This window comes from Pseudomonas paraveronii (assembly GCF_963681955.1).
Taxonomy (GTDB): Bacteria; Pseudomonadota; Gammaproteobacteria; order Pseudomonadales; family Pseudomonadaceae; genus Aquipseudomonas; species Aquipseudomonas paraveronii.
The window spans coordinates 2,683,119-2,740,789 of sequence record NZ_OY817130.1 but is presented as its reverse complement, the minus strand read 5'-3'; the positions used below and the strand labels follow the sequence as shown (position 1 = coordinate 2,740,789).

50 protein-coding genes and 1 pseudogene are annotated in these 57,671 nt (G+C 62.8%); 29 read left to right on the top strand and 22 right to left on the bottom strand.

The annotated features are described in order from the left end of the window. Positions 1 to 85: 85 nt before the first annotated feature. The 6 genes from U5A08_RS12480 (at position 86) to U5A08_RS12455 (ending at position 9,092) form a co-directional block, all read left to right on the top strand. A complete protein-coding gene (locus tag U5A08_RS12480) occupies positions 86 to 1,498 on the top strand; it encodes a transglycosylase SLT domain-containing protein (protein ID WP_321851752.1) in 1,413 nt (470 codons plus the stop codon). Positions 1,499 to 1,732: 234 nt separating this feature from the next. Further along, entirely contained in the window at positions 1,733 to 3,562 is a 1,830-nt protein-coding gene (locus tag U5A08_RS12475) for an extracellular solute-binding protein (RefSeq protein ID WP_321851751.1), read from the top strand. Further along, positions 3,559 to 5,391: an extracellular solute-binding protein gene (locus U5A08_RS12470; protein WP_321851749.1), complete on the top strand. Its 1,833-nt coding sequence runs from the start codon at positions 3,559 to 3,561 to the stop codon at positions 5,389 to 5,391. Before U5A08_RS12475 ends, U5A08_RS12470 begins: the two co-directional genes overlap by 4 nt. Beyond that, the gene (locus tag U5A08_RS12465) at positions 5,392 to 6,465 is read left to right on the top strand and encodes a microcin C ABC transporter permease YejB (protein ID WP_253395232.1); all 1,074 of its coding nucleotides are present in this window, start codon (positions 5,392 to 5,394) and stop codon (positions 6,463 to 6,465) included. It abuts the gene before it with no gap. Between the two features lies 1 nt (position 6,466). Beyond that, positions 6,467 to 7,486, top strand: coding sequence for an ABC transporter permease (locus U5A08_RS12460; RefSeq protein WP_253395231.1), 1,020 nt, complete (start codon positions 6,467 to 6,469; stop codon positions 7,484 to 7,486). Between the two features lies 1 nt (position 7,487). Then, positions 7,488 to 9,092, top strand: a complete 1,605-nt coding sequence (locus U5A08_RS12455) for an ABC transporter ATP-binding protein (protein ID WP_253395230.1) — start codon at positions 7,488 to 7,490, stop codon at positions 9,090 to 9,092. Between the two features lie 49 nt (positions 9,093 to 9,141). On the opposite strand, the gene ubiT is transcribed toward U5A08_RS12455, so the two are convergent. The 8 genes from ubiT to U5A08_RS12415 all read right to left on the bottom strand — a co-directional run bounded on the left by ubiT (position 9,142) and on the right by U5A08_RS12415 (position 15,744). After that, a complete protein-coding gene (gene ubiT / locus U5A08_RS12450; RefSeq protein ID WP_253395229.1) occupies positions 9,142 to 9,609 on the bottom strand; it encodes a ubiquinone anaerobic biosynthesis accessory factor UbiT in 468 nt (155 codons plus the stop codon). Beyond that, positions 9,603 to 10,493 carry a U32 family peptidase gene (locus U5A08_RS12445; RefSeq protein WP_253395227.1) on the bottom strand — a complete coding sequence of 297 codons (891 nt, stop codon included), beginning with the start codon at positions 10,491 to 10,493 and terminating at the stop codon, positions 9,603 to 9,605. Before U5A08_RS12445 ends, ubiT begins: the two co-directional genes overlap by 7 nt. Before the next feature lie 10 nt (positions 10,494 to 10,503). Continuing rightward, positions 10,504 to 11,499: a ubiquinone anaerobic biosynthesis protein UbiU gene (gene ubiU, locus U5A08_RS12440; protein ID WP_253395225.1), complete on the bottom strand. Its 996-nt coding sequence runs from the start codon at positions 11,497 to 11,499 to the stop codon at positions 10,504 to 10,506. 9 nt (positions 11,500 to 11,508) lie between these two features. Beyond that, complete coding sequence (locus tag U5A08_RS12435) at positions 11,509 to 12,741, bottom strand: molybdopterin molybdotransferase MoeA (RefSeq protein WP_321851747.1); 1,233 nt, start codon at positions 12,739 to 12,741, stop codon at positions 11,509 to 11,511. Next, positions 12,738 to 13,292: a molybdenum cofactor biosynthesis protein B gene (moaB, locus tag U5A08_RS12430; protein ID WP_321851746.1), complete on the bottom strand. Its 555-nt coding sequence runs from the start codon at positions 13,290 to 13,292 to the stop codon at positions 12,738 to 12,740. Before moaB ends, U5A08_RS12435 begins: the two co-directional genes overlap by 4 nt. 84 nt (positions 13,293 to 13,376) lie before the next feature. Beyond that, positions 13,377 to 14,024: a pyridoxamine 5'-phosphate oxidase gene (gene pdxH, locus U5A08_RS12425; RefSeq protein ID WP_321851744.1), complete on the bottom strand. Its 648-nt coding sequence runs from the start codon at positions 14,022 to 14,024 to the stop codon at positions 13,377 to 13,379. A gap of 100 nt (positions 14,025 to 14,124) precedes the next feature. Continuing rightward, positions 14,125 to 14,544, bottom strand: coding sequence for a hypothetical protein (locus tag U5A08_RS12420; RefSeq protein ID WP_253395221.1), 420 nt, complete (start codon positions 14,542 to 14,544; stop codon positions 14,125 to 14,127). 9 nt (positions 14,545 to 14,553) lie between these two features. After that, the gene (locus U5A08_RS12415) at positions 14,554 to 15,744 is read right to left on the bottom strand and encodes an NnrS family protein (RefSeq protein ID WP_321851743.1); all 1,191 of its coding nucleotides are present in this window, start codon (positions 15,742 to 15,744) and stop codon (positions 14,554 to 14,556) included. A 161-nt stretch (positions 15,745 to 15,905) separates the two neighbouring features. Between U5A08_RS12415 and U5A08_RS12410 the strand changes: the two genes are divergently transcribed. The 11 genes from U5A08_RS12410 (at position 15,906) to U5A08_RS12360 (ending at position 30,181) form a co-directional block, all read left to right on the top strand. Continuing rightward, entirely contained in the window at positions 15,906 to 16,187 is a 282-nt protein-coding gene (locus tag U5A08_RS12410) for a peptidylprolyl isomerase (RefSeq protein ID WP_247408156.1), read from the top strand. A 130-nt stretch (positions 16,188 to 16,317) separates the two neighbouring features. Continuing rightward, positions 16,318 to 18,177 carry an extracellular solute-binding protein gene (locus U5A08_RS12405; protein WP_321851742.1) on the top strand — a complete coding sequence of 620 codons (1,860 nt, stop codon included), beginning with the start codon at positions 16,318 to 16,320 and terminating at the stop codon, positions 18,175 to 18,177. Continuing rightward, the gene (locus U5A08_RS12400; RefSeq protein WP_253395218.1) at positions 18,177 to 19,238 is read left to right on the top strand and encodes a microcin C ABC transporter permease YejB; all 1,062 of its coding nucleotides are present in this window, start codon (positions 18,177 to 18,179) and stop codon (positions 19,236 to 19,238) included. The genes U5A08_RS12405 and U5A08_RS12400 overlap by 1 nt, the downstream gene beginning before the upstream one ends. Continuing rightward, the gene (locus U5A08_RS12395) at positions 19,238 to 20,260 is read left to right on the top strand and encodes an ABC transporter permease (protein WP_247407106.1); all 1,023 of its coding nucleotides are present in this window, start codon (positions 19,238 to 19,240) and stop codon (positions 20,258 to 20,260) included. Before U5A08_RS12400 ends, U5A08_RS12395 begins: the two co-directional genes overlap by 1 nt. 10 nt (positions 20,261 to 20,270) lie before the next feature. Beyond that, entirely contained in the window at positions 20,271 to 21,848 is a 1,578-nt protein-coding gene (locus U5A08_RS12390; RefSeq protein ID WP_321851740.1) for an ABC transporter ATP-binding protein, read from the top strand. A 108-nt stretch (positions 21,849 to 21,956) separates the two neighbouring features. Then, positions 21,957 to 23,357: a sigma-54 interaction domain-containing protein gene (locus U5A08_RS12385; protein WP_321851738.1), complete on the top strand. Its 1,401-nt coding sequence runs from the start codon at positions 21,957 to 21,959 to the stop codon at positions 23,355 to 23,357. A 285-nt stretch (positions 23,358 to 23,642) separates the two neighbouring features. Next, positions 23,643 to 25,034: a GntP family permease gene (locus U5A08_RS12380; protein ID WP_253395212.1), complete on the top strand. Its 1,392-nt coding sequence runs from the start codon at positions 23,643 to 23,645 to the stop codon at positions 25,032 to 25,034. Between the two features lie 7 nt (positions 25,035 to 25,041). Further along, entirely contained in the window at positions 25,042 to 25,815 is a 774-nt protein-coding gene (locus tag U5A08_RS12375) for a 3-hydroxybutyrate dehydrogenase (protein WP_253395210.1), read from the top strand. A gap of 158 nt (positions 25,816 to 25,973) precedes the next feature. Continuing rightward, positions 25,974 to 27,929 (top strand): acetoacetate--CoA ligase, encoded by a 1,956-nt coding sequence (locus U5A08_RS12370; protein WP_321851735.1) that lies wholly within the window; start codon positions 25,974 to 25,976, stop codon positions 27,927 to 27,929. Positions 27,930 to 28,068: 139 nt separating this feature from the next. Continuing rightward, on the top strand, positions 28,069 to 29,874 hold the full coding sequence (locus tag U5A08_RS12365) for a response regulator (protein WP_253395206.1): 1,806 nt from the start codon (positions 28,069 to 28,071) through the stop codon (positions 29,872 to 29,874). 31 nt (positions 29,875 to 29,905) lie between these two features. Beyond that, positions 29,906 to 30,181, top strand: coding sequence for a peptidylprolyl isomerase (locus U5A08_RS12360; RefSeq protein WP_247401393.1), 276 nt, complete (start codon positions 29,906 to 29,908; stop codon positions 30,179 to 30,181). 105 nt (positions 30,182 to 30,286) lie between these two features. On the opposite strand, the gene U5A08_RS12355 is transcribed toward U5A08_RS12360, so the two are convergent. The 8 genes from U5A08_RS12355 to U5A08_RS12320 form a co-directional block, all read right to left on the bottom strand. Next, positions 30,287 to 31,195, bottom strand: a complete 909-nt coding sequence (locus U5A08_RS12355; protein WP_253395204.1) for a sugar kinase — start codon at positions 31,193 to 31,195, stop codon at positions 30,287 to 30,289. A 117-nt stretch (positions 31,196 to 31,312) separates the two neighbouring features. Then, on the bottom strand, positions 31,313 to 32,521 hold the full coding sequence (locus tag U5A08_RS12350) for an amino acid deaminase (RefSeq protein ID WP_321851732.1): 1,209 nt from the start codon (positions 32,519 to 32,521) through the stop codon (positions 31,313 to 31,315). A gap of 9 nt (positions 32,522 to 32,530) precedes the next feature. Further along, a complete protein-coding gene (locus tag U5A08_RS12345; RefSeq protein ID WP_253395201.1) occupies positions 32,531 to 33,295 on the bottom strand; it encodes an IclR family transcriptional regulator in 765 nt (254 codons plus the stop codon). 152 nt (positions 33,296 to 33,447) lie between these two features. Beyond that, the gene (locus tag U5A08_RS12340) at positions 33,448 to 33,837 is read right to left on the bottom strand and encodes a RidA family protein (RefSeq protein ID WP_253395200.1); all 390 of its coding nucleotides are present in this window, start codon (positions 33,835 to 33,837) and stop codon (positions 33,448 to 33,450) included. Between the two features lie 23 nt (positions 33,838 to 33,860). After that, positions 33,861 to 34,643, bottom strand: a complete 783-nt coding sequence (locus tag U5A08_RS12335) for an amino acid ABC transporter ATP-binding protein (protein WP_321851729.1) — start codon at positions 34,641 to 34,643, stop codon at positions 33,861 to 33,863. Next, a complete protein-coding gene (locus U5A08_RS12330) occupies positions 34,640 to 35,302 on the bottom strand; it encodes an amino acid ABC transporter permease (protein ID WP_276193372.1) in 663 nt (220 codons plus the stop codon). Before U5A08_RS12330 ends, U5A08_RS12335 begins: the two co-directional genes overlap by 4 nt. A gap of 11 nt (positions 35,303 to 35,313) precedes the next feature. Then, entirely contained in the window at positions 35,314 to 35,976 is a 663-nt protein-coding gene (locus U5A08_RS12325) for an amino acid ABC transporter permease (protein ID WP_247401364.1), read from the bottom strand. A gap of 52 nt (positions 35,977 to 36,028) precedes the next feature. Continuing rightward, positions 36,029 to 36,877 (bottom strand): transporter substrate-binding protein, encoded by an 849-nt coding sequence (locus U5A08_RS12320; RefSeq protein ID WP_321851725.1) that lies wholly within the window; start codon positions 36,875 to 36,877, stop codon positions 36,029 to 36,031. Positions 36,878 to 37,236: 359 nt separating this feature from the next. Here U5A08_RS12320 and U5A08_RS12315 point away from each other — a divergent pair, with 359 nt between their 5' ends. Continuing rightward, positions 37,237 to 37,557, top strand: a complete 321-nt coding sequence (locus U5A08_RS12315) for a thioredoxin family protein (protein WP_253395197.1) — start codon at positions 37,237 to 37,239, stop codon at positions 37,555 to 37,557. Between the two features lie 44 nt (positions 37,558 to 37,601). Here the strand turns inward: U5A08_RS12315 and U5A08_RS12310 are convergent. The 3 genes and pseudogenes from U5A08_RS12310 to rpiB all read right to left on the bottom strand — a co-directional run. Further along, a pseudogene (locus tag U5A08_RS12310) lies at positions 37,602 to 38,897 on the bottom strand (TerC family protein); the annotation flags it as partial. Positions 38,898 to 39,268: 371 nt separating this feature from the next. Then, positions 39,269 to 40,249, bottom strand: coding sequence for a sugar-binding transcriptional regulator (locus tag U5A08_RS12305; protein ID WP_253395196.1), 981 nt, complete (start codon positions 40,247 to 40,249; stop codon positions 39,269 to 39,271). 63 nt (positions 40,250 to 40,312) lie between these two features. Further along, entirely contained in the window at positions 40,313 to 40,774 is a 462-nt protein-coding gene (rpiB, locus tag U5A08_RS12300; RefSeq protein WP_247401295.1) for a ribose 5-phosphate isomerase B, read from the bottom strand. Positions 40,775 to 41,057: 283 nt separating this feature from the next. On the opposite strand from rpiB, the gene U5A08_RS12295 reads away from it, so the two are divergent. The 7 genes from U5A08_RS12295 (at position 41,058) to dhaL (ending at position 48,329) form a co-directional block, all read left to right on the top strand. Continuing rightward, a complete protein-coding gene (locus U5A08_RS12295; RefSeq protein ID WP_321851722.1) occupies positions 41,058 to 42,545 on the top strand; it encodes a sugar ABC transporter ATP-binding protein in 1,488 nt (495 codons plus the stop codon). Further along, a complete protein-coding gene (locus tag U5A08_RS12290) occupies positions 42,542 to 43,519 on the top strand; it encodes an ABC transporter permease (protein WP_253395192.1) in 978 nt (325 codons plus the stop codon). Before U5A08_RS12295 ends, U5A08_RS12290 begins: the two co-directional genes overlap by 4 nt. A 37-nt stretch (positions 43,520 to 43,556) precedes the next feature. Beyond that, complete coding sequence (locus U5A08_RS12285) at positions 43,557 to 44,564, top strand: substrate-binding domain-containing protein (RefSeq protein ID WP_253395190.1); 1,008 nt, start codon at positions 43,557 to 43,559, stop codon at positions 44,562 to 44,564. Between the two features lie 160 nt (positions 44,565 to 44,724). Further along, positions 44,725 to 45,480 (top strand): SDR family oxidoreductase, encoded by a 756-nt coding sequence (locus tag U5A08_RS12280; protein WP_253395188.1) that lies wholly within the window; start codon positions 44,725 to 44,727, stop codon positions 45,478 to 45,480. Between the two features lie 27 nt (positions 45,481 to 45,507). After that, complete coding sequence (locus U5A08_RS12275; protein WP_321851720.1) at positions 45,508 to 46,623, top strand: MDR/zinc-dependent alcohol dehydrogenase-like family protein; 1,116 nt, start codon at positions 45,508 to 45,510, stop codon at positions 46,621 to 46,623. A gap of 56 nt (positions 46,624 to 46,679) precedes the next feature. Continuing rightward, positions 46,680 to 47,681, top strand: a complete 1,002-nt coding sequence (locus U5A08_RS12270; RefSeq protein ID WP_321851718.1) for a dihydroxyacetone kinase subunit DhaK — start codon at positions 46,680 to 46,682, stop codon at positions 47,679 to 47,681. Positions 47,682 to 47,684: 3 nt separating this feature from the next. Continuing rightward, positions 47,685 to 48,329: a dihydroxyacetone kinase subunit DhaL gene (gene dhaL, locus U5A08_RS12265; RefSeq protein ID WP_321851716.1), complete on the top strand. Its 645-nt coding sequence runs from the start codon at positions 47,685 to 47,687 to the stop codon at positions 48,327 to 48,329. A gap of 4 nt (positions 48,330 to 48,333) precedes the next feature. Here the strand turns inward: dhaL and U5A08_RS12260 are convergent, their stop codons facing one another. Next, complete coding sequence (locus U5A08_RS12260; RefSeq protein ID WP_321851714.1) at positions 48,334 to 49,206, bottom strand: LysR family transcriptional regulator; 873 nt, start codon at positions 49,204 to 49,206, stop codon at positions 48,334 to 48,336. A gap of 150 nt (positions 49,207 to 49,356) precedes the next feature. Here U5A08_RS12260 and U5A08_RS12255 point away from each other — a divergent pair, with 150 nt between their 5' ends. After that, positions 49,357 to 50,865 (top strand): MFS transporter, encoded by a 1,509-nt coding sequence (locus U5A08_RS12255; protein ID WP_321851712.1) that lies wholly within the window; start codon positions 49,357 to 49,359, stop codon positions 50,863 to 50,865. Between the two features lie 115 nt (positions 50,866 to 50,980). Here the strand turns inward: U5A08_RS12255 and sohB are convergent, their stop codons facing one another. Next, the gene (gene sohB / locus U5A08_RS12250) at positions 50,981 to 52,006 is read right to left on the bottom strand and encodes a protease SohB (RefSeq protein WP_247405249.1); all 1,026 of its coding nucleotides are present in this window, start codon (positions 52,004 to 52,006) and stop codon (positions 50,981 to 50,983) included. Between the two features lie 195 nt (positions 52,007 to 52,201). Between sohB and U5A08_RS12245 the strand changes: the two genes are divergently transcribed. Then, positions 52,202 to 52,912 (top strand): histidine phosphatase family protein, encoded by a 711-nt coding sequence (locus tag U5A08_RS12245; RefSeq protein WP_017846668.1) that lies wholly within the window; start codon positions 52,202 to 52,204, stop codon positions 52,910 to 52,912. Between the two features lie 56 nt (positions 52,913 to 52,968). Next, positions 52,969 to 53,283: an SCP2 sterol-binding domain-containing protein gene (locus tag U5A08_RS12240; RefSeq protein ID WP_253395174.1), complete on the top strand. Its 315-nt coding sequence runs from the start codon at positions 52,969 to 52,971 to the stop codon at positions 53,281 to 53,283. Positions 53,284 to 53,422: 139 nt separating this feature from the next. Here the strand turns inward: U5A08_RS12240 and U5A08_RS12235 are convergent, their stop codons facing one another. After that, a complete protein-coding gene (locus U5A08_RS12235) occupies positions 53,423 to 56,053 on the bottom strand; it encodes an MGH1-like glycoside hydrolase domain-containing protein (RefSeq protein ID WP_321851711.1) in 2,631 nt (876 codons plus the stop codon). A 194-nt stretch (positions 56,054 to 56,247) separates the two neighbouring features. Here U5A08_RS12235 and hglS point away from each other — a divergent pair, with 194 nt between their 5' ends. After that, entirely contained in the window at positions 56,248 to 57,624 is a 1,377-nt protein-coding gene (gene hglS / locus U5A08_RS12230; protein WP_253395170.1) for a 2-oxoadipate dioxygenase/decarboxylase HglS, read from the top strand. Positions 57,625 to 57,671: the final 47 nt, after the last annotated feature.

The window sequence follows — 57,671 nt, the reverse complement described above, 5'->3', positions numbered from 1 at the left end:
GATACGTAATTTCTGAATGGTTGACCGGAACCAAAGCGCTTTCTAGAATCGCCCGACATTTTTGCCCGGAACTTACTTCCAGCCAATGTCGTCATCTACTCGTAAATCCAATCATTCAGACGCATTGACCCGCCTGGCTCAAGCCGTGGCGGTGGCTGTCTCCGCGACTCTGGCGGGCTGCCAATCGACCAATTTCGCTGCACAATCCACCGTGCAACCCAAACCGAATCTTGCTGCCAAGATCAAGCAAAAACCTATTTGGCTCTCAGAGAAGCCCAGCCCCGAAGCCCCCCAGGATGTATGGGAACGCATGCGTCGGGGCTTTCAATTGCAGGACGGCGTCGGCGTCAACCCGCGTATCGAGCAACAGCGCCTGTGGTTCGCCAGCAACCCGTCCTTCCTGGAGAACGCCGGGGAACGCGGCAGCCTCTACATTCATTACATCGTCGAACGCCTTGAAGAACGCAACATGCCCCTGGAGCTGGCGCTGCTGCCGGTGATTGAAAGCGCCTATAACCCAATGGCCTATTCGCGCAGCGATGCGGTCGGCTTGTGGCAGTTCATTCCCTCCACCGGACGCTACTTCAACCTGCGCCAGACTCGCGCCTACGACGGTCGTCGCGATATCACCGCCTCCACCACCGCCGCCCTGGACTATCTGACACGTCTGCATGACATGTTCAACGGCGACTGGCTGCTGGCCCTGGCAGCGTATAACGCCGGCGAAGGCACGGTAAGCCGGGCGATCGAGCGCAACGAGAAGCTCGGTCTGCCAACCGATTACTGGAACCTGCCCCTGCCCCAGGAAACCAAGGACTACGTGCCCAAGTTCCTGGCGCTGTCCCAGGTAGTGCTGGCCCCCGAAGCCTATGGCGTCAACCTGAACCCGATTGCCAACACGCCGTATTTCAAAATGGTTGAAGTCAAGCAAAGCATGGACCTGTCACGGGTCGCCGCATTGGCCGAGATCGACGAAGACGAACTGTTCCAGCTCAATCCGGCGCTGAAACAACGCACCACCCTGGACGGTCCCCAGCATTTGCTCGTGCCCAGCTCCAAGGCACAACTGTTGACCAGCAGCCTTTCGGCGATGAAGCCTGAAGAATTGCTGGCGTTGCGCCCGAAAAAGCCGGTATTCGACGAAGTCGAGACCCGGTCCGTGGCTGGCCGTACCCGCAACTACAAGGTGCGCAACGGCGACAACCTGACGCTGATCGCCAAAGCCAACAAGGTCGATGTGCATGACCTGCAACGCTGGAACAAGCTCAACGGCCAGGCGCTCAAGGTCGGCCAGACCCTGGTGATGCAGGACACGCGCAAGCTGGTGGCCAAGGCCGACAGCAAGAAACCAGTGCAGTACAAGGTCAAGAAAGGCGACTCGCTGTATATCGTCGCCAAGCGTTTCAACGTTGAGATGCAACATCTCAAGCGCTGGAACCCACGCACTGGCATGGCGCTCAAGCCTGGGCAGATGCTGGTGGTTTCCGGGCCAAGATAAACCGCAGGCAAGCGCGCTCCTGTGGGAGCTGGCTTGCCTGCGATGCAGACACCGAGGTGTATCAGTTACATCAGGGTGATGCCATCGCAGGCAAGTCAGCTCCCACATTTGATCTCTACGCCGTTCAATACCCCGCCAGCCTCATGCCACCCTTTCCAACAGCCTTTTTCCAACGGGAACAAGCTGTTACTGTACCGATCATAAAGCCCAAGCTGCCTGGATCGGATCTCTGACTTGACGCGTCCCCTCCTTCTACTAATAAGTCTGGCCTTGAGCTTTGCTGCGCACGCGACGATTACCGAAAGCCACGGTTATGCGCAGTTCGGCACGCTCAAGTACCCGACCAAATTCACCCACTTCGATTGGGTAAACCCTGCAGCGCCGAAAGGCGGGACGTTGCGGGTCATGGCGTTTGGCACGTTCGACACCCTCAACCCCTATACCTTCAAGGGTTCAAGCCCGGTTTCCACGCCGAACTTCCTGCAATACGGCGTCAATGAGCTGAACGAACCGTTGATGGTCGGCACCGGCCAGTACGCGCCGTCCGGCGATGAACCGACCTCCAGCTACGGGCTGATTGCCCAGTCGGTGGAGTACAGCGAGGACCGTAGTTGGGTGGTGTTCAACCTGCGCCCGGAAGCGCGCTTTCACGATGGCAAGCCGATCACCGCGTATGACGTGGCGTTTTCCTATCGCACCCTGCTGACCGAAGGTCATCCGCAGTACCGCACCAACCTGCAGGAAGTGGCGCGGGTCGACATCCTCAACCGCCACCGTATCCGTTTTGTATTCAAGCGCGCGGGCAACCCGTTGCTGATCCTGCGCCTGGGCGAACTGCCGGTGCTGCCCCAGCACTACTGGAAAAACCGCGACTTCAAGGCCACCACCTTCGAACCACCGCTGGGCAGCGGGCCTTATCGCCTCAGCAAAGTCACCCCTGGCCGGCAGTTGGTGTTCGAGCGGGTCAAGGACTATTGGGGCAAGGACCTGCCGGTCAACCAGGGTTTCTATAATTTCGACAAGGTCGAAGTGGAGTTCTACCGCGACAGCGACGTCGCCTTCGAAGCCTTCAAGGCCGGCGAGTTCGATATCTATATCGAGCACCAGGCCAAGAACTGGGCGAATGGCTACAACTTCCCGGCGATCAACCGCGGCGACGTGATCAAGGCGCAGATCGCCCACCAGATCCCGACCCAAAGCCAGGGCCTGTTCATGAACACCCGGCGCCCGACCTTCAGTCAGGCCAAGGTGCGCGAAGCCCTGGGGCTGATGTTCGACTTTGAATGGACCAACCGCAGCCTGTTCAGCGGCGCCTATAAACGCACCTTGAGCTATTACCCCAACAGCGAATTTTCGGCGACCGGCGTCCCGGTCGGCCATGAATGGTTGCTGCTCTCGCCCTACCGCGACCAACTGCCGGCCAATCTCTACACCCAACCGTTCAGCCTGCCCCAGACCGACGGGCACGGCATCCCCCGCGAGACCCTGCGCCGCGCCCTGGCCCTGCTCGGCGAAGGCGGCTGGAAGCTGTCCGGGCAACGCCTGCTCAACAAGGACGGGCAACCGCTGCGGTTCGAGATCCTGCTGGTCAACCCGAACCTGGAGCGCATCCTGCAGCCCTATGTGGAAAACCTGAACAGTATCGGCATCGACGCGCACCTGCGCACAGTCGACCGGGCGCAATACAAACAGCGCCTCGATCAGTTCGACTTCGACATGATCCTGATGACCCTCAACCAAACCCTCAGCCCCGGCCTTGAGCAGTGGCAGTACTTCCACTCCAGCCAGGCGGCGATCAAGGGCAGCAAGAACTACGCTGGCATCGCCAATCCGGTGGTCGACCGCCTGCTCGAACAACTGCTGTCGGCACAGACCCGCGACGAACAACTGGCCGCCGGCCGGGCTCTGGACCGGGTCCTGCTGTGGCAGCATTACAGCATTCCCAACTGGTACCTCAACTATCATCGCTTGGCGTACCGCAACCGGTTCGCCTTTGTCACCACGCCGCCCTACAGCCTGGGCCTGAGCGCATGGTGGCTGAAAGCTTCGGAGAAAGCCCAATGATGTCTTTGCGTACTGCACTGCTCGGCAGTCTGTTGCTATGCACGGCGGCCAACGCCGCCCCGCAATATGCGCTGACCCTCTACAACGAGCCGCCCAAGTACCCCGCCAATTTCAAGCACTTCGACTACGTCAACCCCAACGCCCCCAAGGGCGGCACCTTTCGCGAATCGAGCATGGGCGGTTTCGACAGTCTCAACCCCTACATCAGCAAGGGCGTGCCGGCAGACAATATCAGCCTGATCTACGACACCCTGGCCATGCAGAGCCTGGACGAACCCATCACCGAATACGGCCTGGTGGCCGGCAAAATCGAAAAAGCCCCGGACAACAGCTGGGTACGCTTCTACCTGCGCCCCGAAGCACGCTTCCACGATGGCCACCCGATCCAGGCCGAAGACGTGGTGTTCACCTTCCAGATGCTGATGAAGGACGGCTCGCCGCTCTACCGCACCTACTACGCCGACGTCGACGAAGTGGTGGCCGAAGACCCGCAGCGCGTGCTGTTCAAGTTCAAGCGCACCAACAACCGCGAATTGCCGCTGATCCTCGGGCAATTGCCGGTATTGCCCAAGCATTGGTGGGCCACCCGCGACTTCACCAAGGGCAACCTGGAAATCCCGCTGGGCAGCGGGCCGTACAAGGTCGCCGAGGTCAAGGCCGGGCGCATGATTCGCTACGAGCGGGTCAAGGACTACTGGGCCAAGGACCTGCCGATCACGCAGGGTTTCTACAACTTCGATCAGCGCATCACCGACTATTACCGCGACAGCACGGTATCCCTGGAAGCGTTGAAAGCCGGGCAGTTCGACTACTGGCTGGAATTCAGCGCGAAGAACTGGGCCAACGCCTACAACATTCCAGCGGTGGCCGAAGGGCGCCTGGTCAAGGAAGAGCTCCCCAACGGCAACCCCACCGGCATGCAGGGTTTCGTGTTCAATACGCGCAAGCCGATGTTCCAGGACGTGCGCGTGCGCAAGGCCATCAGCCTGTTGCTGGATTTCGAGTGGAGCAACAAACAGCTGTTCAACGGCGCCTACACCCGCACCCGCAGCTACTTCGAGAACTCGGAGATGGCCGCCACCGGCCTGCCCGGCCCGGACGAGTTGGCCATCCTCGAACCGCTGCGCGACAAGATCCCCGCCGAAGTCTTCACCCAGGCCTTTGCACCGTCCAAAACCGACGGCAGCGGCATGATCCGCACCCAGCAGCGCGAGGCCTACCAACTGTTGCAGGAAGCCGGCTGGCGCATCGTCGACGACAAGATGGTCGACGCCACCGGCAAACCGGTGACCATCGAATTCCTGCTGGCGCAGACCGAGTTCGAACGTATCCTGCTGCCCTTCAAACGCAACCTGGCGGACCTGGGTATCGACCTGGTAATTCGCCGGGTCGACGTCTCGCAATTCGTCAACCGCCTGCGCTCGCGGGATTTCGACATGCTGGTGGGCAGCTTCCCGCAGTCCACCTCGCCGGGTAACGAACAACGCGAATTCTGGAAATCCTCCAGCGCCGATAAACCCGGCAGCCGCAACTACATGGGCCTCAAGGACCCGGCCGTCGACCAACTGGTAGAGGAACTGATCGACGCCGACTCGCGCCAAAGCCTGGTCGCCCATGCCAAGGCCCTGGATCGCGTGCTGCAATTTGGCTACTACGTGATCCCCAACTGGCACATCAAGACCTTCCGCGTGGCGTACTGGGACCACCTCGGCCATCCGAAGGTAGCACCGCGCTATGACGTCGGCACCGCCACCTGGTGGGCCAAACCCGACGTCAAACCTGCCATCCCCCTGAACACGAGCGCCGACCCGGCGAGCGGAGGCGATTAAATGCTGGCCTATATTGTTCGCCGCCTGTTGCTGATCATCCCCACGCTGTTCGGGATTCTGTTGATCAACTTCATCATCATCCAGGCCGCCCCCGGTGGTCCGGTGGAGCAGATGATCGCCAAACTCGAAGGCTTCGAAGGCGCCACCAGCCGCATTGCCGGCGGCGGTGCCGAAGTCGCGGTGGCCGGTTCCAGCTACCGTGGCGCCCAAGGCCTGGACCCGGCGCTGATCAAGGAAATCGAAACCATGTACGGTTTCGACAAGTCGGCACCGGAACGCTTGTGGATCATGGTCAAGAACTACGCCCGGCTGGATTTTGGCAACAGCTTCTTTCGTGACGCCAAGGTCATCGACCTGATCAAGGAAAAGATGCCGGTGTCCATCTCCCTCGGGTTATGGAGCACGCTGATCATGTACCTGGTCTCGATCCCGCTGGGAATCGCCAAGGCCACGCGACACGGCAGCCACTTCGACGTATGGACCAGCTCGGCGATCATCGTCGGCTACGCGATCCCGGCGTTCCTGTTCGCGATCCTGCTGATCGTGGTGTTTGCCGGCGGCAGTTACTTCGACTGGTTCCCCTTGCGCGGGCTGACCTCCAACAATTTCGATGAGTTGAGCTGGGGCGGCAAGATCCTCGACTACTTCTGGCACCTGGCCTTGCCCATCACCGCGCTGGTAATCGGCAACTTCGCGACCATGACGCTGCTGACCAAAAACAGCTTTCTCGACGAGATCAACAAGCAGTACGTGGTCACCGCCAAGGCCAAGGGCCTGACCAACCACCGCGTGCTCTACGGCCACGTGTTCCGCAACGCCATGCTGCTGGTGATCGCCGGTTTCCCGTCGGCGTTCATCGGAATTTTCTTCACCGGGTCCTTGCTGGTGGAAGTGATCTTCTCCCTCGACGGCCTCGGCCTGATGAGCTTTGAAGCGGCGATCAACCGCGATTACCCGGTGGTGTTCGGCACGCTGTTTATCTTCACCCTGCTCGGGTTGGTGGTGAAACTGATCGGTGACCTCACCTACACCCTGGTCGATCCGCGTATCGACTTCGCCAGCCGGGAGCATTGAGATGAAACTGTCCCCCCTCAATCGCCGCCGATTCGAGCGGTTCAAGGCGAACAAGCGTGGCTGGTGGTCGCTGTGGCTGTTCCTGATCCTGTTCGGCCTGAGCCTGGGCGCCGAGCTGATCGCCAACGACAAACCGCTGGCGGTGCATTACGACGGTGACTGGTATTTCCCGGCGCTCAAGCGCTACCCGGAAACCACCTTCGGCGGCGAATTTCCCCTGGAGGCCAACTACAAGAGCCCGTATATCCAGGAACTGCTCAAGGCCAAGGACGCCTGGACGCTGTGGGCGCCGATCCCGTTCAGCTACCAGAGCATCAACTACGACCTGAGGGTGCCGGCCCCCGCGCCGCCGTCTTCGGTCAACCTGCTGGGCACCGATGACCAGGGCCGCGACGTCTTGGCACGGGTGATCTACGGCTTCCGTGTGTCGGTGCTGTTTGCCCTGACCCTGACCGTGCTCAGTTCGATCATCGGCGTGATCGCCGGTGCCCTGCAGGGTTTCTATGGCGGTTGGGTCGACCTGGCCGGGCAACGCTTCCTGGAGATCTGGTCGGGCTTGCCGGTGCTGTACCTGCTGATCATCCTCGCCAGTTTCGTACAGCCCAACTTCTGGTGGCTGCTGGGGATCATGCTGCTGTTCTCGTGGATGAGCCTGGTGGACGTGGTCCGCGCCGAGTTCCTGCGCGGGCGCAACCTGGAATACGTGCGCGCGGCCAGGGCACTGGGCATGCAGAACGTCGCGATCATGTTCCGGCATATCCTGCCCAATGCCATGGTCTCGACCATGACCTTCATGCCGTTCATCCTCACCGGCGCCATCGGCACCCTGACCGCCCTGGACTTCCTCGGCTTCGGCCTGCCGGCGGGTTCGCCGTCGCTGGGAGAACTGGTGGCCCAGGGTAAATCCAACCTGCAAGCGCCGTGGCTGGGCATGAGTGCCTTCGCCGTGCTGGCGATCATGTTGAGCTTGCTGGTGTTTATCGGCGAGTCCGCTCGCGATGCCTTCGACCCGAGGAAATGAGATGAATCAGGACAATCTGATCGAAGTCCGCGACCTCTGCGTCGAGTTCGTCACCGGCGAGCATCACCACCGCGTGGTGAACAATGTCAGCTTCGACATCAAGCGCGGCGAAACCCTGGCGCTGGTCGGCGAAAGCGGCTCCGGCAAATCGGTGACCGCCCATTCGATCCTGCGTTTGCTGCCCTACCCCTTGGCGCGGCACCCCGCCGGCACCATCGAATACGCCGGCCAGGACCTGCTGACCCTCAAAGAAAAAACCATCCGGCATATTCGCGGCAACCGCATTGCGATGATCTTCCAGGAGCCGATGACCTCGTTGAACCCGCTGCACTGCATCGAGAAGCAGATCAACGAAGTGCTCGGCCTGCACAAAGGGCTGACCGGTAAAGTCGCGACCCGACGCACCCTGGAGTTGCTCGAACTGGTGGGCATTCCCGAGCCGCATAAACGCCTCAAGGCGCTGCCCCACGAACTGTCCGGCGGCCAGCGCCAACGGGTGATGATCGCCATGGCCCTGGCCAACGAGCCGGAGCTGTTGATCGCCGACGAACCGACCACCGCCCTCGACGTAACGGTGCAGTTGAAGATCCTCGAACTGCTCAAGGAACTGCAGGCGCGCCTGGGCATGGCGTTGCTGCTGATCAGCCACGACTTGAACCTGGTGCGGCGCATTGCCCACCGGGTGTGCGTGATGCAGCAGGGTTGCATCGTCGAACAAGCCGATTGCGAAACCTTGTTCCAGTCGCCGCAGCACCCTTACACCCAGGAACTGCTCGCCGCCGAACCCAGCGGTGGGCCGGCCGACACGGCCGTCGGGCCGCCGTTGCTGGAAGTCGATGATTTGAAAGTCTGGTTTCCGATCAAAAAAGGCTTTCTGCGCAACACCGTCGACTACGTCAAGGCGGTGGACGGCATCAATTTCAGCCTGCCCCAGGGGCAAACCCTGGGCATCGTCGGCGAAAGCGGCTCAGGCAAGTCCACCCTCGGCCTGGCGATCCTGCGTCTGATCGCGAGCAAAGGCGGGATTCGCTTCGAAGGCCAGCAACTCGACCGCCTGACCCAGCAACAGGTACGCCCGTTGCGCCGGGAAATGCAGGTGGTGTTCCAGGACCCGTTCGGCAGCCTCAGCCCGCGCATGTGCGTCAGTGAGATCGTCGGCGAAGGCCTGCGCATTCACAAGATGGGCAGCCCGGCGGAGCAGGAAGCGGCGATTATTGCGGCGCTCAAGGAAGTCGGCCTCGACCCGCAATCGCGGCATCGCTACCCCCACGAGTTCTCCGGCGGCCAGCGCCAACGCATCGCCATTGCCCGCGCCCTGGTACTCAAACCGCGCCTGATTCTGCTCGACGAACCGACCTCGGCGCTCGACCGCACGGTACAGCGCCAAGTGGTGGAATTGCTGCGCGGTTTGCAGGCCAAGTACAACCTGACCTATCTGTTCATCAGCCATGACCTGGCCGTGGTGAAAGCGCTAAGTCACCAGTTGATGGTGGTCAAGCACGGGCAGGTGGTGGAACAGGGCGATGCCCCAGCGATTTTCGCCAACCCACAACATGCCTATACCCGGCAGTTGCTGGAGGCGGCGTTTCTGGTGCCGACGCCTTAGCACGTGACAGTGACCTATCCGCTCGTTGCGAAGGGATAGGTCGCTCGCGTCAGGCCGCCAGCCCGCGCCCTGCCCGCTCCAGGTTGCGCCACAACCAGGGCGGCAGCACATCGGAGTCGAGGCTGTCGATCAGGTTCTTCAAGCCCAGCCCCAACTCCGTATCGCCTTCAATCACCAAGCGGCGCCGGAAGAACAAGGTGTCCGGGTCTTCCTGCCGACTGGCCAGCAACAAGAACTCGCGCCAGTTACCACTGATCGTCACCTGGGCCTCGGCTTTTTCGGCAAGGCGCAAACCGTCCCGTGCCAGGGTCAGGTACCAGCACAGCCCGAGATCCGGGATGCGCAAGCACATCCAGCGCCCGCGCAGCAGGTCAAAGCCGCCGTCGCGCAACGGCTCGGCCAGGCAGCGGTTGAGACCTTGCTGCAAGGCCAGGCGCTGCACCCGGAACGGCACGTGGCGCACCAGCGGCAGCAAGCGATCGGCGCCCTTGAGCAGCCATTGTTTGCGACTCAACACAGGCCCACCTCCTCGACCCGCAGCATGCCGGCCTGGCCGTGCCAGTAACCGTTGCAGCCGTCGACGCACAACGGCGGCATTGCGCCCTGGCGCACCTGGTCGAACGCCTGGACCACGCCGACCATGCCCTCAGCCCGTGGGCTCAGGCGCAACAGGTCAGCACCACACGCGACCAGGCCGGGGTAATCGGCGAGCAAGTTGGTGACATCAGCCGACATCGTCTGAATCCCGTTCAAGGTGAACAGCGGCTGCCCTTCCTGGCTGGTCAGGGCCATGCCATCGGGGTAGTTGATGCAACAGAACTGACAATCGTCCTTGGGCCGGTTTTCCGCGCGGGCGGTGAAGCAACGGGCCGAGTACGCTAGGGGCAAATGCCCGTAGGCGAAGATCTCCACTTCGGGCAACGGCCGGCCGAGTTCGCGCACCTGCTCCAGTACATCGGCGATCAGGCTTTGCGAGCACTCCACCGGCGGCACCCAACGCTGCATGCCCGCATCGAGCAATTGCACCAGGGCGTGGCCGTTGTACAGGTTGAGCGCCGGGCCGCCGACAAAGGGCAGCTTGCGCTCGATCAGCAACTGCACCGCGCCCATGTCGTTGGCTTCAACCAGCACCTCGCCGTTGTCGCACAGACGGCGCAGGCTCGACAGCTCGGAGGCGGCTTCGATCAAGGTCAGGCTCGACAGCACGATCTGCGCCGGGCTGCACGACTGCAACTCGCGGCCCAGGCCCAACCATTGATCCAGCGAAAACGCGCGGCGTTTGGAGCACACGGTTTCCCCCAGGTAAATCACGTCCAGGGGCAAGCCGGCCATGTCTGAATAGAAGCGCCCCAGGTGTTCCTTATCCCAATAAAACAGCACCGGTCCCAGGCTGAGTTTCATCTGTAATTCCTCACTGCCATGCGCGATGGTAAGCACCCAGGGTGGTCTGGCTGCCTTCGGAAAGTCCGGCCAGCACCTGGCGCCACTGGTCCTTGACCACAAAATTGGCCGGGGCGCTGCGGTGGGCGTCGAGGGCGGCGCGCCAGACTCGGGTGACTTGTTCCACATAGGCCGGGCTGCGTTGCCGGCCTTCGATCTTCACCGCTGCCACGCCAATGGCGCTGAGTTCGGGCAACAGGTCCAGGGTGTCGAGGCTGGTCGGTTCTTCCAGGGCGTGGAAACGCTTGCCGCCGACCAGGAAGCGGCCTTTGCACAAGGTCGGGTAGCCGGCCGGTTCCTCCGGGGTGTAGCGGTCGATCAGCACTTCACTGAGGCGTGCGCTCAGGCCATCGGCGTCGTCGCTCCAGCGCACCGCCTTGGCCGGCGAACACACACCGCACAGGTTGGGCGACTCGCCGGTGATATACGACGACAAGTGGCATCGCCCTTCGGCCATGATGCACAGGCTGCCGAAGCCGAACACTTCGATCGGCACCACACTGCTCGCCGCCACCTGCCGCACCTGGGCCAGGGACAGCACCCGCGGCAGCACCGCGCGACGAATGCCATAACGCTCGACGTAGAACTTCAGCGCCGCCGCATGGGTGGCCGAGCCCTGCACCGACAAGTGCAACGCCATCTGCGGATGGCGCGCAGCGGCGTAACCGAGCACACCGGGGTCGCCGGCGATCAGCGCGTCCACACCATGATCGGCCGCACGGTCGACGGCGCGCTGCCAGCGTGACCAGATCTTCGGTTGCGGGTAGGTGTTGACCGCCACATACAGCTTGCGCTGGTGCTGGCGGATATGGGCGACGGCGGCGTCGAACTGTTTGTCGTCCATGTTCAACCCGGCGAAATGCCGGGCATTGGTGTCATCGCGAAAACCGACATACACCGCATCGGCGCCTTGGCGCACCGCGGCTTTCAGCGCAGGCAGGTTGCCTGCCGGGCAGACCAGTTGCATGGAGACTCCTCATTGAAACTCGGCGAAAGACAGGAAAGGCACCGGTGCGTCCTTGAGCAACAGTTGCTCGGGCTCGACGATCACCAGGCCATCGGCCCAGCAGGCGGCAGTGAGCATCGCCGAGCTTTGCTGGGGGTGCAGGACGGCGCGCAATTGCCCATCCTCGCCCGGGCTCAAGCGCGCGCGCAGGTACTGGCGACGCTTGTTGGGGGTGGACCATTCAAACCCGGCCGGCACCTGGATCGGCACCGGCAATACGCGCTCGACACCCTGGGCGCGCAACAGGAACGGACGCACCACCACCAACGTGGTGATCAGCGCGGCGGACGGGTTGCCGGGCAGGCCGATCCACGGTTTGCCCGCGACTTCGCCAAACGCCAGGGGCTTGCCGGGCTGGATCGCCAGGCGCCAGAAGTCCACGCGACCGAGCTCCTGGATGGCTTGCTTGAGATGGTCCTCCTCGCCCACCGACACGCCGCCGGTGGTCAGCAGCAGGTCGCATTCGGAGGACGCCAGGATCAACGCGTCGCGGCTGGCGGCCAGCGCGTCGGCCATCACCCCGTAGTCGAGCACCTCCACGCCCCAGCCGCGCAATAACGCGGTCACCAGGTGGCGGTTGCTGTTGTAGATCTGTCCCGGCGCCAGTGACTCGCCCGGCTCGCGCAGTTCATCGCCGCTGCTCAGCAGGCACACGCGCAGAGGGCGATAGACCTTGACCCAAGGGATGCCGGCCGACGCCAGCAGACCGACTTCCTGGGCGCGCAGGCGCTGGCCGACACGCAACAGGCTTTGCCCGCGTTGCAGCTCTTCGCCGCGCTTGCGCACGTGTTCGCCCAGACGCAGCGGTGGGCACCAGATGCGCTGGCCGTAGACGCGGCAACGCTCCTGGGGCACCACGCTGTCGGCGCCGGGCGGCAATGGCGCGCCGGTGAAAATCCGCACCGTTTGCCCGGCCTGCAACGGCACGTCGCTGCTGTGCCCGGCGGCAATCCGCCCGGCCAACACCAGGTAGCCGCCCTGCTCCGGCACATCGGCGGCGCGCAGGGCGTAGCCGTCCATGGCGCTGTTGTCCCAGCCCGGCAAGTCGAGGGGGGAAAACAGTTCTTCGGCGATCACCCGGCCCGCAGCCTGGCCGAGGGGGATCACTTCGGTGGCTGGCACAGGCGGCGCCTGGGCCAGCAGTTGCGCGATCGCCTCATCCACCGGCATCAACGACCCGCTGTCACACACGCGGGTGTTCATGACCGCGCCTCACAGGCGCTGAGCGTCTGTTCGAACTGGGGCTTGAGGTGCGCAACGAAGTTGCACGGGCCAGTGCGGCTGTCCAGTTGACCGACCAGTATCTGGTCCCAGGCGGTGCGGCACGCGCCGGGCGAACCGGGCACGCAGCACACCAGCACGCCGTTGCTCATGCCCGCCAGGGCGCGGGACTGCAAGGTGGACATGCCGATTTCCGCCAGGGACACCTGGCGGAACAGCTCGCCAAAACCGTCCACCTGTTTATCCAGCAGCGGCAACACCGCTTGTGGCGTGTTGTCGCGGGCGGTGAAGCCGGTGCCGCCGGTCATCAGGATCACTTGCACCTGAGGGTCGGCGATCCACTGCGAGACACGGGCGCGGATCTGGTAGATATCGTCCATCACCAGGCCACGGTCGATCAGTACATGGCCGGCACCTTCAAGGCGCTCTACCAGAGTCTGCCCGGAGGTATCGGTGTCAAAGGTGCGGGTGTCGCTGATGGTCAGCACGGCGATGTTCAGGGAGACAAAACTGCGTTGGGTCAAATGGGCCATGATCAAGGCTCCAGGCAGATAAAAAGATGCGCTCAGCCTGCGCCGCAACGGGCGCAGGGCCTATTCCTCGAAGGAGGTACCTCGTCAGGGCGCCAGCCGCGTGCGCTGCCAGGCGCCTTCTTGCAGGCGGTAGTCGAGGCGGTCATGCAGGCGGTCAGGGCGGCCTTGCCAGAACTCGATGCGGCGCGGCTTCAGGCAGTACCCGCCCCAATGCTCGGGCCGTGGCGGCTGCTGGCCGGCGAAACGTTCGGTGACCTCACGCAGCAAACCTTCCAGCTCGCTGCGGTGGGCCAGGGGCTGACTCTGCGGCGAGGCCCAGGCGCCGAGTTGGCTGGCGGCCGGACGGGCGACGAAATAGGCGTCCGACAGCGCCGGATCGAGGCGCTCGACCGCGCCTTCAATGCGCACCTGGCGCTCCAGGCCCGGCCAGAAAAACGTCATCGCCGCTTGGGGGTTGCTCGCCAGCTCCTCGCCCTTGGCGCTCTGGTAATTGCCAAAAAACACAAAGCCCTCGGCGCTGAAGCCCTTGAGCAGCAGGATGCGGCAATGGGCGCACCCTTCACTGTCGACCGTGGCCAGGGCCATGCTGTTGGCCTCGGCGGGAGGCACTTCGGTTTTGCGCGCCTGGCTCAGCCACTGACCGAACAACACCAGCGGATCGTCCTGCTCGCCGTCGTCCCGCAGGCCGTAGAGGGTGTAGTTGCGGCGCAGTTGCGCGAGGGACAGGGGCATGGGACGGACCTCCAGAGAATTCGCCACAGTGTGGGAACTGCGCAGGTTCTATCCCTTGATCACGATCAACAATCCGCCGCGGCATGGCGCCGCACGCCGCTCACCACAATGACTTCGCCAGGACCACGATCACCACCATGTGCGCGAGAATGCTGCGTCGTATCCACAGCGCACGCTTGGGGCTCAGGCGCTCGTGGGTCAGCCAGTAGGCCAGCAGCAGGTAGTGCCCGATGATGCTCAGGGCCAGCAGGATTTTCAGGCTCAGGAACAGTCCGAAATGACTGTTCCAGGGCATGCCGCGGTAATGCCAGGCCAGGCCGATGCCCGCGCCATACAGCAGCACTACCACGCCATGCAGCACCCGCCGCGAACGCCGGGCGATGGCGTGTTCGGCAGTGAAGCGCGCCGACCAGGCCAGCTCCTCGCGGGCGCTGTGCCAGATCATCACTTCAAAAAACAGCGTGCCGATAAAGGCGATCGCCGCCAGCAGATGCACGATCAACAACCACGAATACAGCATGCAATGCTCCTAACCGGGATGCCCGTCGACCCGCGCTTGCCACAGCATCGGCGCATAACGCCACAGGTACAGGCCCAGGCCGACCGTCCAGCAAATCCCCGCCAGCCACAAGGCCGCCACGGGCCAGATCAACACCAGCACCACCCGGCACACTGCGGCCAGGTTCAACAGTGCAAACGCCAGGGTCATCCCGCCCGGCGGCTGCAACGGCCGACCGGTATGGCCCAGGCTGACCCGCGCCACCATCGCCAGGATCATCCCGGCCATGGCGCCGATCGTCAGCGCATGCACGGCCAGGCTCGGGTTGAGCGGCGCGCCGAAATGCCACAGCGCCATGCCCAGACAGGCCACAGCCAGCCACGCATATGCCAGGTGCAGCGACCACAGCAGCGGCACGCGCCACAGGCCACGGTCATGCCAGCGCACCAGGCGCAGCAGGTGGCCCAGGCCAAGCACGGCGAACAGCGCGCCGCTCCAGCCACTGGGGAACACCGCCAGCCCGCTGGCGTAGAGCAACGCTATCAGGATCGAACCGCCGAGCAATACGCGGTCCAGCCACGGCCACGGCTTGACCGCATCGACCCGGCCCAGACCACGCTGGGTAAAGAACGGAATCACCCGGCCGCCGATCAGCCCCATCATCGCCGCCACCAGCCACAGACCAGTGAGCACCGCCTGGCGCTGCATGCCTTCGTCCTGGCGCAGCACCCCATAGAGCGCCAACGCGTCTGCCACGGCGAGCAGGCCCAGCACCAATACAATCGGGTAGTTGCGGGTTTGCCTGACCTTCCACAGCGTCCAGCCCATCACCCCGGCCACGGCCAGCGGAAAACTCAACTCCAGCACCGCCAGCAGCGGCCATGGCAGGTTAACCAACCAACTCAGGCGTGCCGCCAGCCATAGACCGGCGAGCAGCGCCAGCGGCGCGCCGCTGAGGCCGGGGCGGCCGGTCCAGGTTTGCACCGCCGTCAGCAAAAAGCCGGCGATGATCGCCACGCCAAAGCCGAACAGCAGCTCATGCCGGTGCCAGGCCAACCAGCCGCCGGCCGGTTGCCAAGTACCGGTGGCGCCACCCAGGGCAAACAACCACAGCGGAATTGCCAGCACCGCCAGCAGGCAGGCGCCGAGGAAAAACGGGCGGAACGCCAGGCGAAACAAAGGGGGAATTGCCATGGCCTTGCGTCGATCGAGCACTTGCATAGCACGGCTCCTAAACGGATGAATGCGACAATCTTGCGCTGTCGCCTGCGCATTGCCCTTGTCGTAGATCAAGCACGCCCGCCACGAACAGGGGAACTTTGCCGGGAAATAACCGACTGAATCCGGTACGCTCAGCGTTTTTACTCAAGGAGTTAATTCCCATGGCCAAAGCCACCGCCCGTCACATCCTCGTTGCCACCGAAGACAAGTGCAATGAACTCAAGGCCCAAATCGAAGGCGGCGCCGATTTCGCAGACGTTGCCAAAGCCAATTCCACCTGCCCCTCCAGCCGTCAAGGCGGCGACCTGGGCTCGTTCGGTCCAGGCCAGATGGTTAAAGAATTCGACGCCGTGGTGTTCAGCGCCCCGGTCAACACTGTGCAAGGCCCGGTGAAAACCCAGTTCGGTTATCACCTGCTGGAAGTCACCAGCCGTCAGGACTGATTCAGTCCGCGCTGATGCTTGAAACAACGGCCCGCCTTTTGGTGGGCCGTTGTGCATGGGATGACTGGCGATGCTCAGGCCGTTAGCGTACAAATCCCTATTCTTCTTCACCCGGCGCTCAAGGCTGATAATGCGACTGGTTTTTTCGACTCTATTTAGCTCCACCCTGGCCCTGCTGCTGGCCAGTACCGCTGTGATCGCAGCCCCGCAAACCTACCTGACCGTGTATGGCGAACCGGCCAAGTATGCCACCGGCTTCAGCCATTTCGACTATGCCAACCCCAACGCGCCCAAGGGCGGCAGCCTGCGGCGTTCGGCCATCGAGATCGGACGCTTCGACCATGTGCTGCCCTATATCGACAAAGGCATCGGCGTGTCCCAGATCGACGGCTGGCTGTATTCGCCGCTGGCCCTGCGTTCCCTGGATGAACCGTACACCGTTTACGGCCTGGTCGCCGAGAAGATGGAACGTGCGGACGACGGCCTGTCGCTGCGCTTCTACCTCAACCCCAAGGCACGGTTCGCCGATGGCACACCGATCACCGCCGAAGACGTGCGCTACAGCTTCGATTTGCTGATGACCCAGGGTAGCCTGCGCTTTCGCACGCTGTTCGCCGACGTCAAACACGTCGAAGTCGAAGGCGAGCGGCAGGTGCGCTTCGATTTTTCCAGCGATGAAAACCGCACCCTGCCGCTGGATATCGCCACCCTGCCAGTGTTCCCCGAGCACTGGTGGAAAACCCGCGACTTCGCCAACGGCGGCGGCTACGAAGCGCCGCTGGGCAGCGGCCCGTATAAGGTCAGCAAGATCGACGCGGGCAGCACCATTACCTTTACCCGCAACCCTGACTGGTGGGGCAAGGACTTGCCAGTCAGCCGTGGCCTGTACAACTTCGATCACCTGAGCCTGGAATATTTCGGCGACACCGAAGTGGCGCGCCAAGTGCTACGTGGCGGCGCGTATGACTTCAACCGCGAGTTCTCCGCCACCGGCTACTCCATCGGCTACAACGGCCCGGCGCTGGATGACGGGCGCCTGCAACGTGCGCACCTGGCCAAAGAGATGCCGCAACCGGCCCAGGGCTATGTGTTCAACGTGCAGAACCCGATGTTCAAGGACCGTCGCGTGCGCCAGGCCCTGGCGATGCTGTGGGATTTCGAATGGGCCAACCGGCAGATGATGCGCAACCTGTACATCCGCCAGCAGAGCTACTTCTCCAATAGCCCGCTGGCCGCGAGCCAATTGCCCACTCCAGAAGAACTGGCGATCCTCGAACCGCTGCGCGGCCAGGTGCCCGACGAGGTGTTCACCCAGGTCTTCAAGGCGCCGGTCACCGACGGCAGCGGCATGATCCGCGACAAGCAACTGCAAGCCCTGGCCCTGCTGGAAGAAGCCGGCTGGAAACCCGATGGCGACAAGCTGGTCAACGCCGAGGGCGAGCCGCTGGAGTTCACCTTCCTCAATGCCCAGGCCGGCCTGGAACGCCTGTTGCTGCCGTACAAGCGCAACCTGGCACAGATCGGCATCACCCTGAACATCCGCCGCATCGACTCCTCGCAGTACGTCAACCGGCTGATGACACGGGACTACGACATGATCGTCACCGGTTTCCCGGTGACCATGTCGCCGGGGATGGAGCTGTACAACTACTTCGGCTCCACTGCGGCGTTCGACCCGGGCGCCAACAACTACACGGTGCTCAAGGACCCGGCCATCGACAGCCTGATCAAAGGCCTGGTCAAGGCCAACACCCAGGCGCAGATGCTCACCTACGCCCACGCCCTGGACCGGGTGCTGCAATGGAACTACCTGTGGATCCCCAATTACTACCCGCCCGGCACGTCCGCCGCGTGGTGGAACCGCTTCGGCCGCCCGGCGATCGAGGCGAAGAATGACGAAGCCCTGGAAACCTGGTGGGAAATCAGCCCCACGCCACTGACGAACGAACAAATGAACGCGCAGCTTAAAAAACGCGGAGGGGCCCACTGATGTTTGCCTATATCGTGCGCCGCCTGCTGTTGATCATCCCGACGCTGGTGATCATCCTGCTGGTCAACTTCGTAATCGTACAAGCCGCGCCCGGCGGGCCGGTGGAACAGGCGATCGCCCACCTGCAAGGCATCGGCGGCGGTGCCATCGGCGGCTCCGCAGGCGAAGGCCTCAGCAGCGGCTCGCGGGCCAGCCGGGGCCTGGACCCGAAACTGATCAAGGACATCGAAAAACAATACGGCTTCGACAAGCCGGCACCGGAACGCCTGTGGCTGATGCTCAAGAGCTACGCCCAACTGGACTTCGGCAACAGCTTCTTTCGCGGCGCGACAGTCACCGACCTGATCCTGGAAAAAATGCCGGTCACCATCTCCCTCGGCCTGTGGGCCACGCTGATCACCTACCTGGTGTCGATCCCATTGGGGATTCGCAAGGCAGTGCGCCATGGCAGCAGCTTCGATGTGTGGAGCAGCACCGCGATCGTGATCGGCTATGCGATGCCGGCGTTCCTGTTTGCGATGTTCCTGATCGTGGTGTTCGCTGGCGGCACGTCGTTGAACTGGTTCCCGGTGCGCGGCCTGGTCTCGGAAAACTTCGACGAACTGAGCACGGTGGGCAAGATCGCCGACTACTTCTGGCACCTGGTCTTGCCGGTCACGGCGCTGGTGATTGGCGGGTTCGCCACGCTGACCATCCTGACGAAAAACTCGTTCCTCAATGAGATCACGCGCCAGTACGTAGTCACCGCCCGCGCCAAAGGTTTGAGCGAACGCCGCGTGCTGTACGGCCATGTGTTCCGCAATGCGATGCTGCTGGTGATTTCGGGGATTCCCCAGGCGTTTATCAGCGTGTTCTTTGCCGGCTCGCTGCTGATCGAAGTGATCTTCTCCCTCGATGGCCTCGGGCGCATGAGCTACGAAGCCGCCGTGTCCCGCGACTATCCGGTAGTGTTTGGCTCGTTGTTTATCTTCACCTTGTTCGGCCTCCTGATAAAACTGATCGGCGACCTCTGCTACACCCTGGTGGACCCGCGTATCGACTTCGCCGCGAGGAACGCCTGATGCTCAATCTGTCTCCCGTGGCCCGCCGGCGTTTCGAACGCTTCAAGAAAAACCGCCGCGGCTGGTGGTCGCTGTGGCTGTTTATCGGCCTGTTTATCCTGACCCTGGGCGGCGAGCTGATCGCCAACGACAAGCCCCTGGTGTTGAGCTTCAAGAACGAGCTGTATTTCCCGGTGTTCAAGCGCTACACCGAACAGCAGTTCGGCGGGCAATTGCCGTTCCAGGCGGATTATCGCAGCGACTACGTGCAAAAGCTGATCAAGCAGGACGGCGGCTGGATGCTGTTCCCGCCGGTGCCGTTCAGCGATGACACGCCCAACTACGAGCTGACCCGCCCTGCCCCCAGCCCGCCTTCAGCGGTGAACTGGCTGGGCACCGATGACCAGTCGCGCGATGTACTGGCGCGGGTGATCTTCGGCGCGCGGGTGTCGATCCTGTTTGCCCTGGCGCTCACGGTGATCAGTGCGAGCATCGGCATCGCCTCCGGCGCGTTGCAGGGTTACTACGGCGGCTGGGTCGACTTGCTCGGCCAACGCCTCCTGGAAGTGTGGTCCGGATTGCCGGTGCTGTACCTGCTGATCATCCTGTCCGGTTTTGTCGAACCGAACTTCTGGTGGCTGCTGGGGATCATGGCGCTGTTTTCCTGGCTGGCCCTGGTGGACGTGGTGCGCGCCGAGTTCCTGCGCGGGCGCAACCTGGAGTACGTCAAGGCGGCGCGGGCGTTGGGTTTGGGTGACGCCAAGATCATTCGCCGGCATATCCTGCCCAATGCCATGACGGCCACCCTGAGCTACCTGCCGTTCATTTTGACCGGTGCGATTTCCACATTGAGCGCCCTGGATTTCCTCGGCTTCGGCATGCCGGCAGGCAGCGCGTCGTTGGGTGAGTTGATCGCCCAGGGCAAGCAGAACCTGCAAGCGCCCTGGTTGGGCCTGACGGCGTTTTTCACCTTGGCGCTGATCCTGTCGCTGCTGGTATTTATCGGCGAGGCGTTGCGTGATGCCTTCGACCCCCGTTCATGAGTGAGTCCGTATGAGCGACAACCTGATCGAGATCCGCGACCTCTGCGTCGCCTTCAGCGGCCAGGCCGTGGTGCACAACCTGAGCCTGGATGTACGCCCCGGCGAGTGCCTGGCGCTGGTCGGCGAGTCGGGCTCGGGCAAGTCGGTGACGGCCCTTTCGATCCTGCAATTGCTGCCCGAAGCCGGCACGCAAACCCGCGGCTCCGTGCGCTATCGCGGCCAGGAATTGATCGGTGCGTCGCCCGCCACCTTGCAAAAGCTGCGCGGCGACCGCATCGCCATAATCTTCCAGGAGCCGATGACCTCCCTCAACCCGCTGCACAGCATCGAAAAGCAGATCGGCGAAACCCTGCTGTTGCACAAGGGCCTGGGCGGCAAGGCGGCGCAGGCGCGCATCATTGAGTTGCTGGAACTGGTCGGTATCCAGAAGCCCGAGGAACGGCTCAAGGCCTATCCGCACCAACTCTCCGGTGGCCAACGCCAACGCGTGATGATCGCCATGGCCCTGGCCTGCGAGCCGGAACTGCTGATCGCCGACGAGCCCACCACCGCGCTGGACGTGACCGTGCAGCGCAAGATCCTGCTGCTGCTCAAGTCCCTGCAACAACGCTTGGGCATGTCGCTGCTGCTGATCAGCCACGACCTCAACCTGGTGCGCAGCATGGCGCAGCGGGTGTGCGTGATGCATACCGGCGAGATCGTCGAGCAGGCCGACTGCGAGACCTTGTTCACCGCGCCGCAACACCCCTACAGCCGCTTGCTGCTGGATGCTGAACCGGCGGGCGAGGCGCTGTGCAGCGAAACGCGTGAAACGGTGTTGCAGGTGGACGACCTGAGCGTGCAATTCCCCCTCGGCGGCGGCCTGTTTCAGCGCAAGACCTACCTGCGCGCGGTGGACGGCATCAGCCTCAGCGTGCAGCGCGGCAAGACGCTGGGCATCGTCGGTGAGTCGGGCTCGGGTAAATCCACCCTGGGCCAGGCGATCCTGCGCCTGCTGGATTCCACCGGCAGCATCCGCTTCCAGGGGGTGGCCCTCGACCCGCTCAATCACAAGCAGATGCGCCCATGGCGCAAGCAGATGCAGGTGGTATTCCAGGACCCTTACGGCAGCCTCAGCCCGCGCATGTCGGTGCAGCAGATCATCAGCGAAGGCCTGGAGGTGCATGCGCCGTGCAGCCTCGCCGAGCGCGACGCGCAGGTGATCCAGGTGCTCAAGGACGTCGGCCTCGACCCGGCCAGCCGGCATCGCTACCCCCACGAGTTTTCCGGTGGCCAGCGCCAACGCATTGCCATCGCCCGCGCGCTGGTGCTCAGACCGGCGCTGATGCTGCTCGACGAACCGACCTCGGCCCTCGACCGCACGGTGCAGAAGCAAGTGGTGGCGTTGCTGCGCGAACTGCAGGACAAATACGGCCTGACCTACCTGTTCATCAGCCATGACCTGGCCGTGGTCCGCGCCATGGCCCACGACATGATCGTGATCAAGGACGGCAAGGTCGTGGAGCGTGGCGCCAGCCATGACGTATTCGAATCGCCGCAACACCCTTACACCCAGGAACTGCTGGCCGCCGCACACATCCCCTTGTAGAAGCGAGCTTGCTCGCGAAAAGCGCAAGGACACCGCGTTCAACCAGCAGGCCCGCGTCATCGTTAACGTTTTTCGCGAGCAAGCTCGCTCCTACAGGATTCTGCACGCATGAACACCAGCCTCAAGGACTACCAACAGGTTCGCGGCCTGGCCATCCAGTCGCTGTTCGAGATCATCGAGCAGTCCAGCGAAGGCACGGTGATCGTCGACCGCGACGCCAACATCGTGTGGATGAACGAGCGCTACGCCAAGCGCTTCGGCCTTAAAAGCGCCGACGAAGCCATCGGCCAACCCTGCGAAAAAGTCATCTCCAACAGCCTGCTCCGCCAGGTGGTACGCACAGACCTGCCGATCCTGCTGGATATCCAGGACACGCCCAAGGGACCGCTGGTGGTGATGCGCCTGCCGATCCACAACGATGCCGGCGCGGTGATCGGCGCCATCGGCTTTGCGCTGTTCGATGAGCTGCGCAACCTGTCGCCGCTGATCGAGCGCTACCTGAGCATGCAGCAGGAGCTGGCGTCGACCCGCTCGCTGCTGCGTTCGCGCCAAAGCAAGTACACCTTTGCGCACTTTATCGGCACCAGCGCCGCCAGTTTGGAAGTCAAACGCCGTGCGCGGCGCAGTGCGAGCGCGGAGTCGCCGGTGTTGCTGCTCGGCGAAACCGGCACCGGCAAAGAGCTGCTGGCCCAGGCGATTCACGGGGCATCGCCCCGCGCGCACAAGGCATTTGTCAGCATCAACAGCGCCGCGATTCCCCATGACTTGCTCGAAGCCGAGTTCTTCGGCACCGCGCCAGGCGCGTTTACCGGCGCCGACCGCAAAGGCCGGCCCGGCAAGTTGCAGATCGCCCAGGGCGGCACGCTGTTTCTCGATGAAATCGGCGACATGCCGCTGCCACTGCAAAGCAAGTTGCTACGGGTGTTGCAGGAGAAGGAATACGAACCGGTCGGCTCCAACGAGATGCTGCACAGCGATGTGCGGGTGATTGCCGCCACGTCCATGGACCTTGAAGCGGCGATCAAGCGCGGCGAGTTTCGTGCGGACCTGTATTACCGGCTGAATGTGCTGCCGATCCGGGTGCCACCGTTGCGCGAGCGGCTGGAGGATATTCCGGCGTTGAGCGAAGCGATCCTCGAAGACCTGCGCAGCCACCACGAACTGGATCGCGAGGCCCTGGCGTTGTTGGCGCAGCATGCGTGGCCGGGGAATATCCGCGAGCTGCGCAACGTGCTGGAACGTGCGGCGTTGTTGAGCGATGACTTGGTACTGGATGCGGCAGAGATTCGCGCCGCGATCGGCACGTTCAGCCCGGTGGCGCGCGGGGCGGTGGAGACCGTCGAGGGCGAGACGTTTGCGGCGGCGCGCGAGCGCTTTGATCGGCAGGTGATCGGGGCGGCGCTCAAGGCCTGCGACGGGAATGTGGTGGATGCGGCCCAGCGCTTGGGGCTGGGCAGGTCGACCTTGTACAAGAAAATGGTCGCGCTGGGGCTGGCCACATCTCAATAAAGAGACACAAATCTCAATATAAAGACAATCCTTGTGGGAGGGGGCTTGCCCCCGATGGCAGTGCCTCAGTCAGCCTATTCTTTGCAGACCCACCGCTATCGGGGGCAAGCCCCCTCCCACCTTTGATCTGTTTTTGTCTCTAAATTGAGACAGCATTTGAAAAATCTGTTCACCGATAAAATAATATCTATTTATTTCAATAGGTTATGAACATGGCACACATCTCGCTATAGCCTTCCTCCACAGCTTCACCCCACAAAAATAACAATCCGATGGAGACACACCATGAGTGTGATCATTGCCCTGGCAGCCCTCGCGCTGCTGATGCTGGCTGCCTACCGTGGCTATAGCGTTATCCTGTTTGCCCCCATCGCCGCTCTCGGCGCTGTCCTGCTCACCGACCCGTCCGCAGTCGCCCCAGCGTTTACCGGGGTGTTCATGGAGAAAATGGTCGGTTTCATCAAACTGTATTTCCCGGTGTTCCTGCTCGGTGCCGTGTTCGGCAAGCTGATCGAGCTGTCGGGTTTCTCGCGCTCCATCGTGGCTGCCGCGATCCGTTTGCTCGGCACGCGCCAGGCGATGCTGGTGATCGTGCTGGTCTGCGCCCTGCTCACCTACGGCGGCGTGTCGCTGTTCGTGGTGGTGTTTGCGGTGTACCCGTTCGCGGCGGAGATGTTCCGCCAGAGCGACATTCCCAAGCGCTTGATTCCGGCGACCATCGCCCTGGGTGCGTTCTCGTTCACCATGGATGCGCTGCCCGGCACGCCGCAGATCCAGAACATCATCCCCAGTACGTTCTTCAACACCACCGCCTGGGCCGCGCCGTGGCTGGGGCTGATCGGCACGGTCTTCGTGTTCTGCACCGGCATGCTCTACCTGGCGCGCCAGCGCAACAAAGCGCAACGGGCCGGTGAAGGCTATGGCACCGAGCTGCGCAACGAGCCGGAGACTGCCGAAAACCTGAGCCTGCCTAACCCCTGGATCGCGCTGTCGCCGCTGATCCTGGTGGGGGTGATGAACCTGCTGTTCACCCACTGGATTCCGCAGTGGTACGGCAAGACCCACAGCCTCAGCCTGCCCGGCATGAGCGCGCCGGTGACCACCGAAATCGCCAAGCTCACCGCGATCTGGGCGGTGCAGGCCGCGTTGCTGGTGGGCATCATCATGGTGCTGGTGTTCGGCTGGTCAGCGATCAAAAGCAAGCTCGCCGAAGGCAGTAAGAGCGCGGTCAGCGGTGCGTTGCTGGCGGCGATGAACACCGCTTCGGAATACGGCTTCGGTGCGGTGATCGCCTCGCTGCCGGGCTTTTTGGTGCTGGCGGACTGGCTCAAGGGCATCCCCAACCCGCTGGTCAACGAAGCGATTACCGTGACCCTGCTGGCCGGTATCACCGGCTCGGCGTCTGGCGGCATGAGCATCGCCCTGGCGGCGATGTCCGAGAGTTTTATTGCAGCGGCCCACGCGGCCAATATCCCGCTTGAAGTGCTGCACCGGGTCGCGGCCATGGCCAGCGGCGGCATGGACACCCTGCCCCACAACGGCGCGGTGATCACGTTGCTGGCGGTCACCGGGCTGACCCACCGCGAAGCCTACAAGGACATCTTCGGCATCACGATTATCAAGACCCTCGCGGTGTTCGTGGTGATCGGTACTTTCTACGCCACCGGCATTGTGTGAGGTTTCTATGACAAACTTGAATGGCAAGACCGCCCTGGTCACCGGCTCCACCAGCGGCATTGGCCTGGGCATCGCCTTGAGTTTGGCCGAGGCCGGCGCCAATCTGATCCTCAACGGCTTCGGCGACGCCAGCGCGGTGATCGCCCAGGTGCAGGCGTTCGGCGGCAAGGTCGGGCACCACCCGGCGGACGTCAGCGACCCGGCGCAGATCGCCGACATGATCGCCTACGCCGAGCGTGAATTCGGCGGCGTGGACATTCTGGTCAACAACGCCGGCATCCAGCATGTGGCGGCGGTGGAAGCGTTCCCGGTGGAACGCTGGGATGCGATCATCGCGATCAACCTATCGTCGGTGTTCCACAGCACGCGCCTGAGCCTGCCGGGCATGAAGGCCAAGGGCTGGGGGCGCATCGTCAATATCGCCTCGGTGCATGGCCTGGTGGGGTCGGTGGGCAAGGCCGCGTATGTGGCGGCCAAGCATGGCGTGATTGGCCTGACCAAGGTGGTCGGCCTGGAAACCGCCACCAGCAACGTGACCTGCAACGCGATCTGCCCCGGCTGGGTGCTGACGCCGCTGGTGCAGAAGCAGATCGATGATCGCGCCGCCAACGGCGTCGACCCGCAACAAGCCCAGCATGATTTGCTCGCGGAGAAGCAGCCGTCGCTGGAGTTCGTCACCCCGCCGCAACTGGGCGAGCTGGTATTGTTTTTGTGCAGCGAGGCCGGTGCCCAAGTGCGCGGCGCGGCATGGAACATCGATGGTGGTTGGCTGGCCCAATAGACCAAACACAGAAAATCCAATGTGGGAGGGGGCTTGCCCCCGATGGCAGTGGGTCAGTACCGCATGTGCTAGCTGATACTCCGCCATCGGGGGCAAGCCCCCTCCCACATTGGAACGCTATTGTTTGGAAGACCTGTACAAGAATAAGAGACGTGCTTATGTCCGAGATCCTCTGGCAACCCTCCCCCGAACGCATCCGCCACACCCGGATGGACCAGTTCCGGCGCTTTATCAATGACCGCTACAGCGTGCAGCTCGACGACTACCCGGCGTTGCACCAGTGGAGCATCGACCAGCGCGCCGACTTCTGGCAGGCGCTCGTGGCGTTTTTCGACGTGCAGTTTCGCAGCCCGCCCAGCGCGGTGTTGATCGAAGACGCCGCGATGCCCAGCGCCCAGTGGTTCCCCGGCGCAACCCTGAACTTTGCCGAACACCTGCTGCGCCGTCGCGACGATCACCCGGCGGTAGTCGCCATCGGCGAAGACGGCCAGCGTGAGCAACTGAGCTACGCCGAACTGGCCGCCCACGTCGCCGGCCTGCAACGCAGCCTGCGGGCAGTCGGGGTTGGGCTGGGCGACCGGGTCGCCGCGTGCATGCCCAACACCTGGCAAACCCTGGTTGGCATGCTCGCCACCAGCAGCCTGGGCGCGATCTGGTCGTGCTCATCGCCAGACTTCGGCACCCAAGGCGTGATCGACCGTTTCGGCCAGATCGAACCCAAGGTGCTGATCGCCTGCGCCGGTTACCGCTACGCCGGCAAGACCATCGACCAGAGCGCCAAGCTCAACGAGATCCTCGAACGCCTGCCGTCCCTGCAGCAACTGATCATCGTGCCGTATGCACGGCCCCAGGCGCGGGTCGAGGACTATCGGAGCGCCGCCAACGTCGCGCTGTGGAGTGACTTCTATCAACCCGGCGGCGCGCCTGAGTTTGTCGCGGTGCCGTTCGACCATCCGCTGTATATCCTCTATTCCAGCGGCACCACCGGCGTGCCCAAGTGCATCATCCACGGCACCGGCGGCGTGCTGCTCACCCACCTCAAGGAACACGGCCTGCACGCGGACCTGTCCTGCGAGGATTGCCTGTTCTACTACACCACCTGCGGCTGGATGATGTGGAACTGGCTGGTCTCGGTGCTGGCGCTCGGCGCCACGGCGGTGCTGTACGACGGCTCGCCGTTTCACCCTGGTCCCGAGCGCTTGATCGACCTGATCGACGCGGAACGGATCAGCGTGTTCGGCACCAGCCCGAAGTACCTCGTCACCCTGGAAAAGGCCGGGCTGCAGCCGCGCCTGAGCCATGACCTGGGCAGCCTCAAAGGGCTGATTTCGACTGGCTCGCCACTGTCGCCCCAGAGCTACGACTACGTGTACCGCGAGATCAAGGGCGAGGTGTGCCTGTCCTCGATGTCCGGCGGCACCGATATCGTCTCCTGCTTCGTCATCGGCAATCCGGTGCTGCCGGTGCGCCGCGGTGAAATGCAGTGCAAGAGCCTGGCGATGGCCATCGAGGTGTGGGACGACCAGGGGCGGCCGCTGGTCGGTGAAAAGGGCGAACTGGTGTGTACGCGGCACTTCCCCGCCATGCCCATCGGCCTGTGGAACGACCCGCAGCAGAAAAAACTGCGCGCCTCCTATTTCAGCCAATTCCCCGGCGTCTGGGCCCAGGGCGATTACGCCGAGCAGCGGCCCAACGGCAGCCTGCTGATTCACGGGCGCTCCGACGCGGTGCTCAACCCTGGCGGCGTGCGGATCGGCACCGCTGAGATTTATCGACAGGTGGAAAAAGTCCCGCAGGTGCTGGAAAGCCTGGCCATTGGTCAACGCTGGCAGGACGATGTGCGGGTGGTGCTGTTCGTGCGGCTCAACGATGGCGTCAAGCTGGATGACGCCCTCGAACAGCAGATCCGCCAGGTGATCCGCGCCAACACCACGCCACGCCATGTACCGGCGAAGATCCTCGCCGTCAGCGATATCCCGCGCACCATCAGCGGCAAGATCGTCGAACTGGCGGTGCGCAATGTGGTACATGGCGAACCGGTGAAAAACACCGACGCGCTGGCCAACCCGGAGGCCCTGGCACAGTTCCGCGACCGGCCTGAACTGGCATTTTAAGGTGAAAGGTTTCAGCGCCAACGCACTCATTTGAAGACAAACCCCCAATGCATGCTATTTTTCGGGGGTAGTCACCCATCGTTGTCCCACCGGATAATGGGTGTTGTCATTTTTCAAAGCGTTACGCTCAGGGCTTTTTATGAAGGAAACATCCACCGGTAGCGAAGCCGCCGCATTGATTGCGCGGCTGGACTGGGCCAAAAGCCCCCTCGGTGAGGCCAATGATTGGCCGCAAAGCCTGCGCACCGCCGTGGATATTGTCGTCCACTCGCCGATGCCGATGCTGCTGTTATGGGGCAGCGAACTCATCCAACTCTACAACGACGCCTTCGCCCTGCTGGCGGGCAACAAGCACCCTGACGCGATGGGCCAACCGGCGCACCAGACCTGGCCGGAATTGCACAGTTTCACCGCACCGATCTATGACGCGGTTCTCAGTGGCCAGGTGCGTTCCTTCAGCGAGCAGCGCTTTGTCCTGCAACGCAACCGGCGCGACACCGAGATCTGGCTCGACCTGACCTACAGCCCGATCCGCGATGAATCCGCCAGCGTGTGCGGCATCCTCGTCACCGCCATCGAAACCAACGAACGCCGCCAGTTCACCCAGGAACTGCAACAGCGCTCCGAAGCCAGCCTCAAAGCCCAGCAAAGCACCGAGCAACGCCTGCGCCACCTCAACGAAAACCTCGAAGAGCGTGTGGCCCAGCGCACCCTGGCACTGGCCGAGGCCAACCAGCGCCTGCAAAACGAGATGGTCGAACGCGAACGTGCCGAAGACGCCCTGCGCCATGCGCAGAAGATGGAAGCGGTGGGCCAGCTCACCGGCGGCATCGCCCATGACTTCAACAATATGCTCACCGGCATCATCGGCAGCCTGGACCTGATGCAACGCTACATCGCCGCCGGGCGCAGCGACGACATCGGCCGCTTTGCCGACGCCGCCGTGGCCTCCGCCCATCGCGCCGCCGCCCTCACCCACCGCCTGCTCGCGTTCTCGCGGCGCCAGTCGCTGGACCGCCGCCCGCTCGATCCGAACCAGTTGGTGGCCTCGCTGGAAGACTTGTTCCGGCGCACCAAGGGCGCGCACATCACGCTCAAGGTGCAACTGGGCAACGATATCTGGCCGGTGAACACCGACGCCAGCCAGTTGGAAAACGCCCTGCTCAACCTGGTGATCAACGCCCGGGATGCCATGCCCGAAGGTGGCGAACTGCTGATCGAAACCGCCAACAGCTACCTGGACGGCACCGACATCACCACGCTGGAACCGGTCAAGGCCGGTGATTACGTGATGCTCGGCGTGTGCGACAACGGCACCGGCATGGCGCCGAAAATCCTCGCCAAGGCCTTCGATCCGTTTTTCACCACCAAACCCATCGGCCAGGGCACCGGCCTCGGGCTGTCGATGATCTATGGCTTCGCCCAGCAATCCGGCGGCCATGTGACCCTCCACAGCGAACCGGGCCAGGGCACCTGCGTGCGCTTGTATTTGCCACGCCTGCACGGCACCGCCCTGGAAAGCAGCCTGCCGACCAGCCTCAGTGAGGCGCCGGTGGCCCTGGCCGGAGAGGCCGTGGTGGTGGTCGAGGACGACCCGGCCGTGCGCATGCTGGTGGTGAATGTACTCGATGAACTGGGCTACACCGCGCACCAGGCAGCGGATGCGCGCACGGCCTTGCCGCTGCTGGAATCGGACTTGCGCGTGGACCTGCTGGTGACCGATGTCGGCCTGCCGGGCATGAACGGCCGGCAACTGGCGGAAATCGCCCGTCAGCATCGCCCGGGCCTGCGCATCTTGTTCATGACCGGTTATGCGCAAAAAGCCACCGAACGCCAGCGCCTTCTGGAGGACGGCATGGACATGGTCTCCAAGCCGTTTTCCATCGACCTGCTCGCCACCAAAATTCGCAGCATGATCAGCGTCGATGATTCAGTTAAGGCATAATCGCGCGCCGTCGCACACTTGGTAGAGAACCATGAAAGCCCAAGCCCGTCATATCCTGGTGAAAACCAGCGAAGAAGCCGAACAGCTCAAGCAGCGCATCGCCAAGGGCGAAGCGTTTGATGTGCTGGCCAAGAAGTACTCCACCTGCCCGTCCGGCAAGCGCGGCGGAGATCTGGGCGAGATTCGGCCGGGGCAGATGGTCGGCGTGATTGATGCGGTGATTTTCAAGAAGCCGCTGCGGGTGGTGCATGGGCCGGTCAAGAGCAAGTTTGGGTATCACTTGGTGCAGGTGTTTTATCGGGATTGAGGGGTTGGCTTTAGGTCGCTATCGGGGGCAAGCCCCCTCCCACAGTGAGCGCAATGCGGTCAACTGTGGGAGGGGGCTTGCCCCCGATCCGCCGCAGGCGGCCATTCACCCCCGAGGAATCAACGCCCCCGACACCTGGATCACCCGGCTCGCCAACCGATGCCCAGCCAAGGCCGCCTCTTGCGGCGCACCGCCCTTGAGCCGACTGGCCAGGTACGCCGCACTGAACGAGTCCCCCGCCGCCGTGGTGTCGACCACCGTCTCGACCTTCAACGCCGGCACGGCAAAGCGCTGGCCTGCGCAACGAATCAAACAGTCCTCGGCACCGCGCTTGAGCACGACTTCCGCGACTGCCGGATACGCCGCGAACACCTGCTCGCTGTCGGTATAACCAAACAACGCGCACTCGTCATCCTCGGTCAGCAAGGCCATATCCACTTCGGCCAAGACCTTGTGATAGGCCGCACGCGCGGCCTCGACACTGGCCCACAAACGCGGTCGGTAGTTGTTGTCGAACACCACCCGACCGCCGCGCCGACGGGTTTCGATCAAGGCGTGCAACAAACGCTCACGCCCGACTTCCCCCAGCACCGCCAGGGTGATGCCGCTGAAATACACCACGTCATAGCCCGGTAACGCGGCCAAAATCGGTGCAGCGGCGGCCGTGGTGAAGCAGTCGCGCACGGCCGCTTCGTTGCGCCAGTAGAGGAATTTGCGCTCGCCGTTGGCGTCGGTCTGGATGCAGTACAACCCCGGCAACCGCCCGGGTAGGCGCTGGACCATGCCCAGGCCAAGGCCTTCGGTGGTCCACTGTTGGCACATGGCGTCGCTGAAGCTGTCATCGCCCAGGGCGGTGACGTAGTCGACGCTGCCGAGCGCGCCCAGCTCACGGCGTAGGTACACCGCGGCGTTCAGGGTGTCGCCGCCGAAGCTCTGGTGCAGGCTGCCGTCGGCGCGGTGTTGCAGTTCGATCATGCATTCGCCGATGAGGGCGATGCGGGGTGTTGTGTTCATGCCTGTTGTCTCCGGTGCGGCTGATGGCCCCTTCGCGGGCGAGCCCGCTCCCACCTTTGAATGTGTTCGCACATCCAAAGGGCGCAGCGGGTTTGCTCACGATAGAGGCGACGCGGTCTAGAAACAGGTATGCAGGGACTCGATCACCTGCAGTTGCTCATCCACCAGGCAACCGACCTGCCACTTGTCGAAGGTCAGGCACGGGTGGGAAGTGCCGAAGGAAATGATGTCACCGATGCGCAGTTCAACCCCCGGTGCCACGCTCATGAACGCATGTTGGTCCATCACCGCCGTGACCTTGCACGCGCTCACGTCATCGCCTTGCGTCGGCACAATCCCGGCTTTGTAGCGCTTGAGCGGTACCGGCAGACCGGCGTCGTAGGCCACATCGCGCTTGCCCAGGGCGATCACCGCGAAGCCAGGCTCAGGCAACGATTGCACATGGGCCCAGACTTCCAGCGCCGGGCGCAGGCCTTCATTGAGGTCGCTACGCCGGTCGAGCACGCAGCATTGCGCGTCTTTGTAGATGCCGTGGTCATGGGCTACATAGCTGCCGGGACGTAGCACGCTGAGGAAACGACCGGCGGCGTTTTGCGTTTCGAAGGACTCGGCGATCAAGTCATACCAGGCCGATCCCGACGCGGTGATGATCGGCTTGGCCAGGTCGAACGAGCCATTGTTCTGCAGGTCCACGGCCAGGCGCACCAGGCTCGCGGCGAATTCGCGGATGCCGCTGATCGCATGCTCGCCGTGGATCACGCCTTCGTAGCCTTCGATACCGGTCAGCACCAACGCCGGCTGGGCCTTGATCGCCTTGGCCAGGTCGCGCACTGCCTGCTCGCTGCGGCAACCACAACGGCCACCGACCACGCCGTACTCGATCATCACGTTCAGGTGCAGGCCACGGGCGGCGAAGAACAGGCCCAGGTCGGCGACGTTGTCCGGGTGGTCGACCAGGCAGTGGAAGTCAAAGTCCGCGTCGGCCAGCAACTCGGCGATCAACGCCATGTTCGGCGCACCCACCAGTTGGTTGGCCATCAACACCCGGCGCACGCCGCCGGCATAGGCGGCGCGGGTCTGTACCGCACTGGCCAGGGTGATGCCCCAGGCACCGGCGGCGATCTGGCGCTGGAACAGGGCCGGCATCATGCTGGTCTTGCCATGGGGCGCAAGCTCGGCGCCGCTGTTGCTGACAAAGGCCTGCATCCAGCGAATGTTGTGTTCGAGGGCGTCGCGGTGCAGCACCAGGGCCGGCAGGCTGACGTCACGGACCAGATGGGCGCCGACAGCGGCGGCGCCTTTTGCAACGGCGTTGATGGCAGACATGGAAAGCTCCTATTCGTTGATGCGACGGGCCAGGTTGTTGGCGCTTTCGATCAACACCCGGCGGTAGTCATTGTAGTTTTTACTGGCATCGGCGCGGGGGGCGACGATGCACAGGGTCGCAATGCTCACGCCCTGCGCGTCCCGGACCGGGGCGGCAAAGCAATGGGTAAAGGTGTCGGCCACGCTGTCGAAGGAAAAGAAGCCCTCGACGCTGGCCTGACGGATCTGCGCGAGGAAAGTCTCCAGCGGCAAGCGCTGGCCGTCCGGCAGGATGAAGTCGTCAGGGTCGATCAGGTCGATGATCTGCTGGTCGCTCAAGTGCCCCAGTAACAGGCGCCCGGACGCGGTCCACGGGATCGGTGCGTTTTCACCGATGTCCGAGGAAATCCGGAAATGCCGCTCGCCTTCACGCATCAGCGCCACCGTGTATTTGCGCCCGTTGAGCAGGCACATCTGCGCGGTTTCGTGGGTCTGGCTGACGATCGCCTGCAAGGCATGGTCGGCCTCGCGGGTCAGGTCAAAATGGCGCAGGTGCGCTTGACCGAGGAAGTACAGCTGGCGGCCGAGGTAGACGTGCCCGTCCTTGCCCACGGTTTCCAGGATGCGGCGTTCCAGCAAGGAGGCGACCAACTCGTAGACCGTGGACTTGGGGCTGCCGATGCCGCTGGCAATATCATTCGGGCGCAGGGGCTGGCCGATTTCCTTGAGGAAGTCGAGGATGTCGAATGCACGGTCCAGGCCTTTGGCGCGGCGTTTGATGGTGTCTTCGGTCATGGGAGTTTCGGTCCGCTGAAAGGTGATCCCTTGTGGGAGGGGGCTTGCCCCCGATGGCGGTGTGCCATTAGACACATCTGTTGCTGATACACCGCTATCGGGGGCAAGCCCCCTCCCACATTGGATTTGATGGGGTTTTGAGAGTGGGGCATTTAGCCCTTTTTCTTGTAGGCCACGCAATCGATCTCGACCTTGCAATCCACCATCATGTTGGCCTGCACGCAGGCGCGTGCCGGGGCGTGTTCGGGGCTGAAGTATTCGCCGAAGACTTTGTTGAAACTCCAGAAATCCCGCGGGTCTTCCAACCATACGCCGACGCGCACTACGTCTTTCAACTCATAGCCGGCCTCTTCGAGAATCGCCACCACGTTGCGCATGGTCTGGCGGGTTTGCTCGACGATGCCGCCGTTGATGATTTCACCGTCCACCGCCGGCACCTGGCCCGAGACGTAGAGCCAGCCGTCCGCTTCCACCGCGCGGGCGAAAGGACGGGGCTGGCCACCACCGGCGGTGCTGCCGGTGCCGTAACGCGTAATGCTCATAAATAGTGCTCCTTGACTGACAGTTAAAAACGAATGTTCTTCAGGAATTCCGCCAGGCGCGGCGACTGCGGGCGTTCGAAGATGTCCTTCGCCGAGCCCTGTTCTTCAATACGGCCCTGGTTCATGAAGACGATTTTGTCCGAGACTTCGTAGGCAAAGCGCATCTCATGCGTCACCAACAACATGGTCATGCCCTCTTCCGCCAGGCCCTTGATCACGCTGAGCACTTCGCCCACCAGTTCGGGGTCGAGGGCCGAGGTGACTTCGTCGAACAGCATCAGGCTCGGGTTCATCGCAATCGCACGGGCGATGGCCACGCGCTGTTGCTGGCCGCCGGACAACTGGCCGGGGAAGTGATTGCGGCGCTCCAGGAGTCCTACACGGTCCAACCATTTTTCCGCCAAAGCCACGGCTTCGTCCTTAGGCATTTTCTTAACTTTCAACAAGCCCAAGGTGACGTTCTGCAGCGCCGTCAGGTGCGGGAACAAGTTGAACTGCTGGAAGGCCATGCCGGTCATGGCGCGGTGCTGGGCGATCACCCGCTCCGGGTGGCGCACGCGCTTGCCGGCGATGTCGCTGTAGCCAATGGACTCGCCGTCCAGGGTGATCTGCCCGCCCTGGAATTCTTCCAGCAGATTGACGCAGCGCAGCAGCGTGGTCTTGCCCGAGCCGCTGGAGCCGATCAACGTCACCACGTTGCCGCGCTGCATGGCCAGGTCGACGCCCTTGAGCACCTCCACCGGGCCGTATTGTTTACGCAGGCCGCGAATGTCCAGCAGCGGTTGGGTCGTTTGAGGTTGGTTCATGGCAAGGCCACCCGCTTTTCAATGTAGCGCCCGAATAACTCGATGGCGTAGTTGATGACAAAAAACAAAAAACCGGCGAACAGGTAGAACTCCAGGGTCATAAAGGTGCGCGCAATCACCTGCTGGGTGCTGAGCAGCAACTCGGCGACGCCGATCACCGACAACAGGGTCGAGGCCTTGACGATTTCCGTGGAGGAATTGACCCACGTCGGCAGGATCTGCCGCAGCGCCTGGGGTAGCAGCACGTAGCCCAGGGTCTGGTAGAACGTCAGGCCAATCGCCTTGCCCGCTTCCATTTGCCCACGGGGAATGGCTTGCAGCGCGCCGCGCACGATTTCCGCGACGTGGGAGCCGCAGAACAGCGTCAGCCCGACCGCACCGGCCTGGAACGCGCTGATCTGCCAACCGAGCGCCGGCAGCATGTAGAAACACGCCAGCACCAGCACAAACACCGGCGTGCCACGGATCAGATCGACATACAGGCGAAACGGCGCGCGCATCCAGAATCTGCCGTAGGTCAGGATCAACCCGGCGACGATGCCGATCAGGGTGCCGAAGATAATCGCCAGCGCCGAGACATACACGCTGGCCTGGAACCCCGCCCAGAGGGTGTCCCGGGCGATCCACAACTCATGCAGCCAGCTGGGGGATTGGTACATGCGAGCCTCTTCTAACGACGGATCGCCAGACGCTGTTCCAGGTAACGGAGCAGCATGGCGATCAGGTAACAGGCGGCCACGTAGAGCGCGGTCGTGACCAGCCAGGTTTCAATCACCCGGTAGCTTTCGACGTTGATCTTGCGGGCGTAATAAGTCAGCTCCGGCACCGCGATCGCGGCCGCCAGCGAGGTGTCCTTGAACAGCGAAATGAAGTTGTTCGACAGCGCCGGCAGTACGTTGCGCAGCATCACCGGCACGGTGATATAAGCGCGGATGCGCCACTCGCCAAGGCCGATGGCCAGCCCGGCTTCGCGCAAGCCCTTGGGAATATTCAACAGCCCGGCGCGGAACACTTCGGTCAGGTAGGCGCCGGCGTACAGCGACAGGGTGATGATGAACGAAGGGATCTTGTCCAGGCGGATGCCCAGGCTCGGCAACGCAAAGTAGATCAACAGGATCAGCACCAGGATCGGCGTATTGCGCACCACCGTCACATACACCGAGGCCAACATGCGCAACGCGCGGTGTCTGGACAGCATGGCAAACGCCATCAGCAGGCCGATCACGCAGCCGATGGCGATCGACAGCAGCGCCAGCTCGAGGCCCAGCCACAGCCCCGCCAGCAAGGTGTCGAAGTCGCGCCACACGGCGGCAAAGTTCAACTGATAGTTCATGGTCGACAGTACCTGATGGGGACGCCGTTCGCGGCGCCCCGGTTTTCACGAATCACTTGAACTCGACGGGGAAACCGATCGCAGGCTCCGGCAGCTCGACACCGAACCATTGCTTGAACGAGGCCTTGTAGGTGGGGAATTCCACACCGGTCATGGCTTCATGCAGCGCGGTATTGACGAAATTCAGCCAGTCCTGGTCGCCGCGCTTGACCGCGCACGCGTAGGTTTGCGGGCTCCAGGCGTAAGCCGGGCTGCGGTAGCGCCCAGGGTTCTGCACCATCAGGTATTTGACCGAAGACTGGTCGGTGGCGGCGGCATCGGCGCGGCCGGAGTTCACCGCCTGGTACATCAGGTCGACGCTGTCGTACTGATCGACCTTGGCCTTGGGCAGCGCCTGGTGTACCAGTTCTTCGGCGTACACGTTTTGCAGCACGGCCACGGTGACGCCGTCGCCAGCGGCTTGCAGGTCTTCAATTTCCTTGTATTTGCTGTTGTTCGGCAGCAGCAGGCCGACGCCTTCGCGGTAGTACGGCAGGGTAAACGCCACCTGCTGCGCTCGGCTGGCGGTGACGGTAATGAACTGGCAACTCATGTCGACCTTATCGGTCAGCAGGTTGGGAATCCGTGCGTCGGACGACTGCACCACAAACTCGACCTTGCTTGGGTCGTTGAACAAGCCCTTGGCCACAATGCGACCGATGTCGATATCGAACCCCTGCAACTTGCCATCCGCTCCCTGGAAGTGCCACGGCGCATTGGTACTGCCTGTACCCACGACCAGATGCCCACGCTTGAGCACATCATCGAGCTTGCTGCCCGCCGCCTGCACGGTGCTTGCGAGGGAAGCCGATGCGGCGAAGAGAAAAACACACGCTTTGAACACGGAAGGTCGGTGATGCATGACAAGCACTCCAGGAGTTGTGTATTCCGCTATACCGGAACTTGGTATGTAACAACGGAATAGACAGCAGAAACTGTGCCATACGCGGTAATGGAAAAATACGCTGGGAATAAAGTCGTTTTAAATCAGCGGCATACATATTGATGCGGCATACGGCGTAACGCGAGTAACGGCGATCCCTTTGCTACCCAAGGCCCCACACCCCGTGACACGTCCACATGAACGCACCGCCCTGGCGTTACCGTGCACCTTTATCGCGCTCACACACCTTGAACCGGGAGTGACCTGTGAAGATTGACAGTAGACGTAGGTGATCTCCCCACCTAGCGTAAGCACATGAGCAACCGGGAGAAGCCCTCATGAACTATGTCAACGCCGTGGTTGAGGACAAGGCTGCGTTTGAACGGGAACTGGATACCCCACAGCCTGTGTTTATCGTGTTCATGTCACATGCCTGCACCGCGTGCAGTGACGCGATGCCGCGGTTCCTGCAAATCAGCGAGCGTTACAAGGGCCAGGTCAAAGTCTTGATCCTTGACTGCATCAACACGCCCAAACATCCGCGCGTCGACCGCATCCCGATGCTGCTGATCTACCGCGACCAGGTACTGCTCGACGCCCTGCCCGGCCTTCGCGAAGACGCGCTGGAAAAAGCCTTCGAGCAGTACACCCGAGCCTAGGCGGTTACGCCGGTGGCAACGGCACCCGGAAAACCTGCATGCCCCGTGGCATCCGGCAATTCACCGGCGATGGACTCAAGGATATCGGTCATGCTCAACACGCCGATGAAATCACCGCGCTCGTTGATCACGAAGGCGATGTGGGTCGAGGCCTGGCGCATCTGCTCCAGGGCGTTGAGGATCGAGCAGCTCTGCAGCAGGTTGATCGCCCGGCGCGCCAGGTGCTCAAGGTTCAGTTCGTTGCCGGCCAGGTATTCCTTGAGCAACTCCTTTTTTTGTACAAAACCTAATGGCTCATCGACAGCGCCGTTGCGGATCAACGGCAGCCGCGAGTAGGACGAACGCATCAGTTTTAGGCGGATAGTGTCGAGATCGTCCGCCAAGTCGATAAAGTCGACCTTGGCCCGTGGCGTCATCAAGCTGCGGATCGGCCGCTCGGCCAGTTGCAGCACGCCGCTGATCATCACCCGCTCACGCCGGTCAAACAGCGGGCCCTGAGTCACATCCGGCTCACCCAACAGGTCGGTCACCTCTTCGCTCACCTCTTCCCCTGCCAGGCTGCGACCACCGAGCAAGCGCATCACCGCATGGGCGGTGCGCTCACGCATGGGCAATACGCCTTGCGCGGCCTTCTTGCGCCGAGCCCGGGCAATCTGGTTGAACACCTCGATCAGGATCGAGAAACCAATCGCCGCGTACAGGTAGCCCTTCGGAATGTGGAAGCCCAGGCCTTCGGCGGTCAGGGCGAAACCGATCATCATCAAGAAGCCCAGACACAGCATGATCACCGTCGGGTGCGCATTGACGAAACGGGTCAGCGGCTTGCTCGCGACAATCATCAGGCCGATGGAAATGATCACCGCAATCATCATCACCGCCAGCTCATCGACCATGCCCACGGCGGTAATCACCGCGTCGAGGGAGAACACCGCGTCGAGCACCACGATCTGCGCGACGATCGGCCAGAACATCGCATAGGCCACATTGCCCGAGCGTTGCGCCACATGGCCTTCAAGGCGTTCATGCAATTCCATGGTGGCCTTGAACAACAGGAACACACCGCCGAACAGCATGATCAGGTCACGCCCGGAGAAGCTCTTGTCGAACACCTCGAACAACGGCTGGGTGAGGGTCACCAACCAGGAAATACTCGCCAGCAAGCCCAGGCGCATCAGCAAAGCCAGGGACAAGCCGATCAACCGCGCACGGTCGCGCTGCTCCGGCGGCAACTTGTCCGCCAGGATCGCGATAAACACCAGGTTGTCGATACCCAGCACCAGTTCCAACACAATCAACGTCAACAGGCCGAGCCAGGCCGTGGGGTCCGCTAACCATTCCATTTATAGAGTCTCTTTATCGGTGTTCAGAATGCCGGGCACGGCAAAGCGCGGCCAGGGGACCGGGACAGGGTTAGCAGTTGGAATATGGGGTGCTTCAGCGAGAACAGCAGCAGCGGTTGTCTTGGGGAAAGACGACTGGGGGGTTCCGAAAGGGCGTTCATGCAAGTCCTGAATTAACAAAAGGACTTGAATCCTACAGTCGAAACCCAAATTCCCTACAACACAAAACCATTACAAAACCTGTCCCCAAAGCCCACACACACCATGTGGGAGGGGGCTTGCCCCCGATGGCGGCGTATCAGCCAGCATATATTTATCTGAAAGACCGCTATCGGGGGCAAGCCCCCTCCCACATTTTGAGCCATGTTGAATCAGGACTTTCTGGTCGCTTCATCCAGCGCCAATATGGTATGAGCATTAGTGACCGTAGTCGCGAGGGTATTGATCACCCCCGACCGCAACGCCCCCAGCGTCGCCGCCGCCTTGGTGTTCTCACTGGCAATCGCCACCACATCCGGAATCCGAAACAACTCCTGCACCGTCAGCCCGATCACCCGCCCCTGAATGGCGTTGACCGCCGGCTGCCCGTGGATATCGATAAAGTCATAACCCATCATGTCGCCCACCGTGCCGGACAACCGCGCCTGGGCAATTTCCTGGGGCGAGAACCAGCCCATACGCACCATATTGCTGTTCTCGCTCATGTCGCCAATACCGATCAGCGCAATGTCCGCCCGCCGCGCGCGATCGAGGGTCGAGCGCACCGTGTCGTTATTGATCAGCACGCCACGCAGTTCCGGGTTGGCCACCAGGGCCGGCGCGTACAGGCTTTCACTCTCGCCGCCAAAGCGCAGGGCCAGGCGCCGGCAGATATGGTCGGGGTTCATGTATTCGCCGGCCTTGAGCGAACCGCCGATGGCGCAAACAAATGTGCAATTGCGCGTCACCGGCAGGAACACGTTATCAGCCACCGCGCCAACGTTACGACCCATGCCCACGGCGACGATCATGCCGTCGCTCAACGTCTTGTTCAGGTAATTGGCCACCAGGCTGGCGACGGCCGAGCGCTGGGTGTCGGGGTCGCTGTGGTCGACGGCGATCAGGGCGCGATCGAGCTTGAAGCGCTCCACCAGGGCACGTTCCAGCTCATTGTTCATCGCCGGGTGCTGCAACACGCGCACTTCGACAATGCCCTCGTCGCGCGCACGTTTGAGCAGGCGGCTGACTTTTGCCCGCGACAGGTCAAAGCGCTTGGCGATGGCTTCCTGAGTGACGTTCTCGAGGTAATAGAGCATCGCCACTTCGGTCATCTGATCGATATCACTGGCCATGCGCTGGGTACTGTCACTCATGGGGACGGGCTTCCGTTTCGGCGTCAAAGGCGCATTCTCCCGACTCTTGCCCCGCCACGTCTACTACTGATGCCCATCGCGCTCAATCGCATTGATGCGCTCGACCTTGGCCCCGGAACGCGCCGCCTCGAACTCCGACGCGAGGAACGCGGTGACGATGCTCTTGGCCAGCTCCGCGCCGATCACCCGTGCGCCGATGGACAGGATCTGCGCATCGTTGCTCTTGCGCGCACGCTCCGCCGAGTACGTGTCGTGGGCCTGGGCCGCGCGAATCCCCAACACCTTGTTCGCCGAGATAGCCATGCCGATCCCGGTGCCGCACACCAGCACGCCCAGGCGCTGCTGCCCGGCATTGATGGCATTGGCCACGGCCAGCGCGATGTCCGGATAGAGCACTGGCGCGGTGGAATGGGTGCCGAAGTCGGTCACCGGGTGACCCAGCGCCTCGATATGGCGCTTTAACAACTCTTTGAGCTCAAAACCCGCTTCATCGCATCCGATAGCCACCGGGAAAGGTGTGTTCATGGCGTCTGGCTCCGCTGCCGAGGTCGTGCTTATGACTGATCAGATGATCACTAACTGAAATTTCGCTCAGGCATTTCGCGGGCAACCACCCCCCTCTGTCAAGCATGATTTAACTGACCCGGCAGTCAAAGCCGTCTAAAAAGGCGTTATTGAGGCTAAAGATGAGAATCACAGCTTTTACATGAAAGAGATTGACTGATCAGAATTTCATTTGATACACATATGCTCACAGCGAAACATGACTGTGCGACCTAATAAGAATTCACAGCACGAGGACACGCCGATGGCCACGCCATTACTGCTCCAGGCTGAACACGTCGCCAAGGCTTACGCCGGTATCCCTGCCCTGCGTGACGGGCGCCTCTCTCTGCGGGCTGGCAGCGTCCACGCGCTGTGCGGCGGCAATGGCGCGGGCAAGTCGACGTTCCTGAGCATTCTGATGGGCATCACCGCGCGTGACGCCGGTACCATCCTGCTCAACGGCGCAGCGGTGCAGTTCAACCGCCCGAGTGAAGCCCTGGCGTCGGGGATCGCGATGATCACCCAAGAGCTGGAACCCATCCCCTACATGAGCGTCGCCGAAAATATCTGGCTGGGCCGCGAACCACGCCGCGCCGGCTGCATCGTCGACAACAAAGCGCTGAACCGGCGCACCCGCGAGCTGCTCGAAAGCCTGGAGTTCGACGTCGACGCCAGCAGCCCGATGCACCGCCTCAGCGTGGCGCAAATCCAACTGGTGGAAATCGCCAAGGCATTCAGTCATGACTGCCAGGTGATGATCATGGACGAACCCACCTCGGCCATCGGCGAGCACGAAGCGCAGACGTTGTTCAAGGCAATCCGCCGCCTCACCGCCCGTGGCGCCGGCATCGTGTATGTGTCGCACCGCTTGAGCGAACTGGCGCAGATCGCCGATGACTACAGCATCTTCCGCGACGGCGCCTTCGTGGAAAGCGGGCGCATGGCGGATATCGACCGCGACCACTTGGTGCGCGGCATCGTCGGCCAGGAACTGACGCGCATCGACCACAAGGTCGGCCGCGAATGCGCCGCCGCCACTTGCCTGCAGGTCGACAACCTGAGCCGTAAAGGCGAGTTCCACGACATCAGCCTGCAACTGCGCCAGGGCGAGATCCTGGGCATCTATGGCCTGATGGGTTCGGGGCGCAGCGAGTTCCTCAATTGCATCTACGGGCTGACGGTGGCCGATTCCGGCAGCGTCACCCTGCAGGGCAAACCCATGCCGGTCGGGCAGCCCAAGGCGACCATCGATGCCGGTATGTCGCTGGTCACCGAAGACCGCAAAGACAGCGGCCTGGTGCTGAGCAGCAGCATTCTGTCGAACATTGCGCTGTCGGCCTACAAGCGCCTGTCGAGCTGGTCGTTGATCAATGCACGCAAGGAAACCCAATTGGCCCAGGACATGGTCAAGCGCCTGCAGATCAAGACCACCTCCCTGGAGCTGCCGGTGGCCTCCATGAGCGGCGGCAACCAGCAGAAAGTCGTGCTCGCCAAATGCCTGTCGACCGAACCGGTGTGCCTGCTGTGCGACGAGCCCACTCGCGGCATCGACGAAGGCGCCAAGCAGGAGATCTACCACCTGCTCGACCAGTTCGTGCGTGCCGGCGGCGCCGCCATCGTGGTGTCGTCGGAAGCGCCGGAACTGCTGCACTTGAGCGATCGCATCGCGGTATTCAAAGGCGGCCGGCTGGTGACCATCAGCACCGACACCGCCCTTTCCCAGGAAGCCTTGCTGAGTCTTGCCTCATGAACGCCAAAACCCTTGCCTCCCCCCTCACCGCCGCGCCGCGCCACCGCCTGCGCTTGTCCCTGGACCGCTTCGGCCTGCCGCTGGTGTTTATCCTGCTGTGCGTGGTGATGGCGTTTTCCAGCGAATACTTCATGACGTGGCGCAACTGGATGGACATCCTGCGCCAGACCTCCATCAACGGCATCCTCGCCGTGGGCATGACCTACGTGATCCTGACCAAGGGCATCGACCTGTCCGTGGGTTCGATCCTGGCGTTTGCCGGCCTGTGCAGCGCCATGGTCGCGACCCAGGGTTACGGCCTGCTGGCGGCGGTGAGCGCCGGGATGTTCGCCGGGGCGATGCTCGGCGTGGTGAATGGCTTCATGGTCGCCAACCTGTCGATCCCGCCGTTCGTGGCCACCCTCGGCATGCTCAGCATTGCGCGGGGCATGACCTTCATCCTCAACGACGGCAGCCCGATCACCGACCTGCCCGACGCGTACCTGGCGCTGGGTATCGGCAAGATCGGCCCGATCGGCATCCCCATCATCATCTTTGCCGTGGTCGCGCTGATCTTCTGGATGGTGCTGCGCTACACCACTTACGGCCGTTATGTGTACGCGGTGGGCGGCAATGAAAAGAGCGCGCGCACCTCCGGCATCGGCGTGCGCAAGGTGATGTTTTCGGTGTACGTGGTCTCGGGCCTGCTCGCCGGGCTGGCCGGCGTGGTGTTGTCGGCGCGCACCACTTCCGCCCTGCCCCAGGCAGGGGCGTCCTATGAGCTGGACGCGATTGCCGCCGTGGTCATCGGCGGCACCAGCCTGTCGGGCGGCACCGGCAGCATCGTCGGCACGCTGTTCGGCGCACTGCTGATCGGTGTGATCAACAACGGGCTGAACCTGCTCGGCGTGTCGTCCTATTACCAGCAGGTCGCCAAGGGCCTGATCATCGTGTTTGCAGTACTGATCGACGTGTGGCGCAAGAAAAAACGCTAGAGAACGACCCTACTACAACAATAACGGAGTTCCCCTCATGAAACTTGGTACCACCCTGGCTGCCGTGGCGGCCCTCTCCCTGCTCGCCAGCAGTATCGCCCTGGCCGCCGACGGCAAGACCTACAAGGTCGGCGCAGCCGTCTACGGCCTCAAGGGTCAGTTCATGCAGAACTGGGTCCGCGAGCTCAAGGAACACCCGGCGGTCAAGGACGGCACCGTGCAATTGACCGTGTTCGACGGCAACTACGACGCCCTGACGCAGAACAACCAGATCGAAAACATGGTGACCCAGCGCTACGACGCGATTCTGTTCGTGCCCATCGACACCAAGGCCGGCGTCGGCACCGTGAAGCAGGCCATGAGCAACGACGTGGTGGTGATCGCGTCCAATACAAAAGTCGCCGACGCCGCCGTGCCTTACGTGGGCAACGATGACGTGGAAGGCGGCCGCCTGCAGGCCCAGGCCATGGTCGACAAGCTCAACGGCAAGGGCAACGTGGTGATCATCCAGGGCCCGATCGGCCAGTCGGCACAGATCGACCGGGAAAAAGGCGAACTGGAAGTGCTCGGCAAACACCCAGGCATCAAAATCATCGAGAAAAAAACCGCCAACTGGGACCGCGCCCAGGCCCTGGCGCTGACCGAAGACTGGCTCAACGCTCACCCCAAAGGCATCAACGGCGTGATCGCGCAGAACGACGACATGGCCCTCGGCGCCGTGCAGGCCCTGAAATCCCACGGCCTGACATCCAAGGACGTGCCCGTCACCTCGATCGACGGCATGCCGGATGCGATCCAGGCGGCAAAGAAAGACGAAGTCACCACCTTCCTACAGGACGCCCAGGCCCAGTCCCAAGGCGCGCTGGACGTGGCCCTGCGCGCCTTGGCCGGCAAGGACTACAAGCCGCAGTCGGTGATCTGGGAGCGCTATGCCAAGGACGTGAAATGGGCCGACGGCACCGCCAAGAGCTACATCCTGCCGTGGGTACCGGTGACCAACGCCAACGCCGACGCGCTGTACCAACAAGTCAGCGGCGGCAAGTAGCTATTGGCTTGAAACACACTCAAGTGTGGGAGCCAGTGTGGGAGGGGGCTTGCCCCCGATAGCGGTGTAACAGTGATAGATCAGGTGACTGACATACCGCCATCGGGGGCAAGCCCCCTCCCACATTGAATCTCCACCGCCTTCAACAAGGGAGTCATTCATGTCTGGATTCTGGAACCAAGCCTTCGACCTCAGCGGCCGTTGCGCGGTGATCACCGGCGGCGCTGCCGGCATCGGCCTGGCCTGCGCCAGCCTGCTGGTGGAGCGCGGCGCACGCGTGGCGCTGCTGGACCGCGACCCGGCGGTGGTGGCCGTGGCCGCCAGCCTCGGCGCCGAACATCTGGGCATTGCCGTCGACCTCAGCCAGATCAGCCAGGTGCAACACAGCGTCGACCGGGTTTTCGAGCACTTCCAACGCCTCGATTACCTGATCAACAGCGCCGGCGTGGCCTTGCTGGACAAGGCCATCGACGTCAGCGAAAGCGCCTGGGACACCACCCTCAACATCAACCTCAAGGCCAGCTTCTTCGTCGCCCAGGCCTGTGCCCGGCACATGCTCGTCCAGGGCGGCGGGCGCATCGTCAACCTGGCCTCCCAGGCCGCCGTGATTGGCCTGGACCGGCATGTCGCGTATTGCGCGAGCAAAGCGGCCATCGTCGGCATGACCAAGGTACTGGCCATGGAATGGGCGCCGCAGATCAACGTCAACGCCATCTCCCCCACCATCGTCGAGACCGCCCTGGGCAAGCAGGCCTGGGCCGGCGAAGTCGGCGAGCGGGCCAAATTGCAGATCCCGGCGGGCCGCTTTGCCCAGCCGGAAGAAATCGCCGGGCTGGCGTTGTACCTGCTCAGCGACGCAGCGCAGATGATCACCGGCGCCAACATGGTGATCGACGGCGGCTACAGCATTCAATAATTGATCTATTTGTCGTGAGGTTTTGTCATGTCCACCGTTACCGAACGCACGCCCGAGCAACTCGCCCCGATCATCCCGAAAACCATGCAGGCCGTGGTCTGCCACGGCCCGGAAGACTACCGCCTGGAAACCGTCGACGTGCCGACTCCCGGCCCCGATGAAATCCTCACCAAGGTCGAGCTGTGTGGCATTTGCATGGGCGACATCAAGACCTATCGCGGCGCCCCGTCGTTCTGGGGCGACGCCGAGCAACCGCGCTACGTCAAACCGCCGATGATCCCCGGCCACGAATTCGTGTGTCGCGTGGTAGCTCTCGGCCCCGGCGCGGAAAAGCGCGGGGTGAAGGTCGGCGACCGGGTGATCTCGGAGCAGATCGTGCCGTGCTGGGGCTGCCGCTTCTGCAACCACGGTCAGTACTGGATGTGCCAGAAGCACGACCTGTATGGCTTCCAGAACAATGTGCAGGGCGCCATGGCGCAGTACATGATTTTCACCAAGGAAGGCATCATCCACACAGTGCCGGACTCGATTGCGCCCGACGAAGCGATCCTGATCGAACCGCTGGCCTGTTCACTGCACGCGGCGGAGCGCGCCAATGTGGATTTCGACGACGTGGTGGTGGTCGCCGGCGCCGGTACGCTGGGCCTGGGGATCATCGGCGCGGTACGCCTGCGCAATCCGAAAAAACTGATCGTGCTCGACATGAAACCCGAACGCGCCGCCCTCGCCCTGCGCATGGGCGCCGACGAAGTGTGGAACCCGGCCGAGGTGGACGTGCTGGCGAAGATTCGCGAGATGACCGAGGGCTACGGCTGCGACATCTATATCGAGGCCACCGGTCATCACAAGGCCGTCAACCAGGGCCTGGCGATGCTGCGCAAACTCGGGCGCTTCGTCGAGTTCAGCGTGTTCAACGACGAGGCCACGGTGGATTGGTCGATCATCGGCGACCGCAAGGAACTGGACATCCTCGGTTCGCACCTGGGCCCGTACATGTACCCACGCGCTATCGACTTTATCGGCAACCGCAAGATCGACATGCGTGACGTGGTGACCCACAAATTTGCCCTGGCGGACTTCAAGGAGGCGTTTGCGGTGATGGAGCGAGGCGACAAGTCACTCAAGGTCGTACTCGAACCCTAAGCACACCACACTGAACAGCTGTGACCCCTTAAAACAAGAACACAGGAACCCGCGTTATGAATCGAGTCATCAACGATCCGGACCACGTGGTCGAGGACATGCTGCGCGGCATCCTGGTCGCGCACCCGCAATTGCGCCAGTACGAAACCAATCCACGGGTCATCGTCAAAGCCAAACCGTCGGGCCAAGGCCGCGTCGGCATCGTCACCGGCGGCGGCTCGGGCCATGAGCCGGCTTTCCTCGGCTACGTCGGCCCCGGCCTGGTCGACGCCGTGGCCGTCGGCGAGATTTTCTCCTCGCCCACCGCCAAAAGTTTCTTCGACGCCTTCCGCGCCGCCGACCACGGCGCCGGCGTGGCCTGCCTGTACGGCAACTATGCCGGCGACAACATGAACGTGAAGCTGGCGATGAAAATGGCCGCCAGCAAAGACATGCGTATCCGCACCGTGGTCGCCAACGACGACGTCGCGTCCGCGCCCAAGGCCGAGATTGCCAAGCGCCGCGGCGTGGCCGGAGAGATCTTCATGTGGAAGATCGGCGGTGCCGCTGCCGCCCAGCACTACGACCTGGACGGTGTGATCCGCGTCGCCCAAAAAGCCGTCGACCACTGCCGCTCGATCGGCATTGGCCTCACCCCCTGCACCATTGCCGCCGTGGGCAAGCCGAATTTCCAGATTGCCGACGGCCAGATGGAACTGGGCATCGGCCATCACGGCGAACCGGGCATCGAAGTCATCCCGATCGAACCCGCCGCCGCCATGGCCGAGCGCATGCTCGCGCCGATCCTCGCCGACCGCGATTTCAGCCAGGACGACAGCGTGGTGGTGCTGGTCTCGGGCCTCGGCGCCACGCCGGTGATGGAGCTGTATATTTTCTACGCCGAGGTGGAACGCCAACTCACCGCCAAGGGTTTGAAGATCCACCGCTGCTACGTGGGCAACTACTTCACGTCCCTGGAAATGATGGGCGTGACCCTGACCCTGCTCGGCCTCGACTTTGAGCTGAAAACCCTGATCGACCAACCCTGCCGTTCCATCGGCATGACCCAGGCGGAGTGAACCATGAGCGAGCATTTTTCCACCCGCGACGGCAGCGCCATCGTCGCCGATCTGGTCAGCGTGATCGTGGCCAACCGTGAGTACCTCAGCGCAGTCGACGGCGCGATTGGCGACGGCGACCACGGCATCAACATGGCCAAGGGTTTCGCCCATTGCGGGCGCACGATCGAAGGCCGCCAACTGAGCCTGGCCGAAGCCCTGGACGAACTGACCCTAAGCCTGATGGAAGGCATTGGCGGCTCCATGGGGCCGCTGTACGGCAGCCTGTTTATCGGCATGGCCGATGAAGTGCGCGGCAGCGAAGACATCGACGCGGCCACCTTCGCCCACCTGCTGCGCGGCGGCTTGACCTCATTGCAGGACATCACCGAGGCCGGCGTGGGCGACAAGTGCCTGATGGACACCTTGATCCCGGCGGTCGAAGCGTTTGAGCACGCCCATGCGCGGGGGGCGTCCTTCCACGATGCGCTCGATGCGATGAAAACCGCCGCCTCCCAGGGCCGCGACTCGACCAAGGACCTGGTGGCGAAGATCGGCCGCGCCAGCCGCCTGGGCGAACGCTCGCTGGGCGTGTTGGATGCCGGTGCGGTGTCGTGCTGCCTGATCCTCACGCGCCTGGCGGACTCCGTGCAGCCGCGACTGGTGTAACGCCTCAGGTTGGCGCTTGCTTGACCTGCTGGATATACCGCGCCACCGCCGGCGCTTGCTCAAAGCGCCGGTGAATCAACGACAGCCACGACGCCGCGTCACTGCCCTGGATGCTGCGATAGACCACGCCCGGCAGACTCACATGCCCGACCACCGACGCCGGCACCACGGCCACGCCCTGCCCCAATGACACCAACGCCACCACCGCGACCAACCCGCCCGGCTGCGGCCCCAGGCGCGGCGCGTAGCCGCCTTGGGCGGCGACGTGCAGGGTGCCGCTGATTTGCTCCGGCAGGATAAACGTCTCGTTTTGCAGATGCTCGCAACCGATGGCCTTCAACCCCAGCAGCCAGGAATCCTGGGGCAGCGCCAGCACGAAACCTTCGCTGTGCAGGCGCACCGCCTCCACGCCGTCGGGTAGGGTCATCGGCGAACGGACATAGCCAATGTCGTAGCGCCCATCCGCCACCGCGCCGGGCAGGGTCGCCATCGCACATTCGCGCACGTTCACGCTGACGTCGGGAAACGCCTGGCTGAACCCGTGCATTTGCCGCTGCAACAGCCCGGAATACACCGCCGAAGCCACGTAGCCCAATTCGATGTGGCCGGTCTCGCCACGCCCGGCACGCTGGGCACTGCGTTGGGCGAACTCGAATTGACGCACGGTGGCTTCGGCCTCGACCAGCAGCGCGGCACCGGCTTCGGTCAGGCTGACTTCGCGCTGCTGGCGGATAAACAAGCGCGTGCCCAGGCTGGTTTCCATGTCCTGGATCTGCCGGCTCAGAGTCGGCGGTGCGATGCCCAGTTGCTCGGCGGCACGGGTGAAGTTGCGCTGCCGGGCCACGGCCAGGAAGTAGCGAAAGTGGCGGATATCCATACGAGGATTAGCTCAAAGGTAATGAAGTGGCTCACCACGACTAATAAAGGCAGCAGCGCACGGGGATAAGCTCAAGGTACTTCAACAGTAGAGAGCCCTTGCGATGTCCGTCAACTACCTTTTCCGTATTGCCCGTAGGGTAATTACATTATGAGCCGGGTCAGCCCGCGCCTGACACTGCTGACCGCTTCCGGCGTCTGCTCGCTGATCGTGCTCGACACCAATATCGTCGCCGTCACCCTGCCGAGCATCGCCCGCGACCTGGGGGCCAACTTCGCGGATATCGAGTGGGTGGTCAGCGCCTATATGCTGGCCTTCGCCGCGCTGTTGTTGCCCGCCGGCAGCATCGCCGACCGCTTCGGCCGCAAGCAGAGCCTGATCTGGGGCCTGGGCATTTTCATCCTCGCGTCCCTCGGCTGCGGCGCAGCGCCCAGCGCGCTGTGGCTGGATATCGCCCGCACCATCAAAGGCGTCGGTGCAGCGTTGTTGCTCACTTCGGCGCTCGCCTCCATCGGCCACACCTTCCACGACGAAGTGGAACGGGCCAAGGCCTGGGCGTTCTGGGGCGCGTGCATGGGCGTGGCGATGACCGCCGCGCCGACTCTGGGCGGCTTGATCACCGAGTACCTGGGCTGGCGCTGGATTTTCTACCTCAACCTGCCGGTGGGCCTGGCGCTGATGGCGCTGGTGCTGCACGCCATCCCCGAGTCCCGCGATACCCAGGCCGCACGCCTCGACCCGTGGGGCAGCCTGGCGTTCAGCGCCAGCCTGGTGTGTTTGATGTGGGGGTTGATCGAGGCCAACCGCATCGGCTGGGACAGCCCGCAGACCTACGCGCGCCTGCTCGGCGGTGGGTTGCTGTTGGGCATCTTTGTGCTGGTCGAGCGGTTGCAGCAGCGGCCGATGGTCGACCTGCAGCTGTTCCGCCACCCGCGTTTTATCGGTGCCTTGCTGGGCATGTTCGCCTACGCCGGCTGCGCCCAGGTGATGATGACGTTGCTGCCGTTTTACCTGCAGAACGGCCTGGGCTTTTCGGCGATTGCCTCGGGCCTGGGCATGTTGCCGTTTGCGCTGACGATGCTGATTTGCCCACGGATCGGCGCACGCCTGGCGCAACGCTTGGCGCCGGCGACGATGATGGCCAGCGGTTTGACCCTCGTCGGCTGCGGCAACCTGCTGAGCGCCTGGGCGCTGAATGTCGGCGGCTACCTGCCCTTCGCCCTGGCGATAGCCGTCACGGGCGCCGGGGCGGGCCTGCTCAATGGCGATACGCAGAAAAACATCATGGCCTGCGTACCACGGGAGCGTGCGGGGATGGCGTCGGGCATGAGCACCACCATGCGCTTCAGCGCGATCATGTTGGCGATTGGCGTGTATGGGGCACTGCTGAGCAGCCACAGCGAACAGTTGTTGCGCGCAAATATCGACCCGCAATGGCAGGCGCAGGTGGCGGGAATCGCTTCGCGGGTGGTGGCGGGTGATATGCCGGCGGCGCTGAACCTGGTGCCCGAGGCGGCGCGGGTAAGGGTGCAACCGCTGGCGCGGCAGGCGTTTGTGGGCGGGTTCAGCGGGGTGCTGTGGGTGGCAGGGTTATTGGGACTGCTCGGAGCGCTGGTGGTGGGGAGGCTGATGCGCAAGCCGATACCCACACCGAACTAAATGTGGGAGAGGGCTTGCCCCCGATGAGGGTGTGTCAGTAAATGCAACTGTGACTGACCCGCCGCCATCGGGGGCAAGCCCCCTCCCACAGGTATTACCTATCCTCTGAAGAGGCTTACCAGAACCGCTGCTGGGTCAACCGGCTCCACCAGGTCAGCAGCACGCGGTCCACCGAACCGCTGGCCGCCAGGCCCACGCGCTCTTGCAAGCTCTTGCGCTCGGCGTAATGCAAGTGGAACACCTCGGCGGTCTTGGCCTTGGTGGCCAGGTATTCGTCGCTGGTTTGCAGCTCGTCGACCAGTTGCTTGTCGAGGGCTGCGACACCCAGCCACACTTCCCCGGTCGCCACTTCATCGATTGCCAGTTGCGGGCGATAGCGCGACACGAAGTTCTTGAACAACTGGTGAGTGATGTCCAGGTCCTCCTGGAACTTCTCCCGGCCCTTCTCGGTGTTTTCGCCAAACACGGTGAGGGTGCGCTTGTATTCGCCGGCGGTCAGCACTTCAAAGTCGATGTCGTGCTTTTTCAGCAGGCGGTTGACGTTGGGCAACTGCGCCACCACCCCGATGGAACCGAGGATCGCGAACGGTGCGCTGATGATCTTCTCGCCGATGCACGCCATCATGTAGCCGCCGCTGGCCGCAACCTTGTCGATGCACACGGTCAACGGCACGCCCGCCTGGCGAATCCGCGCCAGTTGCGACGACGCCAAACCGTAGCTGTGAACCATACCGCCGCCGCTTTCCAGGCGCAGCACCACTTCGTCCTTGGGCGTGGCCAGGCTCAGCAAGGCGGTGATTTCATGGCGCAGGCTCTCGGTGGCCGAGGCCTTGATGTCGCCGTCGAAGTCGAGCACGAACACCCGTGGCTTGGCCTCGGGTTTCTTTTTGCTGTTCTTCTTTTCGGCTTTGCTTTCGGACTTGCGCAGGGCCTTGAGCTGATCCTTGTCGAGCAGGGTCGATTCAAGGCGCTCACGCAGACCTTTGTAGAAATCATTCAGCTTGCTGACATGCAACTGGCCGGCGGATTTGCGACGACCTTTGCTGCGCAGTGCCGCGAAGCTGATCAGTACCACCAGAATCGCGACCACCAGGGTGACGGTCTTCGCCAAAAAGCTCGCGTATTCAGCCAAAAAATCCATGTGTCTCCTTAACAATGCACGGCGCCAGGCGCGGATCGCCCAAGCATACCGACGGGACCGCCGGGGGGCCAGTGCTCAAACCGCCAGCAGGCAAGCGCTCTAACGCACTTTTAAAACAAGCGTATGTTTTTTCATTGACAGCTCGCAGGCATCCTCATAACCTCGCCAGACTTTCAACGTACCGGGAAAACGGACGTGGGCAGCATCTATCTGATTCGACATGGCCAGGCCTCCTTCGGTGCAGACGACTATGACGTCCTGTCGCCCGTTGGCGTGGAACAAGCGCAAATCCTCGGTCGCCACCTGGCAGACATGGGCGTGACGTTCGACCGCTGCGTCGCCGGCGACCTGCGCCGCCAACAGCACACCGCCACGGCCGCCTTCGATCAATACAGCGCCCTCGGCCTGGCGGTTCCGGCCCTGGAAGTCGACAGCGCCTTCAACGAATTCGACGCCGACGCGATCATCCGCGCCCTGCTCCCCGACCTGCTCACCCGCGAACCCGACGCCCTGGACATCCTGCGCAACGCCGCGCAGAACCGCAGCGAATTCCAGCGCATCTTCGCCCTGATCATCGAGCGCTGGGTGGCCGGCACTTACGATACGCCGGGGCTGGAAAGCTGGCTGGGGTTTGTCGAGCGCGTCCAGGGTGGCCTGCAGCGTCTGCTGGAAGCGGCCGACAACACGCACAAGATCGCCGTGTTCACCTCCGGCGGCACCATTACCGCCCTGCTCCACCTGATTACCCGAATGCCTGCCGCCCAGGCCTTCGAACTGAACTGGCAAATTGTTAACACCTCGCTCAACCAGCTGAAATTCCGCGGTCGCGAGGTGGCACTGGCTTCCTTCAACAGTCATACCCACTTGCAACTGTTGAAGGCGCCGCAGCTCATCACTTTCCGATGAAGTGCGGCCAACCGTGACCCCAAGGTCGCTGGACTCTACCCTAAAGGATCGAAACCATGACTGACGTAGCTAAAGCCGTAGAAGCAATGAAAGCCAAATTCAACCCAGCCGCTGCTGCCGGCCTGGACCTGGTATTCGGTTTCTGTATCGATGACAGCGAACACTTCTCGCTGATCGTCAAAGACAACGCCTGCGAATTGCAGGAAGGCGAAAACTCTGACGCTCAGGTGACCCTGGTCATGGACGGCGAAACACTGAAAGGCATCGTCAGCGGCGACACCGACGGCATGCAGGCCTTCATGAGCGGCAAGCTGCGCACCGAAGGCGACATGATGCTGGCGATGAAGCTGAGCGAGCTGTTCCCTTCCTGAGAACGCTGGCTGTAAAGCACGCATTGAAACGACAAATCCCGCGACTGGCGGGATTTGTCGTTTCCGGGCCAGCGGTCAGCAGCGGCGCTCGCCATGATCGACATCTTTGTAAAGGCCAGGACGGCGAATTTACCCGCCTTCAATGCGTGGACGGCCCATGCAACAGCAACGCCACCAACGCACTCCACCCCGTCTGGTGGGACGCGCCCAACCCACGCCCGGTTTCCCCATGAAAATACTCATGGAACAACACCAGGTCACGGCTGGCCGGGTCCGCCTCCAACTGCGCATACCCGGCCATCGACGGACGCAGGCCATTGTCATCCCTGAGGACCAATCGGCTCAGACGCTGGCTGAGGCTGTCGGCGACTTCCTCCAGGGACGACAGATAACCACTGCCCGTCGGGTACTCCACCGAGAAGTTATCCGCGTAGTACCGATGAAACTCGCGCAACGATTCGATCAGCATGTAATTCACCGGCATCCACAACGGCCCGCGCCAATTGGAGTTGCCGCCGTACAGACGTGAATCGGATTCACCGGGTTGATAACGTGCGCACAGCGTGTCGCCATTCATCTTCAGCGCCAGGGGCTGGTCGGCGAAGGCCTTGGACAATGAACGCACGCCAAACGCCGAAAGAAACTCATCGTCATCGAGCATGCGCCGCAGCAAGTCCTTGGTGCGCTCGCCGCGCAACAGCGCCAGTAACAGGCGATTGCCCTGCCCCGGCTCGTTCCAGCGCGAGACCAGCTTGGCCAGTTCCGGCCGGTGGTGCATGAAGCCCAACAGCCGCTCACGCAAGCCTTCGAGGCCTTCATGCTCGCGCTGCTCCAGCACCAACACGGCGAACAGCGGCATCAGGCCGACGATGGAGCGCAGGCGCACCGGTTCGTTCTGGCCGTCGGGACGGCGCAGTACGTCGTAGAAGAACAGGTCCTGCTCGTCCCACAGGCCCTCGGCGCTGTCGTCGACACGGTTGATGGCGCCGGCGATATACAGGAAGTGCTCGAAAAACTTCACCGCGATATCGACGTACACGACATTGCGCCTGGCCAGTTCCAGAGCCATCCGCATCAGGTCCAGTGCATAGGCGGCAACCCACGCGGTGCCATCGGCCTGGTCTAACTGATAACCCGGCGGCAGCGTGGCCGAGCGGTCGAACAAGGCGATATTGTCCAGCCCCAGGAACCCACCCTGGAACAGGTTGCGTCCTTCGGCATCCTTGCGGTTGACCCACCAGGAGAAATTCAGCAGCAGCTTGTGGAAGATTCGCTCCAGGAAATCCATGTCACCTACGCCGGTCAACGCCTTGTCCTGCTGATACACCCGCCAACTGGCCCAGGCATGCACCGGCGGGTTGGCGTCGTCGAAGCGCCATTCATAGGCCGGCAACTGACCATTGGGGTGCATGAAGCGGTCCTTTACCAGCAGCAACAGCTGTTGTTTGGCATACCCCGGATCGATCAGCGCAATGGCCACCGCCTGAAAGCCCTGGTCCCAGGAGGCGTACCACGGGTATTCCCAGGTGTCGGGCATGGAGAGGATGTCGAAGTTGGACAGGTGCCGCCAATGGCTATTGCGCCGTTGCAGGCGCTCGGGCGGCGGCGCGGGCTGGGTCGGGTCGCCGTCGAGCCATTGGTTCACGTCGAAATAATAGAGCTGCTTGGACCACAGCAAACTGGCCAGGGCCTGGCGCTGCACATTACGCGCATCCGCGTCGGCGATGCCCTGCTGCAACGCGGCGTAGAAGTCATCGGCTTCCTGGCGGCGCTGTTCAAACAGCTTGCGCGCATTGACCTGGGGCGCGTCCTTGGGCGCAAAACGCAAATAGACGGCTTTGCGCTCCAGGCCCGCCAACGCCAGGATGAAACGCGCGGCCGCCTTGGTGCCGGTGTCGCGGCGAATCGCGGTTTCCTGTCCCGCCACCACGTAATCGTTGATCCCATCCTTGAACGGCCCCGGCGCCGGTTTGCCGTCCAGCTTGGGGAAGTTGCTTTCGTTTTCGCAGAACAGCCATTCGACGCCGTCCTGGCCCCAGGCGCTGAGGTGGTGATCGGGCAATTCATGATGACGCGCCAGCACGCGGTCGCCGTCCAGCCGCAACTGCGGTTTCGGCGCGCCGACGGTCCAGCTCCAATCATTGCGCGCCCAGACCTGGGGCAGCACTTGCAGGCGTGTCGGCTGGTCCGAGCGGTTGTGGACGCTGACGCGCATGAAGATATCGTCGGGCTGGTGCTTGGCGTATTCGACGCTGACGTCGCAATAGCGGTTGTCTTCAAACACGCCGGTATCGAGGATTTCGTACTCGGCATCCGCGAGCCCACGTCGGGCGTTTTCGGCGATCAGGTCAGCGTAGGGAAACGCCGCGTGGGGATATTTGTAGAGCATGCGCATGTAGGCATGGCTCGGCACGCCGTCGACGAAAAAGTACAGTTCCTTGACGTCTTCACCGTGGTTGCCCTCAGCGTTGTTCAGGCCGAACAGGCGCTCTTTGAGGATCGCGTCACGCTCGTTCCACAGCGCCAGGCCCATGCACCAGCGTTGCGCCTTGTCACTGAACCCGGCCAGGCCATCCTCGCCCCAGCGGTAAGCGCGGCTGCGCGCATGTTCGTGCGGGAAGTAGCGCCAGGCATCGCCATCGGCGCTGTAGTCCTCGCGCACCGTGCCCCATTGGCGCTCGCTCAGGTACGGGCCCCACTCGCGCCAGCGCTCGGCCGTCTCGGCGGCCAGGCGCTGGCCTTCAGTGGTTTGCACAATTGTGACGCTCATCCAACCCTCCCCCAGCCATCGCGTAAGGCCAGTGTAGAACCCATCCACGCTCAGATGCACATAAAGACGGTTTTACCTCAATCATTCGTTTGCAGAATGAAGTCCAGAGGAATCTTCGTTTGCGCGGGTCTGCGGTGCCCAACAGAATCGGGATAACGGCATTCATTACTCTTACAGCAGCCAGGAATTTTTCTATGCCCACCACCGCGTTTATCAGCCCCGACGACATCCGCAAAGGCTTTTCCAAGGCCATGTCCGACATGTACCGCGATGAAGTGCCCCTGTACGGCGCGCTGATGGAGCTGGTGGCCGACATCAACCAGCGCGTGCTCGACGCCGACCCGAGCCTGGCGCAACACCTGCAACGGACCGGCGAAATCCAGCGCCTGGACATGGAACGCCACGGCGCCATTCGCCTGGGTACCGCCGCCGAACTGACGACCATCCGCCGCCTGTTCGCGGTGATGGGCATGCAACCGGTGGGCTACTACGACCTGACCCCGGCCGGCGTGCCGGTGCATTCCACCGCGTTTCGCGCCGTGCATGAACGTGCGCTGCAAACCAGCCCGTTCCGCGTGTTCACCTCGCTGCTGCGCCTGGAACTGATCGAAAGCCCCGAACTGCGCGCCTTCGCCGAAGCCGCCCTGGCCAAGCGCTCGATCTTCACCCCCGGCGCCCTCGCCCTGATCGAACAAGCCGAACGCGACGGCGGCCTCAACGCCAGCGACGCCGAGGCATTCATCCGCCAGGCCCTGGAAACCTTCCGCTGGCACCACACCGCCACCGTCACCGCCGCGCAGTACCGGCAACTGAGCGACCAGCACCGCCTGATCGCCGACGTGGTGGCCTTCAAGGGCCCGCACATCAATCACCTGACCCCGCGCACCCTGGACATCGACCAGGTCCAGGCCGCCATGCCCGGCAAAGGCATCACCCCCAAGGCGGTGATCGAAGGCCCGCCGCGTCGCGACTGCCCGATCCTGCTGCGCCAGACCAGCTTCAAGGCCCTCGACGAAACCATCGCCTTCACCGACGCCCAAGGCAGCCACAGCGCGCGCTTCGGCGAAATCGAACAACGCGGCGTCGCCCTCACGCCCAAGGGCCGCACGCTGTACGACCAACTGCTGAACGCCGCCCGCGACGCCCTCGGCGCCTTCCCCAACGAGGCCAACGCTGCGCGTTACATGCAATTGATGGAACAGCACTTCCAGGCCTTCCCGGATGACCACACGCAGATGCGCGAACAAGGCCTGGCCTACTTCCGCTACTTCGCCACCGACAAAGGCCTCGCGGCACGCGGCCAAGCCGACCAACCGCGCACGCTGGACGCGCTGATCGCCGCCGGTCACGTCGATGTAGAACCGCTGGTGTATGAGGATTTTCTGCCAGTGAGTGCGGCAGGGATCTTTCAGTCAAACCTGGGAGACGCGGCGCAGAGTCACTACGCGGCCAATTCGAACCAGGCCGAATTCGAACAGGCGCTGGGGCGCAAGACCCTTGATGAGTTGGCGCTGTATGCCGAGACGCAACAGCGCTCGATGGATGAATGCACTCACACGCTACTGGCCTGAAACAAACTGCCCACCCGGCTCAGCAGCGCAGTCCTCGCGCCCTATAA

Bases quoted from the DNA above. Each gene is read 5' to 3' on its own strand.
- U5A08_RS12325 (WP_247401364.1), bottom strand. From the start codon at position 35,976: ATGAACTATCAGTTGAACTTTGCCGCCGTGTGGCGCGACTTCGACACC.
- U5A08_RS12350 (WP_321851732.1), bottom strand. From the start codon at position 32,521: ATGTCTGCCATCAACGCCGTTGCAAAAGGCGCCGCCGCTGTCGGCGCC.
- ubiU (WP_253395225.1), bottom strand. From the start codon at position 11,499: ATGCAACTGGTCTGCCCGGCAGGCAACCTGCCTGCGCTGAAAGCCGCG.
- U5A08_RS12280 (WP_253395188.1), top strand. From the start codon at position 44,725: ATGTCTGGATTCTGGAACCAAGCCTTCGACCTCAGCGGCCGTTGCGCG.
- U5A08_RS12285 (WP_253395190.1), top strand. From the start codon at position 43,557: ATGAAACTTGGTACCACCCTGGCTGCCGTGGCGGCCCTCTCCCTGCTC.
- U5A08_RS12270 (WP_321851718.1), top strand. From the start codon at position 46,680: ATGAATCGAGTCATCAACGATCCGGACCACGTGGTCGAGGACATGCTG.
- U5A08_RS12415 (WP_321851743.1), bottom strand. From the start codon at position 15,744: ATGCAAGTGCTCGATCGACGCAAGGCCATGGCAATTCCCCCTTTGTTT.
- U5A08_RS12385 (WP_321851738.1), top strand. From the start codon at position 21,957: ATGAACACCAGCCTCAAGGACTACCAACAGGTTCGCGGCCTGGCCATC.
- U5A08_RS12435 (WP_321851747.1), bottom strand. From the start codon at position 12,741: ATGAACACCCGCGTGTGTGACAGCGGGTCGTTGATGCCGGTGGATGAG.
- U5A08_RS12390 (WP_321851740.1), top strand. From the start codon at position 20,271: ATGAGCGACAACCTGATCGAGATCCGCGACCTCTGCGTCGCCTTCAGC.
- U5A08_RS12335 (WP_321851729.1), bottom strand. From the start codon at position 34,643: ATGAACCAACCTCAAACGACCCAACCGCTGCTGGACATTCGCGGCCTG.
- U5A08_RS12255 (WP_321851712.1), top strand. From the start codon at position 49,357: ATGAGCCGGGTCAGCCCGCGCCTGACACTGCTGACCGCTTCCGGCGTC.
- U5A08_RS12465 (WP_253395232.1), top strand. From the start codon at position 5,392: ATGCTGGCCTATATTGTTCGCCGCCTGTTGCTGATCATCCCCACGCTG.
- U5A08_RS12290 (WP_253395192.1), top strand. From the start codon at position 42,542: ATGAACGCCAAAACCCTTGCCTCCCCCCTCACCGCCGCGCCGCGCCAC.
- U5A08_RS12320 (WP_321851725.1), bottom strand. From the start codon at position 36,877: ATGCATCACCGACCTTCCGTGTTCAAAGCGTGTGTTTTTCTCTTCGCC.
- U5A08_RS12370 (WP_321851735.1), top strand. From the start codon at position 25,974: ATGTCCGAGATCCTCTGGCAACCCTCCCCCGAACGCATCCGCCACACC.
- U5A08_RS12275 (WP_321851720.1), top strand. From the start codon at position 45,508: ATGTCCACCGTTACCGAACGCACGCCCGAGCAACTCGCCCCGATCATC.
- U5A08_RS12380 (WP_253395212.1), top strand. From the start codon at position 23,643: ATGAGTGTGATCATTGCCCTGGCAGCCCTCGCGCTGCTGATGCTGGCT.
- U5A08_RS12295 (WP_321851722.1), top strand. From the start codon at position 41,058: ATGGCCACGCCATTACTGCTCCAGGCTGAACACGTCGCCAAGGCTTAC.
- U5A08_RS12400 (WP_253395218.1), top strand. From the start codon at position 18,177: ATGTTTGCCTATATCGTGCGCCGCCTGCTGTTGATCATCCCGACGCTG.
- U5A08_RS12305 (WP_253395196.1), bottom strand. From the start codon at position 40,249: ATGAGTGACAGTACCCAGCGCATGGCCAGTGATATCGATCAGATGACC.
- U5A08_RS12445 (WP_253395227.1), bottom strand. From the start codon at position 10,493: ATGAAACTCAGCCTGGGACCGGTGCTGTTTTATTGGGATAAGGAACAC.
- rpiB (WP_247401295.1), bottom strand. From the start codon at position 40,774: ATGAACACACCTTTCCCGGTGGCTATCGGATGCGATGAAGCGGGTTTT.
- U5A08_RS12405 (WP_321851742.1), top strand. From the start codon at position 16,318: ATGCGACTGGTTTTTTCGACTCTATTTAGCTCCACCCTGGCCCTGCTG.
- hglS (WP_253395170.1), top strand. From the start codon at position 56,248: ATGCCCACCACCGCGTTTATCAGCCCCGACGACATCCGCAAAGGCTTT.
- U5A08_RS12395 (WP_247407106.1), top strand. From the start codon at position 19,238: ATGCTCAATCTGTCTCCCGTGGCCCGCCGGCGTTTCGAACGCTTCAAG.
- U5A08_RS12360 (WP_247401393.1), top strand. From the start codon at position 29,906: ATGAAAGCCCAAGCCCGTCATATCCTGGTGAAAACCAGCGAAGAAGCC.
- U5A08_RS12340 (WP_253395200.1), bottom strand. From the start codon at position 33,837: ATGAGCATTACGCGTTACGGCACCGGCAGCACCGCCGGTGGTGGCCAG.
- U5A08_RS12420 (WP_253395221.1), bottom strand. From the start codon at position 14,544: ATGCTGTATTCGTGGTTGTTGATCGTGCATCTGCTGGCGGCGATCGCC.
- U5A08_RS12365 (WP_253395206.1), top strand. From the start codon at position 28,069: ATGAAGGAAACATCCACCGGTAGCGAAGCCGCCGCATTGATTGCGCGG.
- U5A08_RS12470 (WP_321851749.1), top strand. From the start codon at position 3,559: ATGATGTCTTTGCGTACTGCACTGCTCGGCAGTCTGTTGCTATGCACG.
- U5A08_RS12355 (WP_253395204.1), bottom strand. From the start codon at position 31,195: ATGAACACAACACCCCGCATCGCCCTCATCGGCGAATGCATGATCGAA.
- U5A08_RS12345 (WP_253395201.1), bottom strand. From the start codon at position 33,295: ATGACCGAAGACACCATCAAACGCCGCGCCAAAGGCCTGGACCGTGCA.
- sohB (WP_247405249.1), bottom strand. From the start codon at position 52,006: ATGGATTTTTTGGCTGAATACGCGAGCTTTTTGGCGAAGACCGTCACC.
- U5A08_RS12375 (WP_253395210.1), top strand. From the start codon at position 25,042: ATGACAAACTTGAATGGCAAGACCGCCCTGGTCACCGGCTCCACCAGC.
- dhaL (WP_321851716.1), top strand. From the start codon at position 47,685: ATGAGCGAGCATTTTTCCACCCGCGACGGCAGCGCCATCGTCGCCGAT.
- U5A08_RS12480 (WP_321851752.1), top strand. From the start codon at position 86: ATGTCGTCATCTACTCGTAAATCCAATCATTCAGACGCATTGACCCGC.
- U5A08_RS12240 (WP_253395174.1), top strand. From the start codon at position 52,969: ATGACTGACGTAGCTAAAGCCGTAGAAGCAATGAAAGCCAAATTCAAC.
- moaB (WP_321851746.1), bottom strand. From the start codon at position 13,292: ATGGCCCATTTGACCCAACGCAGTTTTGTCTCCCTGAACATCGCCGTG.
- U5A08_RS12315 (WP_253395197.1), top strand. From the start codon at position 37,237: ATGAACTATGTCAACGCCGTGGTTGAGGACAAGGCTGCGTTTGAACGG.
- U5A08_RS12460 (WP_253395231.1), top strand. From the start codon at position 6,467: ATGAAACTGTCCCCCCTCAATCGCCGCCGATTCGAGCGGTTCAAGGCG.
- U5A08_RS12235 (WP_321851711.1), bottom strand. From the start codon at position 56,053: ATGAGCGTCACAATTGTGCAAACCACTGAAGGCCAGCGCCTGGCCGCC.
- U5A08_RS12455 (WP_253395230.1), top strand. From the start codon at position 7,488: ATGAATCAGGACAATCTGATCGAAGTCCGCGACCTCTGCGTCGAGTTC.
- U5A08_RS12260 (WP_321851714.1), bottom strand. From the start codon at position 49,206: ATGGATATCCGCCACTTTCGCTACTTCCTGGCCGTGGCCCGGCAGCGC.
- U5A08_RS12410 (WP_247408156.1), top strand. From the start codon at position 15,906: ATGGCCAAAGCCACCGCCCGTCACATCCTCGTTGCCACCGAAGACAAG.
- pdxH (WP_321851744.1), bottom strand. From the start codon at position 14,024: ATGCCCCTGTCCCTCGCGCAACTGCGCCGCAACTACACCCTCTACGGC.
- U5A08_RS12330 (WP_276193372.1), bottom strand. From the start codon at position 35,302: ATGTACCAATCCCCCAGCTGGCTGCATGAGTTGTGGATCGCCCGGGAC.